A 57219-nucleotide genomic window follows, 5' to 3' on the forward strand; every position below is an offset into this window, starting at 1 on the left:
CGCTGCGGCGCGTCTTCGTTCATCAAGACCAGATAGGGAGCGGCGAAGCTCCATTCCTCGTCCGAAACGTCCGTGGGGTATGGCTTGCGTTCTGGCATTCCGCCAGATTACCAGGTTTGAACGAAAGTGCCTAACACGCTCTAGCATCGCGACGAAGCCCGAATTATGCTCGAAGTAGTAATAGCCGTAAGCTGCGTTGCGAAACAGGATAGAAAAAATCCCTTGATCTTCTTCGATCGACTTGAACCGGATCGCGAACTTGTAGGACTTCAGACGCTTGATCTGATCTTCGTTGCGCTTGTCGAGCACATCGCACAGGAAGTTGATCATCGGCATGCGCAGCGGATACACGTTGCTCCAGACCCGTTTGATCAACTCGATACTATCGGCGTCAAAGCGTTCGCCAGGCCGGCGCAGGGCAAACTTCGCCTGCACGAACAGACGTCGCAGAATGTCGTCAAGGAAGGGGAGGATGCCACGCTGTGGCTCACTGATCATGGCTGTGCGCAGATCCTTGTAGGTCATCTGGCCTGACTCGACGTAATAGGCAAGGTGCTTCAGGAAGCCAATCGTCCAGTCGTATTGCGACGGATTCCCACCGCGATCCGCATTTTCCTTCCAGGTGGGCGATTCGTCGAAGTGGTGAACATTGAACTTGTTCATCACGATCGGGGTGGAGACGAAATAGAACGCTTTTGTCGACATGCCCGCCTCGAGCATCCACCACGCATGCGCGCACTGCTCGGCTCGCTTGAGTGTGTTCTCGAACATCGAGATCACCTTGTCCGAAATGAAGCCCCCCCGCAGGAAGAAGCCGCCGATATTCGAGGTCGCGTGTTCGAAGCCCAAGGCACGGAAGAAGTACGAAGCGTCGCCGTGCCAGATCAACTGATTGGTTCGGAAGGCCGGCGAGGGCAGTAGTTCGCCCTGCACATCGGCCCACAGGTTATTGACGTAGAACAGATCCGGACTGCTGGTCTTCAGAAAATCAACCACCGCATCAAACCCTGCCTCGATGAGCGGGTCGTAATCGGTGACAGGCCAAACGATGGCGTTCTCATCGCCAATGTTTTCCTTGTACCACTTCAGGCACCAAAGCAGATGATGCTCTGACGTGGGCTCATACGATGGCGGCGCAATTTCCCGGATGCTGAAGTTTTGAAACCGGTTATAGGGCTCGGACAGGTAGATCTTTCGCCCAAACGCCGGCTTTGTGTTGAACGATACGATGACGTGAACTTCGGCATCTGGATGTTTCCCGGCGAATTTTTCCAGGGACGCGATAACATCCACAAGGGTTTCCCGAATGCCGAGCGTCGGAATAATCACGTGTATGCGGACTGGATTGGTCGGATTTGTATCTTTCATTTTAGACGGTATTCGTAAGGCAATGACCCAAGCGACGGAGTATATCGCGTCATTGTGCCGGCATCTTTTCCGCGTCCGGCGACAAGACCGGGGCGCCGAAATCGTCGCGCTTCTCGATAAAGTGCCGGTCTGGCTGTGCAAGAACGAGAACGACATCGTCCCGGACATGCCGGCCGACTGGAGTCATGCTGGTTTGCTCCATTCGGCAATGAAGTCCCCGGCTCCCCACGACCGTCCGGATGCTACGATATTCCCCAATTCCCACCGCAGCGAACGGCGGGAAACGCCATTCAATATTTCGTCGCGTATCTGGAGGAGGGGTTATGTCAATCGAGCATCGAGGCTTTCTCGTGGACGTGGACGTGGTGCCGGACGATACCGGTTTTCAGTGGCTGTGCCGCGCCACGATCGAGGGTGTCGGCGAGAAAGCCGGGAAGGAGACGTTGCCCGGTATCGAGCTGACGATTCCGAAGACGAAAATCGACATACTGATGGCGCTCAGCATGGTCGAGCACCGGGCCGTGGAGTCTATCGACGAATGGTACGAGCGGGGCGGCGTACCGACGTGAAGCGGGGTTCTTCGGCGGGTATGAGCTAGAGGGCGTAACGGCACCGGAGCCCGACAGCACGACGGACCGCGCGCTGCGCATTGCCGGCAGCGCGGCGGGTCATGGCGTCCGCCGCGCCCGAGCCGGGGGGCGAGCGCGCGGGCTTGTTCGTTCTTCCGCCGCGCGCGGGCGTCGTAACTACGCCGCCCGCGTGCGGACGGACCGGCGCCCTCAACTACCCGGCGTCGCGTAGGCCTCGGGGAAGAAGTAGTCCTTCCACGACGCCGCCTTGTGCTTGAGCACGCCGAGCCGGTAGAGCTCGCTCGCGTAGACGAAGCTGCGTTGCGGCGAGACCGTGAACGTGATCTCGGGATCGTTGACGATCTTCTCCACGAACGGCAGCGGCAGGCTCGAATGCTCGACGCGGATGTAGGTGGCCGCGGCGGCGTTCTTGTCCGCGTTGATGATGCGGGCCGCCTCGGTGAGCGCCTCATAGAACGCGCGGTAGGTCTTCGGGTTCTCGTCGTGGAACTTCTGCGTCGTGTAGAGCACGTTGAACGTCGCCGGGCCGCCCAGCGTGTCGTAGGAACTCAGAACCTTGTGGACGTCCGGGTGTTCCAGCTCCTGGTACTGGAACGGCGGGCTCGAGTAGTGCGCGTCGATGACCGAGTGGCCGGCGATCAGCGCGACGGCCGCGTCGGGGTGGGGCAGGCTCACCGAGATGTCGTCGAAGCGCGCGTAGTCCTTGTCGCCGAACACGCGGGCGGTCTCGATCTGCAGCGTGCGCGACTGGAAGCCCACGCCGGCGGCGGGCACGGCGATCCGGTCCTTGTTGGTGAAGTCCTTGAGCGTGTGGATGTTCGGGTTGTTGGTCAGCAGATAGTTGGGCATCGAGCCGAGCGAGGCGATGGCCTTGACGTTCTGGTGGCCCCACGTGCGGTCCCAGACGGTCAGCATCGGCGGCACGCCGGCCGACACCACGTCGAGCGAGCCGGCGAGCAGCGCCTCGTTCATGCCGGTCGCGCCCGAGATGGTGCGCCAGTCCACCTTGATGTCGAGGCCTTCCTGCTTGCCGTATTTCTCGATCAGGTGCTGGTCCTTCACGACGTCGAGGATCAGGTAGCCGATCCCGAACTGCTGGGCGATGCTGATGGTGCCTTCGGCCTGCGCCGTGCCGGCGAAGAGGGCGGCGCCGCACAGCGCGAGGGCGCCGGCTGCGCGTCGGAAAAGGGAGGGAGAGAAACGGCTCGTCATCTGTTGGTCTCGAACGCTGGGTTTTTCCGGAAAAAGGCAAGCCCATCCGGCGTCGTGCGGACCAGTCGTGTCTGCGGGAAACGGCCTGACGGGCGGGGATGCGGTAGAGCGATGCGCCGGTAGTCTACCGTTCGGCAGCCCGGGCCGATAAATGGCAATTGGAAATATGCTTATGCGAATTCGCGGTAATGGCGCGGATTCGCACGGCAGGCCGGGACGGCGCGAAGGCCGGCCCGGCCTGCCGTGGGCCGGCGTTTAGTCCCGGTTGGCGTCGATCACGGTCAGCGCGGCCATGTTGATGATGCGGCGCACCGTGGAACTCGACGTGAGGATGTGGACGGGCGCGTTCGCGCCGAGCAGGAACGGCCCGACCGCCACGTTGCTGCCGGCCGCCGTCTTCAGCAGGTTGTAGGCGATGTTGCCGGAGTCCACGTTCGGGCACACGAGCAGGTTCGCTGCGCCCTTGAGCTTCGAGGTCGGCAGCGTGCGCGCGCGCAGCGTCTCGTCGAGCGCGCAGTCGCCGTGCATCTCGCCGTCCACTTCGAGCTCGGGCGCGAGCGCGTTGACGAGCGCGAGCGCGCGGCGCATCTTCGGGCCCGAGGCCGAGCTGGCCGAACCGAAGTTCGAGCGCGAGAGCAGCGCGACCTTCGGCACGAGATCGAGCTTCGTCATGCGCTTCGCGGCGGCGACCGTGAACTCGGCGATCTGCTCGGCGCTCGGGTCGTCGTTGACGTGCGTATCGACGAGCGCGACGGTGCGGTCCTCGAGCAGCAGGATGTTCATCGCCGCGTAGGTCTGCGCGTCCGGCTGGCGGCCGATGACCTCGTCGATGAAGCGCAGGTGGTCGTGGTAGGCGCCCACGGTGCCGCAGACCATGCCGTCGGCGTCGCCGAGCCGCACCATCATCGCGCCGATCAGCGTGAGCCGCCGGCGCATCTCCACGCGCGCCATCTCCTTGGAGATGCCGTCGCGGCACATCAGCTCCCAGTAGGTCGTCCAGTACTGGTGGAAGCGTTCGTCGTATTCGGGGTTCGTCACTTCCACGTCCTGCCCGAGCTTCAGGCGCAGGCCGAACTTTTCGATGCGCGCGAGCAGCACTTCGGGCCGGCCGATCAGGATCGGGTGCGCGAGCTTCTCGTCGACGATCACCTGCACCGCGCGCAGCACGCGCTCTTCCTCGCCCTCGGTGAAGACGATGCGCGACTTGCCGCCGTTGCGCACGAACTGCTTGGCCGCCGCGAAGAGCGGCTTCATGAAGCTGCCCGAGCGGTAGACGAACTGCTGGAGCTGCTCGATGTAGCTGTCGATATCGGCGATCGGCCGCGTGGCCGCGCCGCTTTCCATGGCGGCCTTCGCGACGGCCGGCGCGATGCGCACGATGAGGCGCGGGTCGAACGGCTTCGGAATCAGGTACTCGGGGCCGAACGACGCGCCGTAGCTGCCGTAGGCGGCCGCGACCACGTCGCTTTGCTCCTCCTCGGCAAGCGCGGCGATGGCGTAGACGGCCGCCTTTTCCATGGCGGGCGTGATGGCCTTCGCGCCGACGTCGAGCGCGCCGCGGAAGATGTACGGGAAGCACAGGACGTTGTTGACCTGGTTCGGGTAGTCGGAGCGGCCCGTCGCGATCACGGCGTCGTCGCGTACCGCGCGCACCTCGGCGGGCAGGATTTCGGGCGTCGGGTTCGCGAGCGCGAGGATGAGCGGGCGGGCTGCCATCTTCGCGACCATTGCCGGTTTGAGCACGCCGCCGGCCGAGAGGCCGAGGAACACGTCGGCGCCCTCGATCACTTCATCGAGGCGGCGCGCGTGGGTCGGCTGCGCGAAGCGGGCCTTGTGCGGGTCCATCAGCGTCTGGCGGCCTTCGTAGACCACGCCTTCGATGTCGGTGGCCCAGATGTTCCGGAGCGGCAGGCCCAGTTCCACCATCAGGTCGAGACAGGCGAGCGCCGCCGCGCCCGCGCCCGAGGTGACGACCTTGATTTCCGAAATCTTCTTGCCGACCACCTTCAGCCCGTTGATGAAGGCCGCGCAGACCGTGATCGCGGTGCCGTGCTGGTCGTCGTGGAACACCGGGATGCTCAGGCGCTCGCGCAGCTTGCGCTCGACCGTGAAGCACTCGGGCGCCTTGATGTCCTCGAGGTTGATGCCGCCGAAGGTCGGCTCGAGCCCGGCGATGATATCGACGAGCTTGTCCGGGTCGGTCTCGTTGATCTCGATGTCGAACACGTCGATGCCGGCGAACTTCTTGAACAGCACCGCCTTGCCTTCCATCACGGGCTTCGAGGCGACCGGGCCGATGTTGCCGAGGCCGAGCACGGCCGTGCCGTTCGTGATGACGCCGACGAGGTTGCCGCGGCCCGTGTAGCGGAACGCGTTGAGCTCGTTCGAGGCGATTTCCTCGCAGGCCACGGCGACGCCGGGCGTGTAGGCGAGCGCGAGGTCGCGCTGGGTGACGAGGGGTTTGGTCGCCGTGACCGCGGTTTTGCCCGGGACGGGGAATTCGTGGTAGTCGAGTGCGGCTTGCCGGTCGGACGAGTTCATGAGCTGTCTCCTTGGACGTTTTGAGGAAGCGGAGACCAGTCTAGACGTCCACAATGCCGGTAATATTCGGGATTGATATGGTGGCATCAGGTTTTTCTTATACCTTCTGTCGCCCCCTCATTCCTTACGGTTCTTTCATGGCGACGTTCGATTCCAGCGAGGTAATCCGGCGGCTCGGCACGCGCCTGAAGATGCGCCATCTGCTGTTGCTGCTGCAGATCCGGCAGCACGGCTCGCTCACGCGCGCGGCCGAGCAGATGGCGAGCAGCCAGCCGGCCGTGACCAATGCGCTCGCCGAACTCGAGGCCATGTTCGGCGCGCCGCTCTTCGAGCGCTCGCCGCGCGGGATGACGCCGACCGAACTCGGCCAGGTCGTGCTGACCCGCGCCGAGGCGATGACGCACGATTTGAACCACCTCGTGCGCGACATGGAGGCGGTCGCGGCGGGCTACGCGGCGCATCTGCACGTGGGCGTGATTCCGTTCGTCTCCGGGCAGATGCTTTCGGCGGCCATCCACCGCGTGCGGCCCGAGGGCGGCCGCGCGCTGACGGTGGCGATGCACGAGGACACGAGCGACCAGCTCATGCGCCAGTTGCGCGACCACACGCTCGACCTCGTCGTGGCGCGCGCCTCGGCGGCGACGTCGCTCGAAGGCGTGACGCTCGAGGTGCTCTACCGTCAGCAGCCGCGGCTGATCGCGAGCCGCCGGCTCGCGGCGCGGCTCGCCCGCACGGGGCTCGACTGGCGCAAGCTCACCGATCTGGACTGGATTCTCGGCGCGCCGAACACGCCGATGCGCGAGCAGGTCAGCGACATCTTCCTCGCGGCGGGCGTCGTGCCGCCCACGCCTGTCGTCGAGAGCTATTCGTCGAAGCTGATCGGCGAGCTGATCGTCGCGAGCGAGCGGGCCGTCTCGGTCGTGCCCGCGGACATCGCCGAGGAACTCGTGCGCTTCTCGGGCGTGGCCGTCGTGCCGTATTCGTTCGACTGGACGCTGCCGCCCGTCGCGATGCTGATGCGCACGCAGGGCCGCGAGCGGCCGGCCTGCCGGATGTTCGCCGCGGCGCTGCGCGAGGCGGCGGCAGAGATGTTCGCGGGACGGGGCGCCGTGCCGCAGTGAGCGCGCGGGCGGACGCCGGGGCCGCTCGACTGCCCGCCGGGTTGTCTGCGGGTTGCCTGCCGAATTGCCGACTGCCGGCCGGTTGCTCGCCCGTCGCCTTGCCGGATTATTGGCGCGTTACCGGTTAACGAGTCGTGCCGGCGTCGCGAGCGCGAGCAGGCCGCCCAGCACCATGAAGCCCGCCAGCAGATACATGCCGGCCGCCGTGCTGTGCGTGTGTTCGGTCAGATAGCCAAACAGCGTCGGCGAGAAGAGGCCGGCCAGGTTGCCGATCGAGCTGATCATCGCGATGCCGGCCGCGGCGGCCTCGCCGCTCAGCAGCGCGGTCGGCTGGGCCCAGAGCAGCGGCGCCACGGCGAACACGCACATCGAGGCGGCCGTCATCACGACGATGGTGGCCGTCGTATCGTGGCTCCAGCGCGTGCTGAGCGCGAGCAGCGCCGCGCCCGCGACGGCCGGCACGGCCAGGTGCCAGCGCCGCTCGCGCGTGCGGTCCGAGTTCGTCGCCAGCAGGACCATGGCGAGCGCGGCGAACGCATACGGAATGGCCGAGAGCAGGCCCACGTTCAGCACGCCCTGGCCGCCCGAGCGCTGGATCAGCGTCGGCAGCCAGAAGCTGATGCCCATGTTGCCCGTCGCAAACGCGAACAGCATCAGGCTCATCAGCCAGATCCGGCCGTTCGCGAACACGGCGCGCAATTCGGCGGTCGGCTTTGCCCGATCCTCGCGGCCGATGTGCTCGCGCACGATGCGCTTTTGCGCGGCGTCCAGCCAGCGGACGTCGTCGACGCGGTCGGGCAGCAGGAACCAGATCGCCACGCCGATCGCGATGGCGGGCACGCCTTCGAGAAAGAACAGCCATTGCCAGCCGCGCAGGCCCGCCGCGCCCGAGAGCGCCTGCATGATCCAGCCCGACAGCGGGCCGCCGACGAGCCCCGAGACCGGCAGCGCGGCCATGAAGATCGCGACCATGCGGCCGCGCCGGCGGGCCGGATACCAGTAGGTCAGGTAGAGGATGATGCCGGGAAAGAGCCCGCATTCGGCCGCGCCGAGCAACAGACGCAGCGTGTAGAACGAGACCGGCGTGCGCGCGAACAGCATGCCCATCGACACGACGCCCCACGAGACGGCGATGCGCGCGATCCAGCGGCGCGCGCCCACGCGATGCAGGAGCAGATTGCTCGGCACCTCGAAAATCACGTAGGCCAGATAGAAAATGCCGGCGCTGAAACCGTAGACGGTTTCGCTGAAACCGAGGTCGGCCGACATCTGGAGCCTGGCGAGGCCGACGTTGATGCGGTCGAGGTAGGCGATGCAAAAGGCGGTCAGCAGGAGCGGCATTAGCCGGCGCGTGATTCGCGCGTAAAGCGCGTCCTCGCCGGCGGTCGCTTCGATGCGCGCGGCCGCGTCGTGCCGGGCATCGAGCGGCGTGCCGGCATCGGAATCGTTCATCGTCGTCTCCTGATCTTTTTTATGCGGCCTCGCGGATGGCCCGCGGCGGGGGCGAAGCGGCATCGGTCGGCCGTTCGCCCCCGCGCGCCGTCGCGCGTTACTGCGGCCCGAGCTTCCTGATGAGCGCGTGAAGCTGCTCGAGCTCGTCGCCGGAGAGATCGACGAGCGGCGCGCGCACGGGGCCCGCGTCGCGGCCGACGAGCTTCGCCCCGGCCTTGACGATGCTCACCGCGTAGCCGGCCTTGCGGTTGCGGAGCTCCAGATACGGCAGGAAGAACGCGTCGAGCAGCGCGCCGACGCTCGCGTGATCGTCGGAGGCGATGGCGCGGTAGAAGTCCATGGCGGTCTTCGGGATGAAGTTGAAGACGGCCGACGAGTAGACGGGCACGCCGAGCGCCCGGTAGGCCGCGGCATAGACCTCGGCGGTGGGCAGGCCGCCGAGATAGGCGAAGCGCTCGCCGAGGCGCCGGCGCACGACGACCATGGCCTCGATCTCGCCGACGCCGTCCTTGAAGCCGATGAGGTTCGGGCAGTCGTCGGCGAGGGTTTCGAGCGTGGCGGCGTTGAGCTTCGAGTTGGCGCGGTTGTAGACGATGACGCCGGTGTCGGGAATGGCGCGGCAGACCTGGCGCACGTGTTCTGCGATCCCGTCCTGGGGCGCCTCGGTGAGGTAGTGGGGCATCAGGAGGATGCCGCTCGCGCCGAGGCGCCGGGCTTCCTGGGCGAACTGGATGGCGACGCGCGTGGGGCCGCCCGCGCCGGCGATGATGGGAACCTTGCCGCGGCAGACCTCGGTGGCGGTGCGGATGACGCTGGAGTAGTCCTCGCGGGTGAGCGAGAAGAACTCGCCGGTGCCGCCGGCGGCGAAGAGCGCGGAGGCGCCGTAGGGGGCGAGCCATTCGAGGCGCCCGGCATAGCTGCGCGGGTTGAATTCGCCGTGCGCGTCGAAATCGGTGAGCGGGAAGGAGAGCAGGCCATCGGAGATGATCCGCTTGAGGTCCTGGGGCGTGGTCATGAGTCGTCCTTGAGTGATCGGGTGAAAACGGTCGAATCGGTCGGGTCTGGCCGGGGCGGGCGCGCTTAGCGCACGAGGCACGGCCGCTTGTTGTCGAAGCGCCAGCCGGGAATCAGGGATTGCATGGCGATGGCGTCGTCGCGGGCGCCGAGGCCGTGCTCGCGATAGAGCGCGTGGGCGGCTTCGAGCGCGTCCATGTCGATCTCGATGCCGAGGCCCGGGCGCTCGGGCACGCGGACCTTGCCGTCCGCGATCTTCAGCGGCTCGCGCGTGAGGCGCTGGCCGTCCTGCCAGATCCAGTGCGTGTCGATGGCCGTGATGCGGCCCGGGGCGGCCGCGGCGACGTGCGTGAACATCGCGAGCGAGATGTCGAAGTGGTTGTTCGAATGCGAGCCCCAGGTGAGGCCCCAGTCGTTGCACATCTGCGCGACGCGCACCGAGCCCTGCAGGGTCCAGAAGTGCGGGTCGGCGAGCGGGATGTCGACGGCCTGGAGCTGGATCGCGTGGCCCATCTGCCGCCAGTCCGTGGCGATCATGTTGGTGGCCGTCGGCAGGCCCGTGGCGCGGCGGAACTCGGCCATCACCTCGCGGCCCGAGTAGCCGTTCTCGGCGCCGCACGGGTCCTCGGCGTAGGCCAGCACGTCGTGCCGGTCGCGGCACAGCCGGACCGCTTCGGCGAGCGACCAGGCGCCGTTCGGGTCGAGCGTGATGCGCGCCTCGGGGAAGCGCTCGGCCAGCGCGGCGACGGCCTCGATCTCGGCCTCGCCTGCCAGCACGCCGCCCTTGAGCTTGAAGTCGGCGAAGCCGTAGCGCGCGTGGGCCGCTTCGGCGAGCCGCACGACAGCCTCGGGCGTGAGCGCCGGCTCGTGGCGCAGGCGGGTCCAGTCGTCGGTGGCGTCGGCGCCGTCGGCGTAGGGCAGGTCGGTCTTGCGCCGGTCGCCGACGTAGAAGAGATAGCCGAGCATCTGCACCTCGTCGCGCTGCTGGCCTTCGCCGAGCAGCGCGGCCACGGGCACGCCGAGGTGCTGCCCGAGCAGGTCGAGCAGCGCGGCCTCGAGCGCGGTGACGGCGTGGATGGTCGTGCGCAGGTCGAAGGTCTGCAGGCCGCGGCCGCCGGCGTCGCGGTCGGCGAAGTGCGTGCGCACGGCGTTGAGCACGGCGCGGAAGCGGCCGAGCGGCTGGCCGACCAGGAGCGGGCGGGCGTCCTCGAGCGTCTGCCGGATGGCTTCGCCGCCGGGGACTTCGCCGATGCCCGTGCGGCCGGCGCTGTCGCGCAGCAGGACGACGTTGCGGGTGAAGAACGGGCCGTGCGCGCCGCTCAGGTTGAGCAGCATGCTGTCGCGGCCCGCGACGGGCACGACGCGCAGCTCGGTGAGCGTCGGCGTGTCGGCGGGGCGGGGGAGGTTCGTGGGCATGGCGAATCGGGTTCGGGTTGGGAGGGAAGGGGGTGCGTCGAAAGGGTCCAGGGCGTCGAAAGCGGCGGACGGAGCAGGCTCAGGAAGCGGCGGGCCGGGCCGACAGCGGGACGATCTCGACCCAGTTGGCGCCGTGCCCGCCTTCGCCGTGGCCCAGGCGCTCGAGCGCGCCGGACGGACCGTCGACGGCGTAGAGCGCGACCTGCGTGGAGCGCTCGCCGCAGGCGACGAGAAAGCGCCCGTCGGGCGTGATGCGAAAGCCGCGCGGCTGGGTCTCGGTGGAGGCGAAGCCGGCGTAGCGGAGGCTGCCGTCGTCGTCGACGCGCCAGACGAGCAGGCGGCTCGACGTGCGCTCGGACGTGTAGACGAAGCGGCCGTCGGGGCGCACATGGATGTCGGCGGCCCAGATCAGTGTGGCCAGCGTCTTCGGGTCGGGCTGCACCGGGGCGGAGAAGTGCGGGCGGGCGTAGCCGTCGACGAGTTCGGCGAGCACGCTCGCGCGTTCGCTGATCCGCGCGGGTTCGAGCGCGCCGCTTGCGCTGTCGCGCCGGAACGCGGCGACGACCGAGCGGAACTCGCTCAGCACGTAGAGCCATCCGCCGCACGGGGACAGGCGCAGATGGCGCGGCCCGAAGCCGGCCGGCAGCGCGAGCGTGCCGATGACGCGTAGCGGCGCGTCGTGGTGCGCGGCGTCGATGGCGCAGGCCAGCACCTTGTCGCTGCCCAGCGACGAGACGTAGGCGTAGCGGTCGTCGGGCGAGACGATCACGGCATGCGCATGCGGGATCTCGGGGATTACCTGCAGCGGCGTGCCGTCGCCGGCGCGCAGCCGCTCGACGCTGTACACGCCGAGCAGGTTTTCGCCGTACGAGGCGCCGAACAGCAGCCGGCCCGCGCCGTCCGTCGCCAGGTAGGCGAAGCTCGCGTCGATCGAAACGGCGTGCCGGCGTTCGAGGCGTCCGTTCAGCGCGTCCAGCGAGAATTCGATGAGGCTCGGCTGTGCGCCGCGCGTAGCCGCATAAAGCACACGCGTATCGGCTGCGCCCAGCGCGCCCGGCCGCGCGAGCGGCATCACGGCTTCGCCCGCCGGCTGCCGGCCGAGCGGCGCGAGGCGCGCGTTGGCCGCGTCGAGCCGGAACGTCGAGAGGTCGCCGTCCGCCGCGTTCGATACGATGACGAGGTAGTCCTGCGTCGCTGGAGTCTGCATGGTCGGTATGTCCTGTTCTTGTGTCCGGCGTGCTCAGAGCGCCTTGTGCTGTTCGGGGTGCGGCGTCCACGGGCGATTCGTGCGCTGGTTCTTCGTCAGGAACGCGGCGGCGGCTGCGATCAGCGAGGCGACGGCGAGGCCGTAGAGTCCGCCCGAAATCGAGCCGGTGCGCTGCTGCAGATAGCCGAACGCCGCGGGCGCGAAGAAGCCGCCCAGGTTGCCGAGCGAATTGATGAGCGCGATCACGCCGGCCGCCACGCGCGCGTCGAGATAGCCCTGCGGAATCGGCCAGAACAGCGAGGCCGCGGCCTTGAAGCCCAGCGCCGAGAAGCAGATCGCGACGAACGAGAATACCGGGCTCGCGGACGTGGACGCGAAGAGCCCGATGGCTGCGATCACGAGCGCGGTGGCGAGCCAGCCCTGCTGGAAGCGCCAGCGGGTTGAGAGCAGCGCGAAGCCGTACATCGCGAGCATCGCGATGAGCCACGGAATGGCGTTGTAGAGCCCCACCTCGAAGTCGGTGAGTCCGCCCATGCGGCGGATGATGGTCGGCAGCCAGAACGTGGCCGCGTAGATGGTGAGCTGGATCGCGAAGTAGAGGAAGCAGAACAGCAGGATTTGCGGATCGCGCAGCAGCGTGCCGAGCGGCAGGCGCGTGCCGGCCGCGGCCTCGCGCTCGGCCTGCTCGGTTGCGACCATCGTTTCGAGCGCGTCCTTTTCGGCGTCGGTGAGCCAGGCGGCGTCGCGCGGATGCGACTTGACGAGCACCCAGCTCGCCACGCACAGCGCGATCGAGAAGAGCCCTTCGATCAGAAACATCCACTGCCAGCCGTGCAGGCCGAGCCCGCTTACCGACAGCAGCGCGCCCGTGATCGGGCCGCAGACGACCGAGGCGAGCGCCGAGCCGCCGAGGAAGACGGCGATGGCCTTGCCGCGCTCGCGCTGCGGCAGCCACTGCGTGAAGTAGTAGACGACGCCGGGGAAGAAGCCCGCTTCGGCCACGCCGAGCAGAAAGCGCAGCACGTAGAACGAGGTCTCGCCGCGCGTGAAGGCCATCGCGGCGGCGACGATGCCCCAGGTGAACATGATGCGGGTGAGCCAGGCGCGCGCGCCGACCTTGACCATCAGCAGGTTGGAGGGCACCTCGAAGATCGCGTAGCTCACGAAGAAGAGGCCGCTGCCGAGGCCGAAGGCGGCCGCGCCCATGCCGAGGTCGGTGTGCAGATAGTTGCTGACGAAGCCGAGGTTGACGCGATCGACGTAATTCGCAACGAACATCAGCAGGAAGAGCGGCATGACGTGCCGGTTAACCTTGGCCGCGGCGGTGTCGAGGGCGCTGGCGGCGGGCGTGGCGGGGGCGGTGGTCAACGGGCTTGTCTCCTTGTGACGGCGCGAGCGGGACGGTCGCGCCGTTGGTGTGATATGTCGTCGTACAACATCGTAGCGTCGAAACGTCGGAGGTAGAAGGGGGTTAACCCCTGGGTGTCGAGCTATCCCATGAAAGGCTGGGCAACCGGGGCGAGCCGGATGCCGTGTCCGTTTGGGGCAGGCTTGGCGGGGATGTTGTGCGATGACTGATCTCAGGGTATCGGGGATGAATTACCCGGCCCGGCCGGCCTCGATACCCTGTGCGTTGTTGCAACGAGGACGGGCCGGCCGTCTCGTGGCCGCGCCTCTCTCTCGGCGCCCAGCTCGGGCGCGGATGAAAGGCGGCCCGGCTGGCCGCCATCGTCCGGGCGGCGGCCTTCATCGGCGCCCCCGCCCGCCGGGCGTTCGTTTTCTCCGGCGCGGCGACGCGTTGCGTCGCGCCGATTCAGGCCCTCCCGCCGGCCCCGGCTTCGTCGTCCGGCTCGTGCGCGCGGCGCAGTCGCTCGCGGCTGTTCGACAGATGCATGCGCATCGCGGCGCGCGCGCCCTCGGCGTCGTGTCGCGCGATGGCCGAAAGAATGCTCTCGTGCTCGAGATTCACGAGCGAGACGTAGGCGCGCGGATCGGCATGCGCGATCCGCGCCGAATTGAGGCGATTGCGCGGAATCAGCGCCGCGCCCATCTGCGTGAGGATGTCGACGAAATAGCGGTTGCCCGTGGCGCGCGCCACGGCGATATGGAACTGCAAATCGGGCGAAACGCTGTCGGTGCCCGTCTGGGTGGTCGCGTCGATGGCGTCGAGCGCCGCGCGCATGCGGGCCAGATCGTCGGGATTCGCGCGCTGCGCGGCGAGGCCCGCGCATTCGGTTTCGAGGCTGATGCGCAGCTCGAGGATCGAGAGGACGTCGCGCAGCGTGGTGGCCTCGACCACCTCGAAATCGAGCGACCGGCTCTTCGGTTCGAGCACGAAGCTGCCGATGCCGTGTCGCGTTTCGACGGCTCCCGACGCCTGTAGCTGCGAGATGGCCTCGCGCACGACGGTGCGGCTCACGCCGAGCGCGGCCATGAGCTGGGATTCGGTCGGCAGTTGGTCGCCGGGGCGCAGCGCGTGGGTGTCGATCTGCTCGCGCACGTGCTGGACGACGAAGCCGGCGAGGTTGCGCGCGCGGCGCGGCGGCGCGGGGGAGGTGGGCGGAGTGGCCACGCGTGAGGCTCCTTGGTTTCCTGCCGGGACGGGACGCACCGCGCGCAGCGGGGGCTGCCCGTGAGTCGTGGGTTCGTTGTCATTATCGGTTATCGGATAACTTATGAGAAGGGCGCCGTTTCCGCCGCGCGATCAAGGGCCGGTTCCGCCGCGAGTTTCCTTCCAGCGCCTCATAAGCAACTTCCAAATCAGTGGTAGGCGCGGCCCGCGCGGGCTGGTCCAATAGACGGTTCGATCGATCCGGCCGACACGGCGTGGGAGCTTCACGATGGCGAAAAAGCAGATTCTCCTCAACGCGTTCAACATGAACTGCGTGGGCCACATCAATCACGGTCTGTGGGCGCACCCGCGCGACCGTTCCGTCGACTACCGGCAACTGTCGTACTGGACCGACCTCGCGCGCACGCTCGAGCGCGGCCTGTTCGACGGGCTCTTTCTCGCCGACATCGTCGGCGTCTACGACGTCTACCAGCGCAACGTCGACGTCACGCTGCGCGAGTCGATCCAGCTCCCCGTGAACGACCCCACGCTGCTCGTTTCGGCGATGGCCGCCGTGACCGGACACCTCGGCTTCGGCGTCACGGTCAACCTGACCTACGAGCAGCCCTATCTGCTCGCGCGGCGCTTTTCGACGCTCGATCACCTGACGGGCGGGCGCATCGGCTGGAACATCGTGACGGGCTATCTCGACAGCGCCGCGCGCGCGATGGGGCTCGCGGAACAACTGCCGCACGACGAGCGCTACGACCGCGCGGACGAATATCTCGAGGTGCTCTACAAGCTCTGGGAAGGAAGCTGGGAGGCCGACGCCGTGCTGCGCGACCGGGCGGCGCGCGTCTACGCCGATCCGGCCCGCGTGCACCGCGTCCGCCACGCGGGGCGCTACTACAACGTCGACGGCTACCATCTCGCCGAGCCCTCGCCGCAGCGCACGCCGGTGCTGTTCCAGGCGGGCAGCTCCGGGCGCGGCCAGCGCTTCGCCGCGCGCCATGCCGAATGCGTGTTCATTTCGCCGCTGAACCGCGAGGCCGCGCGCGAGACGGTGCGCACGCTGCGCGAGCAACTGGTTCAGGCGGGCCGTCGGCCCGACGACGTGAAGGTGTTCCTCGGCGCGGCCGTGGTGCCGGGCGCGAGCGAGCGCGAGGCGCGCGAGAAGTACGCGGACTACCTGCATTACGCGAGCCGCGAGGCGGGGCTCGCGCACTTCGCGGCCGGCACCGGCATCGACTACGCGCAATACGATCTCGACGAACCCATCGACTACGCGGGCGGCAACGCGATCGAGTCGGTATCGCGCACGGCGCAGCGGCACGGTCTGACGCGGCGCCGGCTGCTGCAGATGCTCGAGCTCGGCGGCCGCTATCCGGCCATCGTCGGCAGCGCGGCGCAGGTGGCCGACGAGCTGCAGGCGTGGGTCGACGAAACGGGCGTGGACGGCTTCAACCTGAGCCGCACCGTCGTGCCCGAGAGCTACGAGGACTTTATCGAACTCGTCGTGCCCGAGCTGCAGAATCGCGGCATCTACAAGACGGCGTATGCCGAGGGCACGCTGCGCCGCAAGCTGACGGGCGAGGGCGATCTGCTGCCGTCGCGGCACGTGGCATCGACGTTTCGCGCCGCGGCGGGCGTGCCGGCTTGACGACGGTGCGTCGGCGGGGCGAGTAGAGCGGCATGGCGACGTAGCGGGCCGGCCGGACCCGGAGCGGGATGCCGGCCGCGCCGCGGGCGACGGACGGCAGGCGGCACGCAAGCAGATGGCTTGCAAGCGGACGGCATGTGCCGGCACGGCTTTCGGCCTGCCGGCGCGGTTCGTCCGGCGTCAGACGTCGAACGCGAACCGTCCTTCGGCCGAGAAGGCCGAGATCGGCTGGCGCGGGCTTGGCTGCTCGCGGGCCTGCAACGCTTCGGGTAGCGAGGCGCGGTCGCCGAGCCGTCCGATCGCGATGCCGGCCTCGATCGCGTAGGCCTCGGGAATCGCGAGTTCGCGGCGAATCCGCTCGTGCTCGATGCCGGCGAGGCCGTGCGTCTTCCAGCCCGCGAGACTCGCCTGCAGCGCGAAATAGCCCCAGGCCGCGCCCGTGTCGAACGAATGGTGCCGGGCCGGCACTTCGTCCTTGCCGCCCGGCGGGACGAATGTCGTTTTCGACAGCACGATCACGATGGCCGCGGCCGTCCTGGCCCAGCCCTGGTTGAACTCGTTCAGGAAGCCGAGAAATTGCGTCCAGTGCCCGGTGTCGCGGCGGGCGTAGACGAACCGCCAGGGTTGCGAGTTGTAGGACGACGGCGCCCAGCGCGCGGCTTCGAGAAACGTGCGCAGCGCTTCGTCCGTGATCGGGGTGTCGGCGAACGCGCGGGGCGACCAGCGGTCGAGAAACTGGCGATCGATGGGATGATCGGCGGTGCGGCCATTCGAAGTGGTCATGACGGTATCCGTGGCAAAGGGGTTGTCGACGAGTGTGCGCGCGAGCGGCGCAGGCCGGTGCCGTCCGGTTCGATTCGGCCAAATTCCGCCTAATCCGCGGCCCGAAGATGGCCGGCGGGCCCGACGCGACGAGCCGGAATCGAGTCTGGCCCGACGGCGCGCCGCGCGGAACCGATTTTTTTTCGCATGCTTATGACGGCGGCGATCGACGTGGCGGGGGGCGCCGGCCTCGCGCGACGCGGTCTTCATGCTACGCCTTGCCGGCCGACGCGGCGTCGTCCGTGGCCGGAGCCGCCCGCCACGCGCCTACGACGTCGCCTACGACGTGCCGAGCGAGGTCGCGAGCAGTTCGACGAACGCGCGCACGCGCGCCGTCATCTGGTGCTGGGACGAGTAGACCGCGAAGATGTCCGCGTCGGGCGTCCGGTATTCCGGCAGCACGTGCACGAGCTGCCCCGCGCGCAGGTACTGGACGATGTCCCATTCGGCGCGCATCAGGATGCCGTAGCCGTCGAGCGCCCACTTCACGGCGATTTCGCCGTCGTTCGTGGTCAGGTTGCCGCGCACGCGGACCGCCTCCGTCTTTTGCGTCGCGCCGCGTCCGCTCGTGAGCCGCCAGATGCCGTAGGCGTCGTCGCCCTGGCGGATGCCGATGCAGTTGTGGCGCGCGAGGTCGCGCGGCGTTTTCGGCAGGCGATGCTCGCGCAGATACGCGGGCGCCGCGCAGAGCAGCCGCCGGTTCGGCGCGATGCGGCGCGCGATGACCCGCGCGTCGGGCGGCTCGCCGAAGCGCACGCAGACGTCGTAGGAATCGTCGCTGATGGGCGGCGGATCGACCGAGAGTTGCAGTTGCACGTCCACCTCGGGATAGCGCTGCACGAAGCGCGCGATGACGGGCGCGACGTGGCTGCGCCCGAAGCCGAGCGTCGCGTTCACGCGCAGCAGGCCTTTGGGCGCGGCTCGCGCGTCGCCGAGCAACTGCGCGAGCTCCTCCATCTCGCCGAGGATGCGGCGCGCGCGGGCCAGGTAGAGCTCGCCTTCGGGCGTGAGACTCATGCGGCGCGTGGTGCGGTTGACGAGCGGCACGCCGGCGCGCGCCTCCATCTGCGCGAGATGCCGGCTCACGGCCGCCGTCGAGATGCCGAGTTCGCGCGCGGCCGCGGTGAGGCTGCCGCGGTTCGCGAGAACGTTGAAAAAGCCAAGGTCTTCCGGCTGCACCGGCCCGTTCATCGTGCTCATGTTGGTTGCCGATTGTTAACCGTGGGTTAAAGGTGGTTTAAGTCTAGCACCGCCCGCGCGCCGGCCGGGTCTTCTACCATGGCGGCGTACACATGGACAACGACGAACGGAGACACGTCAGCATGAAGACCTATCGCATTGCCACCATTCCCGGCGACGGCATCGGCAAGGAAGTGATTCCCGCGGGCCAGCGCGTGCTCGAAGCGCTCGCGAAAAGCACTGGCGCCTTTGCCTTCGAGTTCGAGAATTTCGGCTGGGGCGGCGACTACTACCGCGAGCACGGCGTGATGATGCCGGCGGACGGCCTGAACGCGCTGCGCGATCGCGACGCCATCCTGTTCGGCTCGGCGGGCGACCCGCACATTCCCGACCACATCACGCTCTGGGGCCTGCGCCTGAAAATTTGCCAGGGCTTCGACCAGTACGCCAACGTGCGCCCGACCCGCATCCTGCCGGGCATCGACGCGCCGCTCAAGCGCTGCGGGCCCGCCGATCTCGACTGGGTGATCGTGCGCGAGAACTCCGAGGGCGAGTATTCGGGCGTCGGCGGCCGCGCGCATCAGGGCCATCCGATCGAAGTCGCGACCGACGTCTCGATGATGACGCGCGCGGGCGTCGAGCGCATCCTGCGTTTCGCGTTCCGGCTCGCGCAATCGCGGCCGCGCAAGCTGCTCACCGTCATCACGAAGAGCAATGCGCAGCGGCACGCCATGGTGATGTGGGACGAGATCGCCGTGCAGGTCGCGCGCGAATTCCCGGACGTCACCTGGGACAAGGAACTCGTCGACGCGGCGACGGCGCGCATGGTCAATCGCCCGGCCTCGCTCGACACGATCGTCGCGACCAACCTGCACGCCGACATCCTGAGCGACCTCGCGGCGGCGCTCGCGGGCAGCCTCGGCATCGCGCCGACGGGGAACCTCGATCCCGAGCGCCGCTATCCGTCGATGTTCGAGCCGATTCACGGTTCGGCGTTCGACATCATGGGCAAGGGGCTCGCCAATCCGGTCGGCACGTTCTGGTCGGTCGTGATGCTGCTGGAGCACCTCGGCGAACCCGCGGCCGCGAAGGTCGTGATGGACGCGATCGAGCACGTCACCGGCAACAGCGCGCTGCATACGCGCGACCTCGGCGGCGACGCGACGACGGAGCAGGTGACGGCCGCCGTCTGCGCGCACATCGCCGCGCACGCGTCGCAGGCGAAGCAGGCCGTGGCCGCCTGAGCGGACCGCTGGAGCTTCGCCGGTTACACGAGCGTGTTCTCCGCGCCGAAAGCGCGGGACGTACGGCACACGCGGCACGCACGGCCAGGGTTCGGCCGTCGCGTGCGTTCCGCGGGACGACCCTGCCGCGCGGGATTCCATAAGAAACAGACGACAGAACGCTTCGGGCGGACAAGGTTCGCCACGGGCGTCGGAACCGGAGACAAAAACATGACGGCAGACCTGGAGGCTCGCGTCGCGAGCAAGCTGACCTGGCGCATCCTGCCCTTCGTGATGCTGCTGTATTTCGTGAGCTTTCTCGACCGCGTCAACGTCGGCTTCGCCGCGTTCTCGATGAACCACGCGCTCGGGCTCACGCCCGCGATGTTCGGCCTCGGCGGCGGCATCTTCTTCATCGGCTATTTCCTCTTCGAGGTGCCGTCCAACCTGATCCTGAACCGCGTCGGCGCGCGCATCTGGATCGCACGCGTGATGGTGACCTGGGGCCTCGTCTCGGCGGCTTCGGCGTTCGTGACGGGGCCGACCTCGTTCTATGCGCTGCGCTTCCTGCTCGGCGTGGCCGAGGCGGGCTTCTTTCCCGGCGTCATCCTCTATCTGAGCCAGTGGTTCCCGACGCGCCAGCGCGCGATGGCGGCGGCCGTGTTCATGGCCGCCGCGCCGCTGTCGAGCGCGCTCGGCTCGCCGGTGTCGGGCGCGGTGATGGAGCTGCCGCGCCTCCTCGGCCTCGCGAACTGGCAGTGGCTTTTCGTCATCGAGGCCGTGCCGGCGCTCCTGCTCGGCTTCGCCGTGCTCAAGGTGCTGATCGACCGGCCGGAGCAGGCGAAGTGGCTCGAACCCGACGAGCGCGAGTGGCTGCTCGCCACGCTGCGCGAGGAGAGCCGCGCGCGCGACGCCCATGCCGGGCACGTGGCGGGTGCGCTGCGCGCACTGGCCGACCCGCGCGTGCTCGCGCTGGCACTGATCTACTTCGGCACCTCGGCGGGCCTCTACACGCTCGGCATCTGGGCGCCGCTGATGATCCGCGAGTTCGGTTTCAGCGCGCTCGGCACGGGCCTCATCAACGCGATTCCGAACGTGCTCGCGATCGTCGGCATGATCGTCTGGGCCCGCCACTCCGACCGCAGCAAGGAGCGCACCTGGCACATCATCGTGCCGTGCCTCGTGGCCGCCGCCGGGCTCGCGTTCGCGGGCATCGCGCAGACGGTGGTCGGCGTGGTCGCGGCGCTCGTGCTCGTGAACGTCGGCATCAGCTCGGCCAAGGCCCCGCTCTGGGCCATGCCGGCGTCGTTCCTCTCCGGCGCGGGCGCCGCGGCCGGCATCGCGATGACCAACTCCATCGGCAACCTGGGCGGCTTCGTCGGCCCGTTCGTGATCGGCTGGCTCAAGTCGCGCACGGGCGGATACGCGGGCGGACTCTACGTGGTGGCCGCCTTCCTCGTCCTGTCCGCGGCGTTGACGCTGCTGATGAGCCTGCGCGACGTGCGGCGCGCGGCGGTGCCTCACACGGGCGCGTGAGCGACGCGTTGCGGTACCTTTCGAACGCGCGGCGTCCCGAGCGGGCATCGCGCGTTTTGGCGTTTTTCTTCGCGTGTCCGGATCGAACCCGGATCGAGTCCGTCCCGGGCCGTTCCGGGCGCGCGCCTTGCTTGTCCCCCGCAATAACAAACCCAACGGAGACTCCATGAAGCGAAGGCAGTTCGTCGCGGGCCTGTCCGCAGCGGGCATCGGTTTGCCCGTCAGCGCGGCTTTTGCCGCAAACAACGCGAACCCGGCGGCCAGCGCCGCCTCCGCGCCCGGCGCGGCGCCGGCGGCCGTTGGCGCTTCGGGTGCCTCCGGTGCTTCCGGCACGGCCGCCGCGCAGGCCGACGTGACCGCGAACGTCGCCGACTTCGTCGTGCGCACGACCTACGACGATCTGCCGGCCGACCTGATCGCGCTCGGCAAGAAGTCGATTCTCGACGCACTGGGCCTCTCGCTCGCGGGCGCCACGCGCGAAGAGAGCGGGGCGATCGTGCATCGCTATCTGCGCTCGCTCGGCCTCGGCCGCGCCGAGGCGGGCGTGAGCACGGCGAGCGTCTTCGGCACGCAACTGCGCGTGCCGCCGCGTTTCGCGGCGTTCGCCAACGGCGTGGCGATCCACGCCGACGACTTCGACGACACCCAGCTCGCCGTCAATCCGACGCGCGTCTACGGGCTGCTCACGCATCCGAGCGTAACGGCGCTGCCGGCGTCGCTTGCGCTGGCGGAGACGCAGCGCCGCTCGGGCCGCGACTTCATGCTGGCCTATCACCTCGGCGTCGAGGTCGAGACGAAAATCGCCGAAGCGATCGCGCCGCGCCATTACGAGGACGGTTTTCACTCGACGGGCACTTGCGGCGTGTTCGGCTCGGCCGTCGGCACTTCGAAGCTGCGCGGTTTCGACGCGCAGCGCGTGCGCGAGGCGCTGGGGCTCGCGGCCGCGCAGTCGAGCGGCCTGCGCGAGAACTTCGGGACCATGACCAAGCCGTTCCAGGCGGGCCACGCGTCCGAGGGCGGGGTCGTGGCGAGCGACCTCGTCGCGCTGGGCTGGACGGCCGCCGACAACATTCTCGAGGCGAAGCGCGGCTTCTTCCATGCGGAGGGCGGCGGCTTCGATCCGGCCGTGATGGAGCGGCTCGGCGCGCCATGGACGTTCATCTCGCCGGGCGTGTCGATCAAGCCGTTTCCGTCCGGCTCGCTGACGCATCCGGGCATGACGTTGCTGCAGCAAATGATCCGCGCCAATCACGTGCGCGCGGAGGACGTCGAGCAGTTGCGCGTCGGCGCGAGCCAGCAGACGCTCAACACGCTGATCCACCATCACCCGACGACGGGGCTCGAAGGCAAGTTCAGCATGGAGTTCTGCACGGCGATTCTGCTCGTCACGGGCGGCGAGGCGTCGCTCGGCGACTTCCAGGACGACGTCGTGCGCCGTCCCGACGTGCAGGCGATGATCCGCCGCGTGGACTTCTACAACAGCCCGGCGGCCGACGCGGCGGGGCTCGACAAGATGCGGACCATCATCGACCTGCGCTTGAAGGACGGGCGCACGCTTTCGGGGCAGATCGACTACGGCAAGGGCAGCCCGCAGGACCCGGCGAGCTTCGACGACGTGGTCGACAAGTTCGAGGGGTGCGCGCGCTACGCGGGGTTCCCGGCGGCGAAGGCCGCGCGCATCATCGCGACGGTGCGCGACCTGGAGAAGCTCGACGACGTGGGCGTGCTGACGGGGTTGTTGCGCGGCGCGGCGTAGAGCCGATCCGCCCGGGGCGGGCGCGCGGGCCGGCGTCGTCAAGCCGTCTCGGCTTCGCCCTCGGTCTGCGCGAGACGGCCCTCGGCGCTCAGCAGTTCGAGAAAGGCGCGCGGCGCGGCGTCGAGCAGGCCGTCCTGCGCGTCCTGCGGCGTGTGGGCGACCACGAGTTCCCAGCAGATCTCGGCGTCGCCGATCGGCACGAGGGCCAGCTCCCGGCGCCGCGCCTGCGCGATGGTCTGCGGCGCGAACGCGATGCCGAGGCCGCGCACGACGAGCTCGAGCAGCGTCAGCAGGTCGCTGACCTCGAACGCGACGCGGCGTTCGAGCCCGATCGCGCTGAAGGCCTGGTCCACGAGCTTGCGCGTGCCGAAGGCCGGCTCGAAATCCACGAACCGTTCGCCGGCGATGTCGGCGAGCCGGACCTGCTTGCGCCCCGCCAACCGGTGGCCGGGCGGGCAGATCAGCACGAGATTCTCGCAGGTGATCGTCGTGGTCGAGAGCTCGGCCGGCGGATCGGTGATGGGCAGGATGGCCAGGTCCAGCTCGCGCGAGCGGACCTTCTCGACGAGATGCGGCGCGCTGCCCTGCAGCAGGCGGACCTCGATGTCGGGGTAGCGCGCGTGAAAGGCGGCGAGCAGGGCGGGCAGGTCGAGGAAGGCCGGCAGGCTCTGCACCGTGCCGATGCCGAGTTTGCCGCGCTTGAGGCCCGTCGTCTCGGTGACGGCCTCGCGCCCCTGGCGGATGACGTCGAGCGCGACGCGGGCCTTTTCCAGAAAGGCCTCGCCGGCGGCCGTCAGCGTGACCTGGCGCGTCGTTCTCACGAACAGCCGCGCATCGAGTTCCGCCTCGAGCTGCCGGATTGAGGTCGAGAGCGCTGACTGCACGATGTTCACGCGCGCGGCCGCGCGCGTGAAGCTGCCTTCTTCAGCGACGGCGACAAAGTGTCTCAGTTGCCTGACTTCCATGGGACGGGTCCAGTGCTGCGGCTCAGTGCTGTAGATCGATTGATCTATTTTAGACATAAAAGGCATCTGTACATTCAACTTTACCGATGCCTGTGCGGGTTGCACAGTAACGGTATTCAATAATCTTTGGGTGGCTGCGTCCCCGGACCGCGGCCCGTCGTGGCATGCGTGGCCGTTTTGCGACTGCGCATGCCGCTTGCGGGAAGCGCGTGGGCGTCAGTCGTTTTTTCCTCCTTTTTGAAGAAGACGCACATGGAACAGATCGGAATTGGCTCTTCGGGCATCAAGACCTCGCGTATCGGGCTCGGCACCTGGGCGATCGGCGGCTGGATGTGGGGCGGCGCGGACGAGAAGCAGGCGATCGACACGATTCGCTCGGCTGTCGAGCGCGGCGTCACGCTGATCGACACGGCGCCCGTCTACGGCTTCGGCCGCTCGGAAGAGATCGTCGGCAAGGCCCTCAAGGAAGGCGGCCTGCGCGACAAGGCGCAGATCGCGACCAAGGCGGGGCTCTACTGGACGGACGGCAAGGTGTTCCGCGACTCGCGGCCCGCGCGCCTGCGCACCGAGGTCGAGGATTCGCTGCGGCGCCTCCAGACCGACGTCATCGACGTCTATCAGATCCACTGGCCCGACCTCGAAACGTCGTTCGAGGAAACGGCGCGCGTGCTCGAGGATCTGCGCAACGCCGGCAAGATCCGCTCGATCGGCGTGAGCAACTTCTCGCCGGCGCAGATGGACGCGTTCCGCTCGGCGGCGCGTCTCGACGCGGTGCAGCCGCCGTACAACCTGTTCGAACGCGAGATCGAGGCCGACGTGCTGCCGTACTCGGACCGCACGGGCCTGACGGTGCTCAGCTACGGCGCGATCTGCCGCGGTCTGCTTTCGGGCAAGATCGACGAGAAGACGACCTGGCAGGGCGACGATCTGCGCAAGATCGATCCGAAGTTCTCGGGCTCGCGCTTCGCCGAGTATCTGGCGGCCGTCCGGGCGCTGGACGCGCTGGCGAAGGAGCGCTTCGGCAAGTCCGTGCTCGCGCTCGCCGTGCGCTGGGTGCTCGACAAGGGGCCGACCGTCGCGCTGTGGGGCGCGCGCCGTCCGGACCAGCTCGACGGCGTGGAAGACGTCTTCGGCTGGAAGCTCGACGAGCAGACGATGAAGGACATCGACGACATCCTCAACAAGCACATCAGTTCGCCGATCGCGCCGACCTACATGGCGCCGCCCGACAGGCGTCCTGCCTGATGGCGTGACGGTTGCGCGGGCGGCCGCGAGGTTGCCCGCGCATCCTGTGTGCGCATCGGGAAAGAAAACGGCGGGCTGCACCTTCGTGCAGCCCGCCGTTTTTCATGCGTGGATACGACTTTTCCTGAGCCGCAGAAAGAGAAAGGGCCGTCCGCGCCGGCCCTTCCGTCCTGTCTGCGTCGTCAGGCAGGCATCAGGCCGTGGCCACGCGGCGCACCGGCGCCACGACCGACACGACGACCGTGACGACGATGTTGACGACGAGCGCGATGAGGCCGATGTAGAGCGGCCAGGTCTGCGTGCCGACGTGCAGCGCGTACACGGGCTTGAGGCCCTGCGAGATCGCGAGCCCCGTACCGATGACGATGCCGGCCAGCCAGCCGAGGAACAGCCCCGGCGTGCTCAGGCGGCGCGTGTAGAGCGAGAACACGACGGCCGGGAAGATCTGCAGGATCCACACGCCGCCGAGCAACTGCAGGTCGATCGCGTACTGCGTCGGCAGGAACACGATGAAGAGCAGCGCGCCGAACTTCACGAGCAGCGAGACGAGCTTGGCGGTCGAGCCTTCGGCCTGGGGCGTCATGTTCGGCGAAACCAGCGGACGCCACAGATTGCGCGTGAACAGGTTGGCCGAGCCGATCGACATGATCGCCGCCGGCACCAGCGCGCTGATCGCGATGGCCGCGGCCGCGAAGCCGACGAACCAGGGCGAGAACAGCGTGTTGAACAGCGCCGGCACGACGTCGGTGGGCGACTTCACGTGGATGCCGGCCGCGATCGCCATGTAGCCGAGCAGCGCGATGAGCCCGAGCAGCAGCGTGTAGGCGGGCAGGAAGATGGCGTTCTTGCGCACCGTGCCGGCCGAGGACGACGCCAGCACGCCCGTCATCGTGTGCGGATACATGAACGCGGCGAGCGCCGAGCCGAGCGCGAGCGACGCGTAGGCCGTGAACTGCGACGGCTTCAGCAGGATGCCGGTCGGGCCGCCCTTCGCCTTGAAGTACTGATCGGCCGCGTCGAACACGTGGCCGTAACCGCCGAGCTTGACCGGAATCAGCCACACCGCAGCGATCACGACGATGTAGATCATGATGTCCTTCACGAACGCGATCATCGCCGGCGCGCGCAGGCCGCTCGTGTAGGTGTACACGGCGAGAATCACGAACGCGATGACGAGCGGCATTTCGCCCGAGATGCCGAGCCCCTTGATGACGACCTGCATGCCCACGAGCTGCAGCGCGATGTAGGGCATCGTGGCGATGATGCCGGTCAGTGCGATGGCGGCCGGGAACCACTTGCCGCCGTATTCGCCCTGGACGTAATCGGCGGCCGTGATGTGCTGCTTGTCGTGCGCGACTTTCCAGAGCTTCGGCATGACCGCGAACACGAACGGATAGACGATGATCGTGTAGGGCAGCGCGAAGAAGCCGTAGGCGCCGACGGCGTAGACGAGGGCCGGCACGGCGATCACCGTGTAGGCCGTGTAGAAGTCGCCGCCGACGAGGAACCAGGCGATGAACACGCCGAACTGCCGGCCGCCGAGACCCCACTCGTGCAACTGGCTCAGGTCGCCGCGCTTCCAGCGCGCGGCGAGAAAGCCGAGCACGGTCACGAGGGCGAAGAATACGATGAAGACGGTCATGGAGACCGGATTGACGGCCTGCTGGATATCGTTCATTTGATGCCCCGGTACACGACGTAGATCAGCAGCGACGTGAGCGGAACCCACAGAAACTGATACCAGTAGAAGAACGGAAAGCCCGCCAGCGACGGACGCGCATCGTTATAGAACGGTAGCCACAACAGTGCGACATACGGGATCAAAAGGACCAGCCACAGCCAGGAGCGGCCGGCCTGTTCGGTGGACTCCATGAATACTCCGTTAGTTGTTGGACAAAGCACGACGTCTCTCGGGCCACTGGTCGCGGGCAGTCGCCTAGGAAACGCCAGCACGGATTATCGGGGAAATTGGACCGAACTGCTTGGTATTTACGGGGAGATCGATGCTGAAAATGCTGGGCTGGCTGATGTAGAGCGCATTTTCGGCGAAATTACCGCAAGATGAATGCCATCCTTGCAATTTCGTTTGGTTGGGTAGGGGAAATCCCTTAGGGATGTCGGATGGGCCGAAACGTAGCGAGGGAGGAGGGACGGCTGCGCGCGCCAACAGGCTCGCGAGAAAAGTGCGACGGGCGCCTCTGGTCGGTGCCCGCAGGAAGAAGGCAAGGGCGCGGGCGAAACGCCCGCGCCCTTGCTTGCGTCAGAACGACGTACCGATCTGGAACTGGAACTTCTGGTACTGGTCGCCCGCGTGCTTGACGATAGGCAGGCCGAAGTCGAGCTTGAGCGGGCCGATCGGCGAGATCCATTCGAGACCCGCGCCGTAGCTGTAGCGCAAGCCGTTCGCGCCGATGCTGTCGCCTTCGTCGCCCCAGACGTTACCGCCGTCGATGAACGTGAAGACGCGCAGCGTGCGGTCGTAGCCCGTGCCCGGCAGCGGGAACGTGAGTTCGATATTGCCGACGAGCAGCTTCGAACCGCCGATCGGGTCGTTCGTCGAGGTGTCGCGCGGGCCGAGCGAGCCGGGCTCGTAGCCGCGCACCGTGCCGATACCGCCCGCGAAGTAGTTCTTGAAGATCGGGAACGGCTTGCCGCCGAGGCCGTTGCCGTAGCCGCCCTGGAAGTTCAGGCCGAGCACGAAGCCGCGCGAGAACGAGTAGTAGTACTGGCTCTGGACGTCGGCCTTGTAGTACTGGGCCGCGCCGATCGGCGTGCCGTATTCGGCGTTGGCCGACGCGAGATAGCCGCGGCTCGGCACGAGCGCGCTGTCGCGATTGTCGCGCGACCAGCCGACCGTGATCGGCACGGTGTTCGACACGCGGCCGAAGTCGTTCACGTAGTCGATGTAGGTCTGCGGCGTCGTGGCGTCGATGTCGAGGCGGTCCTGCTCGATCCCGGCGCCGAAGTAGACCATGTCCGTTTCCGAGAACGGGATGCCGAACTTCGTGTCGGCGCCGAGCGAGATGATGCGGAAGCTCGTGTCGGACGTGCTCGAGTAGTACAGCGGCTCGGTGGTCCGGTAGTACGCGTCGGTGATGCGCTTGATGCCGTCGATCGTGAAGTACGGGTCGACCTGCGTGACGGTCAGTGTCCGGAACGTCGTCGCGGTGTTCACGTTGACCGACAGGCTCGTGCCCGAGCCGAACACGTTGTCCTGCGACACGCCGGCCGAGATGATCGGCCCTTCGCCCGAACCGTAGCCGAGGCCCAGCGATACGGAGCCGGTCGGCTTTTCCGTGACCTTCACGTCGACGTCGACCTCGTCGGTCGTGCCTTCCACCGGCACCGTCGTCACGTTCACGTCGGTGAAGTAGCCGAGGCGGTTGATCCGGTCCTTCGAGAGCGCGAGACGGTTCGAATCGAACCAGGCGCTTTCGAGCTGGCGCATTTCGCGGCGGATCACCTCGTCGCGGGTGCGCGAGTTGCCTTCGATGTTGACCCGGCGCACGTAGACGCGGCGGCCCGGATCGACCTGCAGCGTGAGGTCCACGGTGTGGTGCGTCTGGTCGATCTGCGGTTGCGCGTTGACGTTCGCGAACGCGTAGCCGTACTCGCCGAGCTTGTTGACGAGCGCCTTCGTCACGTCCTGCAGCTTTTCGGCCGAGAAGCGCTGGCCGGCCTTGATCGTCACGAGCTTCTGCAGCTCGGCCTGGCGGTCGAGCAGGTTGCCGGCGAGATGGACGCCCGAAATCGTGTACGGCTCGCCCTCGTGCAGCGTCACCGTCAGGTACATGTCCTGCTTGTCGGGCGACAGCGATACCTGGGTCGAGTCGATGTTGAACTCGAGATAGCCGCGGTTCAGGTAGTACGAGCGGATGTTCTGGAGGTCGCCGGTCAGCTTGTCGCGCGAATACAGGTCGTTCTTCGTGTACCACGAGAACCAGTTCGGCGTGGACAACTGCATCTCGTCGCGCAGCGTGGCGTCGCTGAAGACCTTGTTGCCGATGAAGTTGATCTGGCGGATCTTGGCGCTCGGCCCTTCGACGACCGAGAACAGCAGGCCGACGCGGTTGCGGTCGATCGGCGTGACGGTCGTCGTCACCTCGGCGGCGTAGTAGCCGCGCGTCAGGTACTGGCGCTTGAGTTCCTGCTCGGCCTTGTCGACGAGCGACTTGTCGTAATAGCGGCCCTGCGAGAGTCCGACCGAACTCAGTGCCTTCGTCAGCGCGTCATTCTCGAACTCGTGGATGCCCGCGAAGTCGATCGAGCCGATCGCCGGGCGCTCCGCCACCTGGACGATGACGACGTTGCCCTCGGAGGAAATCTTGACGTCGTTGAAGAAGCCCGTCGCATAGAGCGCGCGCAGGGCCTGCGATGCCTTGTCGTCGGTGAACGTGTCTCCCTGCTTGATCGGCAGGTATGCGAATACGGTACCGGGCTCGATACGCTGCAATCCTTCGATGCGGATGTCTTGAACCACGAAAGGCTCGGCTGCGTTGGCCGAAAGCGCCGGTAAGCCCAGACTGAGGAGAGCCAGCGAGCGGGCGTAGCGGGCCGTTAAGGTTTGAGCCGTCATGCAGGAAGAAAGGAAAGGTAGAGCACACGAAAACCGCAGCCGCATCCCGCGCCAACCACTCGCATGGCGCCGCGCAGGACGGGTTACTGCAGGCTGGGACCGGAGCCGCCGCGACCTGCCGGTCGCGCCGGGGCTACGGCCAGCGGCGCCGGCAGAAGGCCAATCGTCCGGATACCTCCGGCGGTCGCGGGCAGGATGGCTGCCTCAGGCTTCCGGCTGGCGAGCGTACCGCCGGACAGGAGGATACAACATTCGATTCCCCGAAAATTTTCCCCGCCTTGTCCGGCCATCCGGCCCGGCATCGGAAACCGACCGTCCCCGGTCGGCCTGAAGCCATGCAGCACGTTGATCGCAGATGCCGCGGGCAGTGACATGAATGCGCTCCAAGGTAAGGCCATCGGCGGAGTCTAATAATGGTTGCCCGGAATCGGGTTACGTAAATTTAACCAAAAGTATCTTTCATTTTAACGGCATTTCGGGCCAGTCGGTAGCTTTTTGTTTGGAACCGGGGCGCTTACGCCCGCCTGTATTGACGTAGCGCTGTCGCCCCAATTTCGGCGCGATCCGGGCCGCGAGCGGTCGGGATGGCCGGGCCCGGTGGATCGTAATTTCTCGTAACAGCCGTGCGGTAGCAACGGTATGGAAGCTGCTCGAATCGAAGGAATCGCCGAAATGCGAAATCGGTGTGTTGCGCGCCAATTTGGTACATGAGAATGGACCCAAACCCATGCCGTGCCCGCGCGTTCATCCAGCGTCGGCACCGGACCTGCCGGGGCGGTCGGACGCCCGGGGTTCCGCGGCATGGAACAACGGACTGCCGGGCGGCCATGGCGGAGACGCGCTGTCGAAAGAGCATCAAAGAGCGAGCCGGATGCAGACCTTGGGGCGGGCGACGGGAAGGGGCGGGGGCCGTCGGCGGGGCTGCGCGAGGCGAGGGATAACGCCGATCAGACCGAGGTGGGTTCATGGGTGACGTAGTGGGAATCGTCGAACTGACGAAACAGATTAACCGGGTGGCGAAGGGCAAGATTGCCGACATCGACACGATCAACCGGGAGGCGACCTATCTGGCGATCAACGCGCTCATCGAGGCGGCGCGCGCCGGCGAAGCGGGCCGCGGTTTCGCCGTCGTCGCCAACCAGGTGAAGGTCGTTTCGCAGAAGATCGAGCATCTGACGCGCGAGCTGCACCACGAGCTCGACGCCCTAGGCGAGCGGATGGTCGCCCAGTTGCAGAACCAGGAGGCGCAGCGTCTGACGGACCTCGCGCTGAACATGATCGACATCATCGACCGGAACCTCTACGAGCGCTCCTGCGACGTGCGCTGGTGGGCGACGGATTCGGCGGTCGTGCAGTGCGTCGAGGACGCCTCGGAGCGGGCGCGCGCCCACGCCTGCGAGCGGCTCGGCGTGATTCTCGACAGCTACACGGTCTATCTCGACCTCTGGGTGATGGACCTGCAGGGCAACGTCGTGGCCAACGGGCGGCCGGACCAGTATCCGGTGATCGGCCAGAACGTCGCCGACCTGTCCTGGTTCGGCCAGGCGGCCTCGACCCGGTCCGGCGCCGACTACGTGGCGGCGGAGCCCGAGGCGATCGCGCTGCTCGGCGGCGCGCCCGCCGCCGTCTATTCGACGGCCATCCGCGAGGGCGCGAAGGAGAACGGCCGCCCGCTCGGCGTGCTGGCGGTCTGCTTCGACTGGGCGCCGCAGGCGCACGCGGTGACGCGCGGCGTGCGTCTTTCGAGCGAGGAGTGGGCCAACACGCGCTGCATGCTGATCGATTCGCAGCATCGGGTCATCGCGAGCTCGGACAACGAGGGCGTGTTCCGGCAGGTCGTGCCGCTGAAGCTCCAGGATGGCGGCGCGGGCCGGGCCACCGGCTATTACCGCGACGACGACGCGCTCGTCGCCTATGCGCTGACGCCCGGCTACGAGACGTACCGGGGCATGGGCTGGTACGGCGTCATCGAGCACCGGCTCGCCGGACGGTAGGCGCGCCGGCGCTCACGGCGCGCGGTGGGTAGAATGGGCGTCCGCGCGTCCATCACGCATCGCTCACGCCGCGACCGACGAACGATTCCCGACCATGCCCGCCTCCGATTCCGCACCCGCGCTCGACACGATTCCCGCCGACCGATGGGTCGACGCATTGCCGGCGAGCGTCGTCGCGCACTTGCCGCGCGACGGCGTCACCGTCTTCACGGTCGACGACGACGCTTCCGACACGGCCCAGTTCAGCGCCCGCTACGGGTTCGGTCTGGAGGACTGCGCGAACACGATCGTGCTGCGCTACCGGAAGGCGGGCGCCGACCATTACGCGGCGCTCGTCTCGCTCGGTTCGCGGCGGCTCGACGTCAACGGCGCCGTGAAGGCGCACCTCGGCGCGCAGCGGCTTTCGTTCGCGAAGCGCGAGGAGGCGACCGGATTGACGGGCATGGAATTCGGCGGCATCACGGCGTTCGGCGTGCCGGCCGACTGGCGCATTCTCGTGGATGCCGCCGTGACGGCGCGCGAGCGCGTCGTGATGGGCGCGGGCGTGCGCGTCGCCAAGCTGCTGCTCGCGCCGGCGCTTCTTGCCGCGCAGCCGCGCGTCGAGGTGGCGGCGCTGACGCTGGCGTCCTGACGGGCAATCGACCGGGTAACTGAAGACCGGCCACCGGGCGCTCACGTGCCCGGTGGCCCGTTGTCCTGCCCCGCTTCTTCAGCCTTGCGCGATCTCGTGCCCGGCGAGCAGCTCGATCGCGCGGCATAGCGCCGAGTGGTCGAGCTTGCCGAAGCCGTGCGCCGCGCACGCGTTCATCAGCTCCTGGGCCGACGCGGTGTTCGGCAGCGACACGCCGAGCGCGCGGGCGCCCTGCAGCGCGAGGTTCAGGTCCTTCTGATGCAGCTCGATGCGAAAGCCCGGATCGAACGTGCGCTTGAGCATGCGCTCGCCGTGCACCTCGAGAATGCGCGACGCGGCGAAGCCGCCCATCAGCGCCTGGCGGACCCTGGCCGGATCGGCGCCCGCGCGCGAGGCGAACAGCAGCGCCTCCGAGACGGCCTGGATATTCAGCGCGACGATGATCTGGTTGGCGACCTTGGTGGTCTGTCCGTCGCCGTTGCCGCCGACGAGCGTGATGTTCTTGCCCATCAGGTCGAAGAGCGGCCTGACCTTGTCGAACGCCTCCTGCGGGCCGCCGACCATGATCGTGAGCGAGCCGGCCTTCGCGCCCACCTCGCCGCCCGAGACCGGCGCGTCGAGGTACGGGCAGCCGAGCGCGTTGATCTTGCGCGCGAAGTCCTTGGTCGCGATCGGCGAGATCGAGCTCATGTCCACGACGATCTTGCCGTCCGCAAGGCCGCTCGCCACGCCGTTCTCGCCGAACAGCACGGCCTCGACGTCGGGCGTGTCGGGCACCATCAGGATCACGATCCCGGCCTCTTCGGCCACCGCGCGTGCCGTCGGGCACTGCTTCGCGCCGCCGTCGATCAGTTGGGCGGGCGACGTCCTGCGGTTATGGATGAATAGCTCGTGGCCGCCGCGCAGCAGATTCGCCGCCATCGGCGCGCCCATGATGCCTGTTCCGATGAATCCTACTTTTGCCATGACGCCTCTCTCCGATCGTTTTTAGCGGGTTTCGTCACGCGCGCGCCGTCTTGCGCAGCACGTCGGGATTGATGCAGTTTTGCGGCGGCTCGCCCTTGAGCACGCTGATGACGTTGCCCGCCGCGATGCGGCCCATCGCGAGCCGCGTCTCTATCGTCGCCGATGCGATGTGGGGCACGACGACCGCGTTCTCGAGTTCGGCGAGCCCGGCTTCGAGCTCGGGCTCGCGCTCGAACACGTCGAGCCCCGCGCCGAAGATGACGCGATCGCGCAGCGCGCCGACGAGCGCGCGCTCGTCGACGAGTGGGCCGCGCGCGGCGTTGACGAGCACCGCGTTGCGCTTCATCTGCGCGAGCTCGGCCGCGCCGATGTAGTGCTGCGTTTCGGGCGTGAGCGGCAGGTGCAGCGAGAGATAGTCCGATTCGCGCAGCAGCGTGGCCTTGTCGACGAACCTCGCGCCGGTCTCGCGCTCGAGCTCGGGGTTGGGCTGCGCGTCGGTGTAGATCACCTTCATGTCGAACGCCACGGCCTTGCGCGCGAAGCGCGAGCCGATGCGCCCGAGGCCGGCCACGCCGAGCGTGCGGTGATCGACGTCCTGGCCGATGAAGGCCATCGGCGCCCAGCCTTTCCACTGGCCCGCCCGCACGTAGCGCTCGGCCTCGCTGATGCGCCGCGCCGTGGCGAGCAGCAGCGCCCAGGCGTGGGTCGCGGTGGCGTCGTCGAGCACGCCCGGCGTGTTTGTCAGGACGACGCCGCGCCCGGTCGCCGCCGCGAGGTCGAAGTTGTTGAAGCCGACCGCGTAATTCGCGACGATGCGGCACTGCGGGCCGGCCGCGTCGAGCACCTCGCCGTCGATGGCGTCGGTGAGCAACGTGACGACGGCGTCGCGGCCCTTCACGGCCGCGAGCAGTTCGGCGCGCGTGAGCGCGCGGTCGTGCGGATTGACCTCGACGTCGTGAAACTGACGGAGCTGGTCGATCGTTTCCTGCGGAATCATCCGCGTGACGTAGACGTTGGAGCGGGGCATGGCGCGCCTCGTGAAGGTCGGTCGCCGGCTGGGCCAGGCCGGCGAGGGGTTGAACAGGCAGGTTGAAAAATCGGATAGAAAAATCAGATCGAAAAAGCGGGCCGAAAAAAGCGCCAAAAAGCCGGGAGACTCAAAACGACAGGCCCGGATGGTCTCCCTACCGGTCTCCCCGCTGCGCCGCGAAGAGCGTCGAGGCGGCGAGGCCGGCCAGGGCGTCGGCGAGCTGCTGGTCCTCTGCGGGCGCGAGTCCGCTGATGCCGATCCCGCCGATCGCGCGGCCCTCGTCGTCGGTCAGGACGGCGCCGCCGGGCAGGGCGGTCAGTTGCGGATCGCAGAAATAGGCGATGGGCAGGTCTTCGCGGCGCAGCCGTTCGAGGAACGCCGTCGTCGATACGCCCATCCGCGTGGCCGTGTAGGCCTTCTGCTGCGAGATCGGAATGCTACGCACCGGCGCGCCGTCCATCCGGAAGAAACCGGCGAGAAAACCGTGGGCATCGCACACCGAAACGCACACCGGCCGGTTGAATTGCCGATGTGCGTCTTCGGTTGCGCGTTCGAGCAGGGCGCGTACCCGTTGCAGAGTCAATGAGGTCATAGGCAGGGTTCGGGAGGGTCTGGTCTAGAGATCGTGCCCGGTCGAATGAGCGGGTCGCGACGGATGATAGTCCAGAGAGTCCTCGAACGCAGCGCCGCCCTCGAACCTCGGCTGGGGGGCCGCCGCCGGCGCGCCGGCGCGCATGAGCTGCTTTTGACGGCGGCGGAACACCCAGGCCGTCAGGATCGGCGTGAGGATGCTCGTCACGATGACCGAGGCCGCCACCTGGATCGTCGCGATCGGGGCGATGACCGCATACGAGTGGTCGGCCATCGCCACGGCCTGGGGCGTGGCGGCCGCGTTGCCGGCCGTGCTCGACGCCGCCGCGCCGGCGACGCCCGAGCCGCCGAGCAGGCGGTCGGCGAAGATGCAGACGATGCCCGTGACGATGAACACCACGACGCCGAGCAGGATGCCGGGACCGCCCGCGGTGAACACGGCCTTCAGGTTGATGCCCTGGCCGAGCGTGAAGGCCATGAACGGCACGATGAGCGGCTCGTGCTTGCTGAAGAACCCGCGCAGTTCGCTATCGAGGTTGCCGAGCAGCGCGCCCGCGAAGATCGGCGCGATGACCGAGACCATCGTGAGCCACGGGATGTTGGCGAGGCCCGCGCCGACGAGCACGATCATCGTCACGAACGGGCCGGTCTCGACGCTCTGCACGACGTAGGTGCCGGAGTCGTCCTTGCTGCCGAACGCGCTCGTGAGCGCGAGGAACATGCCGCCGTTGGTGTCGTTCATCGCGGCCAGCACGGCGAGCGTGCTGAGCCCGAGAAGGCTGCCGTGGAAGAAGTGCGCGATGCCGAGCGCGATGGCCACGGCGACGCCGACCTTGGCGGCGAGAATGCCGAAGCCGCGCTTGAGCATGGTCGGCGCGGCGCTCAGCGTCATCTTGGTGCCGACCGTGAACAGGTACATCGCGAGCACGGTGGGGTAGCCCTGGTTGGTCAGCGCCTGGGTGAAGCCGCCGATCTTGAGGGCGTTGGGAAGGAACGTGTTGACCATCATGCCGATGAAGAGGGGCACGACCATCAACCCGCCGGGAACCTTGTTGATGAACTGGTAAATGCGCATGACTGAGGTCTCCTATGTACCGTGTCTCTCTCAGCCGGCGAACCGACACCGGGTATTTGTGTACAGCCTGTAGTGTTAGCAGCTTATATGATGAGTGAACGGAGGAAATCGCCGTAAACCCTGCGGACGAGTAAACCCTGGCGCACCGCTCGCTGCACCGCAGCGAGCGGGTACGATGACATCGACGGGATCAAGGTTCAGATCGAGGACGCGATCATGGCGACGAGAGTGACCACGCTGACCGATCAGGTTGCCGAACAATTGCAGGACGCGATTCAGACCGGTGTTTACGGGCTCGGCGCGAAACTGCCTTCGGGGCGCGAGCTGAGCCGGATGTACGGCGTGAGCCAGGCGGTGATTCGCGAGGTGACGGAACGCCTGCGCTCGCGCGGCCTGATCGACAGCCGCCAGGGCGTCGGCTGCATCGTCAAGTCGCGGGCCCTCGCGAGCGGCTTTCGCATTCAGGGCGAGGTGGGCAATCGCGCGGAGCTTTCCAGCGTGTTCGAACTGCGCCTCGATATCGAAAGCTCGGCCGCGGCGCTCGCGGCGATGCGGCGCGACGCAGGCGACCTCGACGCGCTCGCGCGCATTCTGGGCCGGCTCGAAGACAATCTCTACGACCTCGACGCGGGCGTCGAACTCGACATCGCGTTCCATACGGCGCTCGCCGGCGCGACCCACAACGCCCACTACGGCCGCCTGCTCGGCTATCTGAACCAGCAGCTCTATCAGGCCGTGCGGGCGGCGCGCTACAACGCGCTGATCCAGTTGCCGCTGCCCGAGGTCGTGCAGCTCGAGCACCAGGCCATCTACGAGGCGATCCGCGCGGGCGATCCCGAGGCCGCGCGCGCGGCCGTGCTCGAGCATCTGCAGGAGGCGGCCGTGCATCTGCAACTCGACCTGCTGCAGCGCGACCGCGCGACGGGCACCTTCGTCCACCCGGCCCGCCACGTACTTTCCGATACCGAAGTCCAATAAAGAGCGAACGCCGGCCTGCGCGATTTATTTCGTGACGACACGAAACGCGGGCCGGGGCGCGACGGCGAACGGGTCGCGGGGTTGGCGAAGCCGGGCGGCAGACCGGTGCCGAGGCGTGGGCGCCGCCGATGCCGGCGTCGTCTACAGGATGGCGACCGCGGGATTGAGTTCGATGTGCAGCATCACGAGCCATCGTTTCGGGCAGTCGGCCGCGACCTGCAGGCCGGCTTTGCCCGCGTCGCCCGCCTTCCGGACATAGCCGTTCGCGCGCGCGGCGCCGAACGCGCGGCGCGCGTCGGACTGCAGCCAGAACGTGACGAGCCCGCAGGTGACGCAACTGAACACCGTCACGAACGGGTCCTGCGGATCGAGCCCGAGCCGCTGGGCGACGTGCACGAAGGCCGTCGTCAGGATCTCGTTGGCCACGAAGGCGATGAAGACCACCTTGCCGAGGCCCCGGAATTTCATGGCGAGTGGGGACATGATGCGTTCATGGCGCGCGGGATGCGGCGAGACGGAAGGAACGTTCAGGCCGCGCGACCCAGCGTGCGCCGCGGCATGCCGGGGCGCACGGCCGGCTCGTGCGCGAACGGGCGGAATGCGACGGGCGTTTTGGCGAGGATCGCGCTCTCGTAGTTCTTCCCGGCGAAGTGCACGACGTCGACGATGCGGAACCCCCGGGTGCGATAGAACGCGACCAGGTGCCCGGCGGGGTAAGGCGTGTCGAGCGCGAGCTGCGCATAGCCGCGCGTCGCGGCCCAATGCTCCGCGAACGCGAGCATCAGCTTGCCGATGCCGCGGCCCTGCCACGACGGATGGACGCCGAGCTGGCGCAGCGTCGCGACGTCGTGGCGGCGGTAGTGCTCGCACGACGAATCGGCGTCCCGGCCGTGCAGCGTCATGGTGCCGACGAGCCGACCGTTGCAGACGGCCACGAAACAGTCGCCGGCCAGCACGCGCTGGCGCGTGAGCGCCGCGGTCTGGTCGACGCAGGTGCAGTGCAATCCCATCGCCGCGAGCCGCTCGAACGCGCGGTGCAGCATCAGCGTGAGCTGCTCGTAAGAATCTCGCGCGGGATCGAAACGCCGCAGGACCACGCGGTTCGCGCCGCGTTGAACGCGTATCGTCTGCGCATGATCGTGTTCGGCTGAACGTTGCTTCTGCATGACACCTCCGGACTTCACGAGTTGTCCGAAGTCTAGGATCGCGGCTTTATCGCCCGCAAGAAAAAATGTCGTAAAAAGCGCGGGCCTTCTCTTTCTCCCGTCGAGCGGCACGCCCGTAAATGCTCCGAATGCGCGGCTGCGTTTACGGGATTTTTATGCGCCGGCCCCGGGTCTTGTCGCGACTTTTATCCCGATTTCTTTACGCTTCATTCCGGCCGTGTCCGTTACGGGAGAACACAACTATGGACCTGATTTACCTCGCCGGAATCGTCGTCTGCTTCGGCCTTTGCGCGGCGCTTGCCGCGGGCTGCGAGAAGCTCGACCGCCGTTCGTCGGGAGAACGCCCATGAACGCCTGGATGATCTGGCTGGCCGGCGCCTCGACCCTGCTGCTGCTCGTCTACCTCGTGTACGCGCTCCTGCGTGCGGAGGATCTGGAATGAATGCCAATAACCTGTTTCATACCGCGCTCTTCATCGTCGTGCTGATTGCCGTGGCGATTCCGCTCGGCCGCTACATGACCGCCATCCTCGACGGCTCGTCCGTCGTGGTGCGCCGCATCGGCCGTCCCGTCGAGCACCTGTTCTACCGCCTCGCAGGCGTCGATCCGCAGGCCGAGATGTCGTGGAAGCACTACGCGCTCGCCGTGCTGCTCTTCAATCTGCTCGGCACGTTCGCGGTCTACGCGATCTTGCGCGCGCAGCAATGGCTGCCCGCCAATCCGCAGGCCCTCGGGCCGATGACGCCCGACGCGGCATTCGACACGGCGGTGAGCTTCGTGACCAACACGAACTGGCAGGACTACACGCCGGAATCCACGGTCAGCTACCTGACGCAGATGCTGGCCTTCACCGTGCAGAATTTCCTCTCGGCGGCCACCGGCATCGCCGTCGTCGTCGCGCTGATCCGCGGCTTCGCGCGCCATACGGTGAAGACGATCGGCAACTTCTGGGTGGACCTCACGCGCACGACGCTCTACATCCTGCTGCCGATCTCGTTCGTGCTCGCGCTCGTGTTCGTGAGCCAGGGCGCGATCCAGAACTTCAAGGCCTACGAGAACGTCTCGACCGTCCAGGTGACGAGCTACCAGGCGCCGAAGACCGACGCCCAGGGCAATCCCGTCAAGGACGCGAAGGGCAACCCGGTGATGCAGGACGTGAAGGTCGACACCCAGGCCATCGCGATGGGCCCGGTCGCCTCGCAGGAAGCGATCAAGATGCTGGGCACGAACGGCGGCGGCTTCTTCAACGCCAACTCCGCGCATCCGTACGAAAACCCGACGCCGTTCTCCAACTTCGTGCAGATGATCGCGATGCTCGGCATTGGCGCCGCACTGTGCGTCGTGTTCGGGCGCATGGTCGGCGACGGGCGCCAGGGCTACGCCGTGCTCGCGGCGATGACGGTGGCCTTCGCCGTCGCGTGCTGGGGCGAGATTTCGGCCGAGCAGTCCGGCAATCCGCTCTTCGCGTCGCTGCACGTCGACCAGAGCGCGTCCGCGCTGCAGGCGGGCGGCAACGAGGAGGGCAAGGAGGTGCGCTTCGGCATCGCCGATTCGGGCATCTTCACGGTCGCGACCACCTCGGCCTCGTGCGGCGCGGTCGACAACATGCACGACTCGCTCACGCCGATGGGCGGCTTCGTGCCGCTCCTGATGATGCAGCTCGGCGAGGTCGTGTTCGGCGGGGTCGGCTCGGGCCTGTACGGCATGCTCGTGTTCGCGCTGCTCGGCGTGTTCATCGCCGGCCTCATGATCGGCCGCACGCCCGAGTACGTCGGCAAGAAGATCGAGTCCTACGAGATGAAGATGGTGGCGATCGCGGTGCTCGTCATGCCGTTCCTCGCGCTCGTCGGCACCTCGATCGGCGTGCTCTCGCCATCCGGCACGGCGGGCATCGCGAACCCCGGCGCGCACGGCTTCTCGGAGATCCTCTACGCGTTCACGTCGGCCGCCAACAACAACGGCAGCGCGTTCGCGGGGCTCTCGGTCAACACGCCGTTCTACAACGTGCTGCTTGCCGTCGCGATGTGGTTCGGCCGTTTCGTGCCCGTCGTCACGGTGCTCGCCATCGCCGGCTCGCTCGCCGCGAAAAAACGCCTTGCCCCGACGGAGGGCACGCTGCCCACGCACGGACCGCTCTTCGTCGTCCTGCTGCTCGGCTCGGTCATCCTGATCGGTGCGCTCACGTTCGTGCCGGCGCTCGCGCTTGGCCCCGTCGCCGAGCACCTGTCGATGATCGCGGGCCACTGAATTCGAGGAAAGCATGAATACTTCCAGTCAACCGCCCGTGCATCGTCCCGAGAATCTCGGCCAGGCACGTACCGCGGCGCGCTCGATGTTCGATCCGGCGCTCGTGCGCCCGGCCGTCGTCGACGCGTTCCGCAAGCTCACGCCGCGCACCCAGTTGCGCAACCCGGTGATGTTCTGCGTCTACGTGGGCAGCCTCCTCACCACGATCCTCTGGATCGCCGCGCTCGCGGGCGAGGCCGAGGCGCCGGCCGGCTTCATTCTCGCCATTGCGCTGTGGCTCTGGTTTACCGTGCTGTTCGCGAACTTTGCCGAGGCGCTCGCGGAAGGGCGCTCGAAGGCCCAGGCCGCGTCGCTGCGCAGCGCCAAGCAGAACGTCGTGGCCAAGAAGCTCAACGAGCCGCATCCGAAGGCGCCGATCCGCATCATGGCCTCGACCGACCTGCGTAAAGACGACGTCGTGCTCGTCGAGGCCGGCGACACGATTCCCGCCGACGGCGAGGTGATCGACGGCGTCGCCTCGGTCGACGAATCGGCCATCACGGGCGAATCGGCACCCGTGATCCGCGAGTCGGGCGGCGACTTCTCGTCGGTCACGGGCGGCACGCGCGTGCTCTCGGACTGGATCGTCGTGCGCGTCACGGTGAACCCCGGCGAGGCGTTTCTCGACCGCATGATCGCGATGGTGGAAGGCGCGAGGCGTCAAAAGACGCCCAACGAAATCGCGCTGACTATCCTGCTCGTGGCGCTCACGCTCGTGCTACTGTTCGCTACGGCGACGCTGCTGCCGTTCTCGATCTTCTCGGTCGGCGCGACGAAGGCGGGCCACGTCGTGACGATCACGGCGCTCGTCGCGCTGCTCGTCTGCCTGATTCCGACCACGATCGGCGGCCTGCTCTCGGCCATCGGCGTGGCGGGGATGAGCCGCATGATGCAGGCCAACGTGATCGCCACCTCGGGCCGCGCGGTCGAGGCGGCCGGCGACGTCGACGTGCTGCTGCTCGACAAGACCGGCACGATCACGCTCGGCAACCGCCAGGCCTCGGCCTTCGTGCCGGCGCCGGGCGTCAGCGAACAGGAGCTGGCCGACGCGGCGCAGCTCGCCTCGCTCGCCGACGAGACGCCCGAGGGGCGCAGCATCGTCGTGCTCTCGAAGCAGCGCTTCAACATCCGCGAGCGCGACATGGCTTCGCTGCAGGCCGTGTTTCTCGCCTTCAGCGCGCAGACGCGCATGAGCGGCGTGGACCTGTCGCCCACGGGGACTGCCCCCGGGGGCGAGGGGCGCGAAATCCGCAAGGGCGCGGCCGACGCCGTGAAGCAGTACGTCGAGGCGGGGCGCGGACGCTTCGCGCAGGAGGTGCAGAACGCCGTCGACGACATCGCCCGGCGCGGCAGCACGCCGCTCGTCGTGGCGGAGAAGCCGGCCGGCGGTCCCGCGCGCGTGCTCGGCGTGATCGAGCTGAAGGACATCGTCAAGGGCGGCATCAAGGAACGCTTCGCCGAGCTGCGCAAGATGGGCATCAAGACCGTGATGGTGACGGGCGACAACCGGCTCACGGCCGCCGCGATCGCGGCCGAGGCCGGCGTCGACGACTTCCTCGCCGAGGCCACGCCGGAGGCGAAGCTCGCGACGATCCGCGCGCACCAGACCGAGGGCCGGCTCGTCGCGATGACGGGCGACGGCACCAACGACGCGCCGGCGCTCGCCCAGGCCGACGTCGCCGTGGCGATGAACACGGGCACCCAGGCGGCGAAGGAAGCCGGCAACATGGTCGACCTCGACTCGAACCCGACCAAGCTCATCGAGATCGTCGAGATCGGCAAGCAGATGCTGATGACGCGCGGCTCGCTCACGACGTTCTCGATCGCCAACGACGTCGCCAAGTACTTCGCGATCATCCCGGCCGCGTTCGCCTCGACCTACCCGCAGTTGCGCGTGCTCGACGTGATGCACCTGAGCTCGCCGTCGTCGGCGATCCTCTCGGCCGTGATCTTCAATGCGCTCATCATCGTGTTCCTGATCCCGCTCGCGCTCAAGGGCGTGAAGTACCGGGCGCTGGGCGCGGCCTCGCTGCTGCGGCGCAATCTGCTCGTCTACGGGCTCGGGGGGATCGTCCTGCCGTTCCCGTTCATCAAGCTGATCGACATGGCGATTACCGCGTTCGGCTGGTCCTGAGCAGCCGGCGACTTTGCCGGATGGGCGCGGCCGGGGCCCGTCCATCCGGATTTTTTCCGAACCCAGAGACTCTTGAGGAGTCGAGATCATGAAGAATCAACTGCGTCCCGTCGTCGTGCTGTTCGTCATCCTGACGGTGCTCACGGGGCTCGTTTATCCGGCCGTCGTCACGGCGGTCAGCCAGGCGGTGTTTCCGCATCAGGCGAACGGCAGCCTCGTCGAGGCGAACGGCAAGGCCGTCGGCTCGGCACTGCTCGGCCAGCAGTTCGACGCGCCGTATTATTTCTGGGGCCGGCTGTCGGCCACCTCGCCGAACCCGTACAACGCCTCGAATTCGGGCGGCTCGAATCTCGGGCCGACCAACCCGGCGCTCGCCGACGAGGTGAAGGGGCGGATCTCCGCGCTGCAGGCGGCCGATCCGGCCAACACGGCGCCGATTCCGGTCGATCTCGTCACGTCGTCGGCGAGCGGGCTCGACCCGGACATCAGCCCGGCCGCGGCGGCCTGGCAGGCCACGCGCGTGGCGAAGGCCCGCGGGCTGCCGCTCGACCAGGTGAACGGGCTGATCGCGGATAACACGGCGGGCCGCCAGTTCGGGGTGTTCGGCGAGCCGCGCGTGAACGTGCTGAAGCTGAACCTGGCGCTCGACAATCTCAAGCCGATGCATTGACGGGCGCGGCGACGGCGTTGCGGCCGCCGCCCGATATTCGCGGAAACAGAGGCAACGCGAGGCCATGGACCGACCCGATCCCGACGAACTGCTCGAACGCATTCAGCGCGAGGAAGACCGCCGTCAGCGCGGCCGGCTCAAGGTGTTTTTCGGCGCCTCGGCGGGCGTGGGCAAGACCTTCGCCATGCTGCAGGCGGCGCGGCGCCGGCGCGACGAGGGCGTCGACGTGGCGGTGGGCATCGTCGAGACGCACGGCCGCAAGGAGACGCTCGCGCTGCTCGACGGCCTCGAGGGCCTCGCGCCGACCGTCCACGAATACCGCGGGCGCCGGATCGGGGAGTTCGATCTCGACGCCGCGCTCGCGCGCCGGCCGCAGCTTCTCCTCGTCGACGAGCTCGCTCATTCCAACGTGCCGGGCTCGCGTCATGTCAAGCGCTGGCAGGACGTCCAGGAACTGCTCGATGCGGGCATCGACGTCTACACTACGGTCAACGTCCAGCACCTCGAAAGCCTGAACGACATCGTCGGGCAGATCACGGGCATCCGCGTCTGGGAGACCGTGCCCGACCGCGTGTTCGATCTCGCCGACGAGGTGACGCTCGTCGATCTGCCGCCCGAGGAATTGCTCGGGCGGCTGCGCGAAGGCAAGGTCTACCTGCCGCAGCAGGCCGAGCGCGCCGTGCGCAACTTCTTTCGCAAAGGCAACCTGATCGCGCTGCGCGAGCTGGCGCTGCGGCGCACGGCCGACCGCGTCGACGCGCAGATGCGCGAGTACCGCGCCGACCGCTCGATCGAGCGGCTCTGGCAGGCGCGCGAGCGGCTCATCGTCTGCGTCGGTCCGGGGCCGCGCAACGCCACGCTCGTGCGCGCGGCCGCGCGGCTCGCCGCAAGCCTGAAGGCCGACTGGCTCGCCGTCTACGTCGAGACGCCGCGGCTGCAGCGCCTGCCCGACGCGGTGCGCAAGCGCACGCTCGACGCGCTGCGGCTCGCCTCGGAGCTCGGCGCGGAAACCGTCACGCTGCAGGGCGAGGATGCCGCGCGCACGCTCGTCGCCTATGCGCGCATGCGCAACGTCTCGAAGCTCGTCGTCGGCGCGCCGGCGAAGCGCGCGTGGCGGGCCGGCTGGTGGCCGTCGGTCGGCCAGCATCTGATCCGCGCCGCGCGCGACGTCGACGTCACGCTGATTTCCGGCGAAGCGCGCGAGGCCGCCGGCGCGCGCGAGCAGGGCCGGGGCTTCGCCGTGGGGCCCGGCGCGGCGTCGCGCCGCTCGCCGGCCGTCGCCTATCTCTGGGCGACCGGCCTGTGCGCGGTCGTGACCGCCGTGGCGGGCCTGCTGCTCGACCGGATCGCGCTCGCCAACATGGCGATGCTCTATCTGCTCGGCGTGATCGTCGCGGCCTCGAAACTCGGGCGCGGCCCCGGCGTGTTCTATTCGTTTCTCGGCGTCGCGTCGTTCGATTTCTTCTTCGTGCCGCCGCGCCTGTCGTTCTCGGTCTCCGACACGCAGTACCTGCTGACCTTCACGGTCATGCTGCTCACCTCGCTCACGATCAGCCACCTGACCTCGAGCCTGCGGCGCCAGGCGCGCATTGCCACGCTGCGCGAGCGGCGCGCGCTCGCGATGTTCGCGATGACGCGCGAGCTCGGCGCGGCGCTCGCGACCGAGCAGATCATCGAGATCGGCACCCGGCACGTCGCCGAGGTGTTCCAGTCGCGCGTGGCGGTCCTCCTGCCCGACAGCGCCGGGAAGGTCCGGCAGAAGGTCGAGCATCCCGATCCCGCCATGACGCTCGAGGCCGGCACGCTCGACGTCGACATCGCGCAGTGGGTCTACGACCAGCAGAAGCCGGCCGGCCACGGCACCGACACGCTGCCCGCGGCGGCGGCGCTCTATTTGCCGCTGAAGGCGCCGATGCGCACGCGCGGCGTGCTGGCGCTCGTCTCGCCGCGCATGGAGGAGTGGGCCGTGCCCGAGCAGCGCCGCATGATCGACACCTTCGCGGCGCAGATCGCGCTCGCGCTCGAGCGCGTCCACTACGTCGAGATCGCCCAGGACGCGCTCGTCAACATGGAGTCCGAGCGCCTGCGCAACTCGCTGCTCGCGGCCATCTCGCACGATCTGCGCACGCCGCTCACGGCCATCGTCGGCTTCGCCTCGCTGCTCGCGGAGCAGCCCGCCGCGCACCTCGCGGCCGGCGGTCAGGGCGCGCGCGAGCTGGCCGTCGCCATCCACGACGAGGCGCTGCGCATGACGGGGCTCGTGACGAACCTGCTCGACATGGCCCGCCTGCAGGACGGCAGCATGCGGCTGAACCGCCAGTGGTCGTCGATCGAGGAGGTGATCGGCGCCGCGCTCGGAGCGCTGCGCCGGCCGCTGGCGGGCCGCGCGATCCGCACGCGCGTGCCGCCCGATCTGCCGCTCGTGCGGCTCGACGCGGTGCTCGTCGAGCGGCTCTTCGCGAACCTGCTCGAGAACGCCGTCAAATACACGCCGGCCGGCTCGCCGCTCGCGATCGGCGCCGCGGTCGTGGAGGAGGGCGGCCGGCGCTTCGTGCGCGTCGACGTCGAGGACAGCGGCCCCGGCCTGCCGGCCGGCATGGAGCGGCACGTGTTCGACAAGTTCACGCGCGGCGAAAAGGAGTCGGCCAAGCCGGGCATCGGGCTCGGCCTCGCGATTTGCCGCGCGATCGTGGAAGCGCACGGCGGGCGCATCGGCGCGGCCAATCGCGTCGAGGCGAACGCTCGCGCGAGCGGCGCCTGCTTCTGGTTCATGCTGCCCGCCGACGAGACGCCGCCCGTCGACGCGGACATGGTCGACGAGGGCGATGCGGCCGCCCCGGGCGACGATGGCGAGGCCGTCCGTCCCGGCGAGCGCGGCGCACGGCATACGTAGACGTCATGGAGCCCGCCGTTCGCGTCGTCGTCATCGAGGACGACACATCCATCCGCCGGTTCGTGCGCACGTCGCTCGAAAACGGGGCGACGCGCGTCATCGAGGTCGAGACCGGCCAGCGCGGCCTCGCGATGGCGGCCAGTATCCGGCCCGATCTCGTGATCGTCGATCTCGGGCTACCCGACCTCGACGGCCTCGAAGTGATCCGGCAATTGCGGGGCTGGTCGTCCATCCCGATCATCGTGCTCTCGGCGCGCACGCGCGAGGAGGAGAAGGTCGCGGCGCTCGACGCGGGCGCGGACGACTATCTGACCAAGCCGTTCGCCGTGGGCGAGCTGACCGCGCGCATTCGCGCGCAACTGCGCCGCAGCAGCCGGCCGCTGACGGCCGAGTCGCCGAGAGTCGCTTTCGGCGCCGTGACGGTGGACCTCGAGGCGCGGATCGTCGAGCGCGACGGCGAGACGGTCCACCTCACGCCGATCGAATACCGGCTGCTCGTCGCGCTCGTGCGGCACGCCGGCCGCGTGCTGACCCATCGCCAACTGCTGCAGGAAGTCTGGGGCCCGACGCGCGTGGACAGCGCGCACTATCTGCGCATCTACATGGGCCACCTGCGGCAGAAGCTCGAACGCGATCCGGCCCAACCCGAGTACATCCTGACAGAGACGGCCGTCGGTTATCGGCTCGCGGGCGTCAAATAGCGGACGTGTCCGGCGCAGCGCGGCATTGACGGCGTTTTTACGCGCGGCTTCGCGGCCTTCCCGCCCGCGCATTTCCTTGCGCGTTTCCCCGCCCCGGCTTTTCCTCGATTGACGCCTCCGGCATCGGCACGTTAGGATTTGTTCCACTCAATGATTTCAAGTTCTATCAGATAGAACAAACGGAGATGGCACGATCCCGGGAGACCACACAGCCGCCGCTGGGCGTGACGCCGAGCGGCATCGACGTACTCGATCGCGCGGCCGCGATCCTGTTCGCGTTCCGGAGCGACGACCTGCCGCTCACGCTGACCGAGCTCTCGGAGCGCACCGGTCTTTACAAGAGCACGCTCTCGCGGATCGCGCTCGCGCTGTGTCACCACCGGCTCATGATCCGGCTCGACGACGGGCGCTTCCGGATCGGCCCCGTCTCGCTGCTGCTCAGCTCCATCTACGAAGCGAACTTCAATCTCGGCGACGTGCTGCTGCCGCCGATGCGCGATCTCAACGCCGAATCGGGCGAGGCGGTGTCGTTCCACGTGCGCGAGGGCGACCATCGCGTCTGCCTGTACCGGATCCATTCGCGCTATTCGATTCGCGCCGAGGTTCAGCAGGGCGACGTGCAGCCGCTCGAGCGCGGCGCCGGCGGACGCGTGCTGCTCGCGTTCTCGGGCGCGCCCGGCGAGCCCTACGAAAGCATTCGACGCCATTACGTCTACCTGTCGGTGGGCGAGCGCGACCCCGAGACGGCGGGCATTTCCGCGCCCGTGTTCGGCCCGCGCCAGCAGATCGTCGGCGCGCTCGGCCTCGTCGCGCCGGTGAGCCGCATGGGCATGGCCGAGATGGAGCGGTATCGGCCGCGCCTGCTGCATTTCGCGGCGCGCGCCACGACGCTGCTCGGCGGCGACCCGGCGCCGCTCGCGGCCGCGGCCGCCGATGCACCGGCATTGCAGGAATAGGGGCGTGCCGGCGAGACGCACGAACCGCGGCGCGCGCCCACCGCACGCGCCGACCTTGAGGATGTGAGCAAGAGGAGATCGATTCAATGTTGAAGTGGTTCACCGAACTGTCCGGAACGGAAAAGCGCACGTTCTGGGCCTGTTTCAGCGGCTGGGGCCTCGACGCGATGGACACGCAGATGTATGCGCTCGCGATCCCCACGCTCATCGCGCTCTGGGGCATCACGCGCGGCCAGGCCGGCGTGCTCGGCACCACGGTGCTCATCATGGCCTCGCTCGGCGGCTGGATCGCCGGCATTCTCGCGGACCGCTACGGGCGCGTGCGCGTGCTGCAGATCACCATTCTCTGGTTCTCGTTGTTCACGCTGCTCTCGGCGCTCACCCACTCGTTCTGGCAACTGATGCTCACGCGCGGCCTGCAGGGCCTCGGTTTCGGCGGGGAATGGGCCGTCGGCGCGGTGCTGATCAGCGAGACGATCAACCCGCAGGTGCGCGGCCGCGTCGTCGGCGCATTGCAGGCGGGCTGGGCGATCGGCTATGGCATCGCGGTGCTGCTCTCGACGCTGCTGTTCGACTACGTCTCGCAGCCGCTCGCCTGGCGCGTGCTGTTCGGGCTCGGCATCGTGCCGGCGCTGCTCGTGCTCTGGATTCGCCGCAACATCGAGGAAGCGCCCGTGTTCGCGATGGCGAAGACGAAGGCGAATCGCGGCGGCGTGAGCATCTGGGAGGTGTTCGCGGCGCCCTCGCGCGCGACGACGTTCAAGGCGATCCTGCTCACGTTCGGCATCTACGGCGGCAACTACGTGATGATCACCTGGCTGCCGGCCTACCTGAAGCTCGCGCTGCACCTGTCGCTGAACAACGTCGGCGGCTATCTCGCGATCAACATTCTCGGCTCGTTCAGCGGCGCGTTCCTGAACGGCTGGATGGCCGACGCGTTCGGACGTCGCCGCACCTTCATCGTCATCGCGTGCTGCCAGGCGGTCGCGGTGGCGATCTACACGCTCGCGCCGATCAACCTCGCCGTCACGATGGTGCTCGGCTTCGTGCTCGGCACGCTGCAGTCGGGCACGGCGGCCGGCACCGGCGCGTACATCGCGGAGCTGTTCCCGACGCGCATCCGCGGCTCCGCGCAGGGCCTGTGCGGCAACGCCGGCCGCGCGGTCGGCGCGATCATGCCGACCATGGTCGGCGTCCTCAGCGCGAAGCTGCACCTCGGCGCCGCCATGGGCCTGTGCGCGAGCGCCTCGTATCTCATCGTGGTCGTCGCCGCGCTGCTGCTGCCCGAAACGCGCGGCCGCGACCTGAGCGCAGTCACCGAAGCAACCTCCGACGTCGAATCGAAAGACGTCAAATACGGCAACGAAATCCGCCAATGATCATCGACATTCACGGCCATTACACGACGGCGCCCAAGGCGCTCGAAACGTGGCGTCAACGCCAGATCGCCGCGCTCGGCGCGGCCGGCGCGGCGCCGCGTCCGGACGAACTGCGCATCTCCGACGACGAGATTCGCGAAAGCATCGAGACGAACCAGCTACGCAAGATGCGCGAGCGCGGCATCGACCTGACCGTGTTCTCGCCGCGCGCGAGCTTCATGGCGCACCACGTCGGCGACTTCGGGACGAGCGCGACGTGGGCGGGCCTGTGCAACGCACTTTGCCATCGCGTGGCGCAGCTCTTTCCGGAGAGTTTCATCGGCGCGGCGATGCTGCCGCAGTCGCCCGGCGTCGACACGCGGACCTGCGTGGCCGAAATCGACCGCTGCGTGAACGAGTACGGCTTCGTCGCGATCAACCTGAACCCCGACCCCTCGGGCGGCCACTGGACCTCGCCGCCGCTCTCGGACCGCTACTGGTATCCGGTCTACGAGCGCATGGTCGAGCACGACATCCCGGCGATGATCCACGTGAGCACGAGCTGCAACGCGTGCTTCCACACGACGGGCGCGCATTACCTGAACGCCGACACGACGGCGTTCATGCAGTGCCTGACGTCCGATCTGTTCAAGGACTTCCCGACGCTGCGCTTCGTGATCCCGCACGGCGGCGGCGCGGTGCCGTACCACTGGGGGCGCTTCCGCGGCCTCGCCCAGGAGATGAACAAGCCGCCGCTCGCCGAGCATCTGCTGCGCAACGTGTTCTTCGACACCTGCGTCTATCACCAGCCCGGCATCGACCTGCTCACGAAGGTGATTCCGGTCGAGAACGTACTGTTCGCTTCCGAGATGATCGGCGCCGTGCGCGGCATCGATCCGGAAACCGGCTTTCCCTACGACGACACGCGGCGCTACATCGACGCCGCGCGGCTCGACGAGGCGGATCGCTACAAGATTTACGAAGGCAACGCCCGGCGCGTCTATCCGCGCCTTGCCGCCGCGCTCGCGGCTCAATCCCGCTGAACCGCTGAAGGACATCGATCATGACCGCACCGCTGAACAATCTCGGCATCGTCAAGCGCAACATCGAACGCACGGAAGCCTCCGTCGTCGAGCGGCTCGGCCGCTTCGGCGTCGCGACGATCCATGAAGCCATGGGCCGCTCGGGGCTCCTCAAGCCTTACATCCGGCCGATTTACGCGGGCGCCCACGTCTGCGGCACGGCGCTCACCGTGCTGGCCCAGCCCGGCGACAACCTGATGCTGCACGTCGCGGCCGAGCAGGTGCGCGAGGGCGACGTGGTGGTGGTGGCCTGCACGGCCGAGAACGCCGACGGCATGTTCGGCGAGCTGCTTGCGACCTCGTATCGCGCCCGGGGCGCGCGCGGGCTCGTGTCCGACGCGGGCGTGCGCGACGTGAAGCCGCTCACGCAGATGCCGTTCCCGGTGTTCTCGCGCGCGATCAGCGCGAAGGGCACGGCGCGCGCGACGCTCGGCTCCGTCAACGTGCCCGTGGTCTGCGCGGGCGAGCTCGTGCATCCGGGCGACGTGATCGTCGGCGACGACGACGGCGTGGTCGTGGTGCCGCGCGAGGTGGCGGCCCAGGTGGCCGAGGCGGCGGAGAAGCGCGAGGCCAACGAGGCCGCCAAGCGCGTGCGCTTCGAGGCCGGCGAACTCGGGCTCGACATGTACAACATGCGCGAGATGCTGGCGAAGGCCGGCTTGCGCTATGTCGACTGACGTTCCCGACTGAGGTTCGCGCGCAGGCCGGCCCGTCGGGGCGGCGCGGCCGGGAACGACGACGGTAGTAAGGCCCGCGGCAGCGGGCTTTTTTACGTCCGGGAAGCGGTGGGCGGTAGCGGGCGGTGCCCGTTCCAGGTGTTTTGCCTGGTGCGCGGGCGTGGTTCGGCGCTTCGCTATTTGGCTCATGCGTTCGGGTGGGCCCGGACTTCGGGGTCGAAACTGGCCGACGATGTCACAACGTTTTCATCATTGGATCGTTTGCAGGCCATGTCTTCCCCCGGGCCCATTTCTTCATCCGAGTTCACTTCGCGCGGAAACGCCGAAAACTCCATTGTTGGGCCCGCCGGGCCGGAGGAGCACTCGAGCGCGCCGGCGGCCGGCACGGCTCCCGCCGCCCCCGGGCCCGGGCTCGCGGCAAGGCAGTCCGGCTCGTCCACGCCCCCAATTTTTTCGGGGCTGAAGCCGAAGGCGCTGCTGCGCAAGATGAAGGAGGGGTTCCGGGACGGCACGACCGAGTGGACCTCTCCGTTTCACCGAAGCGGCGCGTCCAGGCCGTCGCTTTCGCCGGGCAACCTCAAGCCGCGCCACTATCGCGGGGCGGCCGGGGCGGAGACGGCCGAGGCGCCGGGCGCGGACGACGCGGAGAAGGCCAGAACCCGCTTCGGGGACAAGCTGAAGAACGTGCTCGGCGTCGCGTCGCCGGTCGCGACGAACCGCGGCCCGCGCGCGGCGGCGAACCCTCCGGTTCGCGAGGCGCCCGCCGGGCATGGCGTCGAGGATTTCCGGACCTGGCTCGCGGGCCGCTTCGAGCCGGCGTCCGGCGCCGCCGGCGAGACGGCCGCCCGCGCGCTGGCGCAGCGGCTCGTCGCGATTCCCGCGCCCGACGACGTCTGGCCGACCCAGTACGGCGTGACGATCGCGTCGGCGCTCGGCAAGGCGGGCGTGACGAGCGTCGAGCAGGCGACGAGGGTGCTCGACGCCATCCGCGACCTCGATCTGCCCGGCGACGCTTGCAGGACGGCTGGCGACCACCGCGATGCGACGCGCGATCAGGCGTGGCATTGCGTGAGGCAATTGGCGGGCGGCACCCAGACCGACGGCCGGCAGGCGCTCTGGGCGTTCAGGATGCGCGAGCGCGACCCGCATGCCGGCGCGGACGACCGTTTGCCGAACGAAGCGCTGGGCATCGACGGCGCGCGGGACGAGCAGGCCATCCAGAAGGAACGCGTTTTCGCGGTGCTGATGTCCTCGCTCGACGCGCTTTCGCCGCTGCCGCACGCAGACGGGATCGGCGCGCACAGCCAGGTGCCGGGCGACGTCTATGCGCGTATCCGGGGGCCGGGCAGCCGGATTGCCGAGCGCGAATCCGATGCGGACGCTGCGTTCCAGGCGGCGGAGCAATACCTGCGGGACGGCGCGAACGCGCTGACCGACGCGGAGAGAGCCACGCTGGGCTATTGGCAGTCCGGCGTGCTCAGCCAGAAGGCGGGCGGCGCGAAGGAGCGCGTGCAGGGGCGGCTCGGCAAGGCCCAGGTCTGGGCCGATCGCATCGGCCAGTCCGCGTGGAAGTCGATGGGGCGCGTGGCCGGCGTCAACAAGTCGCCGTTCAGATCGCTCAAGCTCGACACGAGCAATGCGACGCGCCACGAACTCGTCGTGGAGCAGACGGCGTTGTCCGATACGATTCGCTCGATCGGCGATCAGGGCTTTTTCAGCGAGCTGATCGGGCCGGGCGGGAACGAGCGCGGCGATGGCGAGGTGCGGGCGCTCTGGCACAAGGACCCGGTCCGCTCGATGGCGTTGCTGGCGGCGCTCGACGTCTGGCTCTCGTCCGGCGGATTCCAGGGCGGCCGGGTGAGCCGGCAGGAGGCCGCGGAGATCGACCGCAGGACGATGGCCTACGTCGACCGCAATCAGGCGGTTCTCGAGCGCCGGCTCGGCATGCAGCCCGGCGATCGCTATTCGTCGAGCCGGAAAAAACTGAATCGGCAGGTCGAGAAGGCGCTGCGCGAAATCGAAAAAACGAAGTTCACGGCGGACTTTCTCGGGACCGTCGGCGCGCAGTTCGGGATGGCGAACGGCGATCTGCTCGTCGGCCGCGCGCGAGCGCAAAACGAGTCCGGCGAAGCGCGGAACGACGGCGGCCAGGACGACGTTGGGCAGAACGGCAGCGAGCGCGCGGCGGACGTCAGGAAGTCGCTCGGCCAGCTCGTCGAGGACGTGCGCGCGAAGGAATTTCCCGCCGGGCACAAGCTCGACGCAAAGGCGTCGAGCCCCGAGGAAGTGCGGGAATTCCTGATCGGGCAGATCCGGAATTTCCGGCCCGGCGCGCTGGCGGTGGGCGACGGATCGAGGACCGGGGCGGCCATCGACGGGCTGTCCATCATGGTCAACAACGCCGCTCACCTGGCGGCCGTTCCGCTTTCGGTCCAGCCGCGCGCCCGCTATGCCTACGGCCGCGAGGCCGCGTTCGAGGTGGCGCGCACGCTGCACGGCATGGAGATCTTCGTCGGCACGCGCAAGCGGCACGCGGGGGGCGTCGGCGTCGGCGTGCTCGGCGGCTACAAGCTCGAGCTTCACAACGGCATGTACGTGCGCGCCGCCGGCGAGGCGAGAGGCGAATACGAAGGGGAGAGCGAGGAACGTGTGGGCGCCCTCATTCACGTCTCGCGCAATTACGGGGAAGCGGACAGCGATGCGCGCATGATCGAGCGGGCCGAGGCGGTCATCCGGAAGCTGATTCCCGATGAACGCAGTGCCGACGCTCAGGACGACCGCGCGAGCGTCGCCGACGGGATCGCGCGGATGGGCTTCGACACGCCCGAAATCCGCCTGGAATGGCTCGACAGCAAGCGCAAGACTCACGGCTGGCGCGTCACGGGGACGGCCGTCGCCGGCGCCAACGTGCTGCCCGATCACGACGATTCGTTCCTCGAGCGGCACGATCCGCAACTCGCGCTGACGACGGGCGTTTCGGTAGGCACGTCGCTGGGCGGCCGCGTCCGCAAGGAGGCGCCGGCTTCGCCCGGGGACGCGAAGCAGCAGAGCGTGCAGAACTACCGCAAGGGCAAGGGGGCGTTCTGGACCGGCCAGGCCGGTCTTGCCGCGGTGCCGAGCGGGATTCCCGGCATGCAGATGAGCGACGGCGTTCAGATCGGCGTGTTTTCGACGGGCCCGCTCGCGGTTTCGCGCACGTTCTACGACGGCTATTCCGCGGTCCGGCTGCGGATGAGCAAGGACGTGAACGGCCGGTACGATCCGCGCTTGAGCCACGTCGATCTCGAGTTCGCGAGCCACGACGCGTTCAAGGCGCACCTGAAGCAGAACTGGGCGCAGTGGAAAGACCTGCAGGACGAGCGCGAGGCGTCGAATGCCGGCGGCGCAGCGCAGGGCGGCCAGGTCCGCGCGCATTTGCGGCCCGAGGACTTTCTGTCGGGCGAAGGCCTGGCGAAGCGGAGCAATCAGACCTACATCGTCCGCTATCAACTGCATCGCGACGCGGCCCGGCACTTCAGCTTCAACGAGGCGCTGCGCGCGAACGGCGACGACGGCGCGCTGAGCGAGGCCAATCTGAAGCTGCTCGACGATCCCGGAATGTGGTTGCCCTCGAAACTGCTGATCACCGAGCAGAAGGACAAGACGCAGGATCGCGGCCTGAACCTCGTCTTCAACGTGGCGGCGCGCAGCACGATGTCGAGCAGCCGCGATCTGCTCGCGCTGCGGGGCACGCGGCGGGCGTCGCTGCGAGTCAAGCGGGAGGCGACGGTCGGGGCGAATGCGGCGGCGCCGGTCCAGAATGCGGTTCCGGCCCAGAGCGCGGTTTCGGCTCAGGGCGCAGTTTCGGTCCAGAGTACGGCCCCGGCCCCGAACACGGCATCGATCCGGAATGAGCCGCCGGTTGCGGCTCCGTTCGCAAGGCCGGCTGCGATAACGACCGGGGAGGTCCGGCTGGCTGAACCCGCGACGACCCGGGCGGTGGCGCCGGGGGGTCGCGTGCCCAACTTCAGTCTGCCTTCTTCCGCCTGGACACGTAACGAGGTGCCGTCGTCCCCCGACACGACGCAGGGTACGAGTCGGCCGCTGGAGCGGGAGCGGGCCGTGGTGGCCCAGACCGCGACTCAGGCCCAGGATGAGCCGCCGGTTGCGGCTCCGTTCGCAAGGCCGGTCGCGATGACGACCGGGGAGGCTCGGCCAGCCGAACCCGCGACGACCCGGGCGGCGGCGCCGGGGGCTCGCGTACCCAATTTCAGTCGGCGGTTTCCCAGGACCCGGGTAAGCGACGAGGCGCCTTCGTCTTCCGGGACGGCGCAGGACACGAGCCCGGTCGCCGGAGCGGAAGCAGGGCGTGGCGGTGCCGCCTGACGACGATTTCGGGATTTCCTTGAACTTCCGGGCGGCGCTTGACGTCGTCCACGCTTGCAAGACATTTCCGGCTCGCGGAAGCATTCGTCCGACCGGCCCGCCCATCGTCACGCATCGCGTCCGACGCGCCGCCGCGCGGCAAGCGCGCCCAGGCCGACCGCCGCGACGATGAACGCGATCAGCAGCAGCGAGGCGTCGAGGCGGCTGAATGCCAGTCCGCCCTGCGCGCGGGGCTTGTCGAAGAAGTCGCCAAGCGTGGCGCCGAGCGGCCGCGTCAGCACGAACGCGAGCCAGAACAGTAGCGTGCGCGAAAGCCGCGTCCATCGGTAGAGCGCGCAGAGGGTCAGCAGCAGCGCGCCGAAAATTAGCGTGCTGGTTTCGTAGCCGAGGCCGAGTCCGCCGCGGTCGTCGTCGGCGAACCAGTCGCCGAGCGCCGTGCCGAGCGTCTGCGAGAACAGGATGGTGGCCCAGTAGAACCACTCGACGCGCGGCGTATCGACGGTGCCGACCGACACGCTGCCGCGACTCAGGTACCAGGCGGCGAGGCTCGCGACGAGCAGCGCCGAGACGATCGTCACGCCGCCGGGATAACCGAGGCCGACCGAGCGGTCCGCGAAATCGGCGAGCGTCGTGCCGAGCGTGGTCGTTGCCACGATCGTCGCCCAGTAGAGCGCGACGTGGAAGCGCCGCGCGTTCACCTGCGCGGCAACGAAGCCGGCGAACAGCAGCGCGAAGATCGCCGAGCCGGCCAGATAGCCGAAATCCAGCGACATCGTCACCCAGTCGCCGCCGGTCTCGCCGAGCGTGGTGGCCGCGATCTTGACGATCCAGAAGCCGAACGTGACCGCCGGCACTTTCAGCGCGTGCGCGGCAAGGGAAACGGGCGGGGTGCGCATCGTCGCAGGCTCCTCTCGAATGGAATGACTGTGCCACGGCATGCCGTGAGCTCTCGGCCATGGTAAGCGGCGAAACCTGATGGAATGCTTAAGAAGGCGCCGCGGTTGCGGCGCGTCGGCTACGAGGCGCGCGGTGAGTGCGCGGGGCGCAGTCCGGCCAGCGTGACCGAGAGGCCGGGTTGATCCGCGTGGTTGCGCAGGCAGAGCGTGGCGTGATGTCGTTCCGCGATCTTGCGCGCGATCGCGAGGCCGAGCCCGCTGCCCTGTTCGTGGGTGCCCGCGCCGCGGCGGAAACGGTCGAATACGCGCTCCTCGTCGCCGGGCGCGATGCCCGGTCCGTTGTCCGACACCGAGACGCTGACCGTCTCGCCGCTACGGGCCAGGACGACGTCCACCCTGCCGCGCGCGGGCGTGTAGCGGATCGCGTTGTCGAGCAGGTTGCCGAGCAGCACTTCGAGGCCGTGTGGCTCGGCCTGCACCACGAACGCGTCCGGGCCGGCGGCCGGCCCTTCGCTTTCGCTTTTGCTTTCGCCGGACTTCCAGCATTCGAGCCCGAGGTCGATCTGCTTCGCTTCCGCAAGCAGCGAGAAGTCGCCGACCGCGCGCTCGCAGAGGCGGCGCAGGCTCACGGCCTGCGGCTGCGCCGCCGGCTGGGCGTCCTCGCGCGCGAGCGAGAGCAACTGGTGGACGAGATGGATGAGCCGGTTCAGGCGCTCCTCGATGCGCCCGAACGTCGTCTTGCTGCCGCTCAGCGAGCCGTCGCGTTCGGCCGCCTGCAATTGCAGCTTCAGCGCGGCGAGCGGCGAGCGCAGCTCGTGCGCCGCGTCGGCGACGAACGTGCGTTGGGCCTGCGACGAGGCGTTCAGGCGCGCGAGCAGATCGTTGAGGGCGACGACGAGCGGCCGGATTTCGACGGGAATCGGGCCGTCCGTGCCGATCGGCTCGAGCGCGTCGAGCGAGCGCGTGGACAGCGCGCCCGAGAGTTCGCGCACCGGCCCGAGCCCGCGCGCGACGACGAACGGCACGAGCGCGAGAACGGCCAGAATCAGCAGTCCGAACGGCCAGAGCGTGCGCAGCGCGAGCCGCAACGCGAGATCCTCGCGCACCGAGACGGGCTGGGCGAGCTCGAAGAAGCGCCCGTCGCGCGGCGTGCCGAACACGCGCCATTGATAGCCGTTGTACTCGATCGTGTGAAAGCCCGCGGTCAGGGGCGCGAGATCGACGCCGCCGAGCGAGCGGTAGACCGTGCGGCCGGCGGCGTCGCGAATCTGGATGAAGAGCCGGTCGTCGGATATGCCCTCGAAGTCGGGCATCGCGAGGCCGGCGTCGCCGAGGT

The 57219-nt window shown here is 68.3% G+C and carries 48 protein-coding genes (1 of these 48 only partly in view); 24 read left to right on the forward strand and 24 right to left on the reverse strand.

All coding sequences use genetic code 11. From position 1 onward, the window contains the following. On the reverse strand, nt 1-98 hold a 98-nt coding region (locus tag CY652_RS03685; protein ID WP_374703624.1), incomplete at its 3' end, for a transposase. Nucleotides 99-165: 67 nt separating this feature from the next. Between CY652_RS03685 and CY652_RS23795 the strand changes: the two genes are divergently transcribed. Both CY652_RS23795 and CY652_RS23800 read left to right on the forward strand, forming a co-directional pair. After that, complete coding sequence (locus CY652_RS23795) at nt 166-534, forward strand: hypothetical protein (RefSeq protein WP_146010021.1); 369 nt, start codon at nt 166-168, stop codon at nt 532-534. 18 nt (nt 535-552) lie between these two features. After that, nucleotides 553-921, forward strand: a complete 369-nt coding sequence (locus tag CY652_RS23800) for a hypothetical protein (RefSeq protein ID WP_146010022.1) — start codon at nt 553-555, stop codon at nt 919-921. Nucleotides 922-1417: 496 nt separating this feature from the next. On the opposite strand, the gene CY652_RS24360 is transcribed toward CY652_RS23800, so the two are convergent. Further along, nucleotides 1418-1555, reverse strand: coding sequence for a hypothetical protein (locus CY652_RS24360; RefSeq protein WP_180970399.1), 138 nt, complete (start codon nt 1553-1555; stop codon nt 1418-1420). A 136-nt stretch (nt 1556-1691) separates the two neighbouring features. Here CY652_RS24360 and CY652_RS03690 point away from each other — a divergent pair, with 136 nt between their 5' ends. Continuing rightward, a complete protein-coding gene (locus CY652_RS03690) occupies nt 1692-1937 on the forward strand; it encodes a hypothetical protein (protein ID WP_102129361.1) in 246 nt (81 codons plus the stop codon). Nucleotides 1938-2147: 210 nt separating this feature from the next. On the opposite strand, the gene CY652_RS03695 is transcribed toward CY652_RS03690, so the two are convergent. Together CY652_RS03695 and CY652_RS03700 are read right to left on the reverse strand one after the other, a co-directional pair. After that, nucleotides 2148-3170, reverse strand: a complete 1023-nt coding sequence (locus tag CY652_RS03695; protein WP_102129362.1) for an ABC transporter substrate-binding protein — start codon at nt 3168-3170, stop codon at nt 2148-2150. 255 nt (nt 3171-3425) lie between these two features. Then, entirely contained in the window at nt 3426-5711 is a 2286-nt protein-coding gene (locus tag CY652_RS03700) for an NADP-dependent malic enzyme (RefSeq protein ID WP_102129363.1), read from the reverse strand. A 137-nt stretch (nt 5712-5848) separates the two neighbouring features. Here CY652_RS03700 and CY652_RS03705 point away from each other — a divergent pair, with 137 nt between their 5' ends. Beyond that, a complete protein-coding gene (locus CY652_RS03705) occupies nt 5849-6832 on the forward strand; it encodes a LysR substrate-binding domain-containing protein (RefSeq protein WP_102129364.1) in 984 nt (327 codons plus the stop codon). 117 nt (nt 6833-6949) lie between these two features. On the opposite strand, the gene CY652_RS03710 is transcribed toward CY652_RS03705, so the two are convergent. The 6 genes from CY652_RS03710 to CY652_RS03735 all read right to left on the reverse strand — a co-directional run bounded on the left by CY652_RS03710 (nt 6950) and on the right by CY652_RS03735 (nt 14493). After that, a complete protein-coding gene (locus tag CY652_RS03710; RefSeq protein ID WP_102129365.1) occupies nt 6950-8284 on the reverse strand; it encodes an MFS transporter in 1335 nt (444 codons plus the stop codon). A 97-nt stretch (nt 8285-8381) separates the two neighbouring features. After that, on the reverse strand, nt 8382-9299 hold the full coding sequence (gene kdgD / locus CY652_RS03715) for a 5-dehydro-4-deoxyglucarate dehydratase (RefSeq protein ID WP_102129366.1): 918 nt from the start codon (nt 9297-9299) through the stop codon (nt 8382-8384). A 65-nt stretch (nt 9300-9364) separates the two neighbouring features. Further along, on the reverse strand, nt 9365-10714 hold the full coding sequence (gene gudD / locus CY652_RS03720; RefSeq protein WP_102129367.1) for a glucarate dehydratase: 1350 nt from the start codon (nt 10712-10714) through the stop codon (nt 9365-9367). 79 nt (nt 10715-10793) lie between these two features. Next, nucleotides 10794-11921 (reverse strand): lactonase family protein, encoded by a 1128-nt coding sequence (locus CY652_RS03725; RefSeq protein ID WP_102129368.1) that lies wholly within the window; start codon nt 11919-11921, stop codon nt 10794-10796. Between the two features lie 33 nt (nt 11922-11954). Next, nucleotides 11955-13217 carry an MFS transporter gene (locus tag CY652_RS03730; protein WP_102129369.1) on the reverse strand — a complete coding sequence of 421 codons (1263 nt, stop codon included), beginning with the start codon at nt 13215-13217 and terminating at the stop codon, nt 11955-11957. A 517-nt stretch (nt 13218-13734) separates the two neighbouring features. Next, nucleotides 13735-14493: a FadR/GntR family transcriptional regulator gene (locus tag CY652_RS03735; RefSeq protein ID WP_102129370.1), complete on the reverse strand. Its 759-nt coding sequence runs from the start codon at nt 14491-14493 to the stop codon at nt 13735-13737. Between the two features lie 268 nt (nt 14494-14761). On the opposite strand from CY652_RS03735, the gene CY652_RS03740 reads away from it, so the two are divergent. Then, nucleotides 14762-16132, forward strand: coding sequence for an LLM class flavin-dependent oxidoreductase (locus CY652_RS03740; protein ID WP_102129371.1), 1371 nt, complete (start codon nt 14762-14764; stop codon nt 16130-16132). A gap of 180 nt (nt 16133-16312) precedes the next feature. Here the strand turns inward: CY652_RS03740 and CY652_RS03745 are convergent, their stop codons facing one another. Continuing rightward, on the reverse strand, nt 16313-16915 hold the full coding sequence (locus CY652_RS03745) for a nitroreductase family protein (protein ID WP_102129372.1): 603 nt from the start codon (nt 16913-16915) through the stop codon (nt 16313-16315). Between the two features lie 318 nt (nt 16916-17233). Then, entirely contained in the window at nt 17234-18145 is a 912-nt protein-coding gene (locus CY652_RS03750; RefSeq protein WP_102129617.1) for a LysR substrate-binding domain-containing protein, read from the reverse strand. Between the two features lie 131 nt (nt 18146-18276). Here CY652_RS03750 and CY652_RS03755 point away from each other — a divergent pair, with 131 nt between their 5' ends. From CY652_RS03755 to CY652_RS03765, 3 genes are all read left to right on the forward strand, one after another. Then, nucleotides 18277-19377: a tartrate dehydrogenase gene (locus CY652_RS03755; protein WP_102129618.1), complete on the forward strand. Its 1101-nt coding sequence runs from the start codon at nt 18277-18279 to the stop codon at nt 19375-19377. A gap of 210 nt (nt 19378-19587) precedes the next feature. Continuing rightward, a complete protein-coding gene (locus CY652_RS03760; RefSeq protein ID WP_102129373.1) occupies nt 19588-20892 on the forward strand; it encodes an MFS transporter in 1305 nt (434 codons plus the stop codon). A 166-nt stretch (nt 20893-21058) separates the two neighbouring features. After that, on the forward strand, nt 21059-22648 hold the full coding sequence (locus CY652_RS03765; protein WP_102129374.1) for an MmgE/PrpD family protein: 1590 nt from the start codon (nt 21059-21061) through the stop codon (nt 22646-22648). 38 nt (nt 22649-22686) lie between these two features. Here the strand turns inward: CY652_RS03765 and CY652_RS03770 are convergent, their stop codons facing one another. After that, nucleotides 22687-23670, reverse strand: coding sequence for a LysR family transcriptional regulator (locus CY652_RS03770; protein ID WP_308410371.1), 984 nt, complete (start codon nt 23668-23670; stop codon nt 22687-22689). Between the two features lie 195 nt (nt 23671-23865). Here CY652_RS03770 and CY652_RS03775 point away from each other — a divergent pair, with 195 nt between their 5' ends. Next, nucleotides 23866-24858, forward strand: a complete 993-nt coding sequence (locus tag CY652_RS03775; RefSeq protein ID WP_102129376.1) for an aldo/keto reductase — start codon at nt 23866-23868, stop codon at nt 24856-24858. A 193-nt stretch (nt 24859-25051) separates the two neighbouring features. Here CY652_RS03775 and mctP read toward each other — a convergent pair whose 3' ends face one another. Continuing rightward, the gene (mctP, locus tag CY652_RS03780) at nt 25052-26536 is read right to left on the reverse strand and encodes a monocarboxylate uptake permease MctP (protein WP_102129377.1); all 1485 of its coding nucleotides are present in this window, start codon (nt 26534-26536) and stop codon (nt 25052-25054) included. Continuing rightward, nucleotides 26533-26730 carry a DUF3311 domain-containing protein gene (locus tag CY652_RS03785; RefSeq protein WP_102129378.1) on the reverse strand — a complete coding sequence of 66 codons (198 nt, stop codon included), beginning with the start codon at nt 26728-26730 and terminating at the stop codon, nt 26533-26535. The genes mctP and CY652_RS03785 overlap by 4 nt, the downstream gene beginning before the upstream one ends. On the opposite strand from CY652_RS03785, the gene CY652_RS23805 reads away from it, so the two are divergent. Then, nucleotides 26729-26923: a hypothetical protein gene (locus tag CY652_RS23805; protein WP_146010023.1), complete on the forward strand. Its 195-nt coding sequence runs from the start codon at nt 26729-26731 to the stop codon at nt 26921-26923. The genes CY652_RS03785 and CY652_RS23805 overlap by 2 nt on opposite strands. Before the next feature lie 195 nt (nt 26924-27118). Here CY652_RS23805 and bamA read toward each other — a convergent pair whose 3' ends face one another. Next, the gene (gene bamA / locus CY652_RS03790) at nt 27119-29395 is read right to left on the reverse strand and encodes an outer membrane protein assembly factor BamA (protein ID WP_374703625.1); all 2277 of its coding nucleotides are present in this window, start codon (nt 29393-29395) and stop codon (nt 27119-27121) included. 1004 nt (nt 29396-30399) lie between these two features. Here bamA and CY652_RS03795 point away from each other — a divergent pair. Together CY652_RS03795 and CY652_RS03800 are read left to right on the forward strand one after the other, a co-directional pair. Then, nucleotides 30400-31428: a methyl-accepting chemotaxis protein gene (locus CY652_RS03795; protein WP_102129380.1), complete on the forward strand. Its 1029-nt coding sequence runs from the start codon at nt 30400-30402 to the stop codon at nt 31426-31428. Between the two features lie 94 nt (nt 31429-31522). Beyond that, entirely contained in the window at nt 31523-32059 is a 537-nt protein-coding gene (locus tag CY652_RS03800) for a YbaK/EbsC family protein (protein ID WP_102129381.1), read from the forward strand. 78 nt (nt 32060-32137) lie between these two features. Here the strand turns inward: CY652_RS03800 and glxR are convergent, their stop codons facing one another. The 4 genes from glxR to CY652_RS03820 form a co-directional block, all read right to left on the reverse strand. Then, complete coding sequence (gene glxR, locus CY652_RS03805) at nt 32138-33025, reverse strand: 2-hydroxy-3-oxopropionate reductase (RefSeq protein ID WP_102129382.1); 888 nt, start codon at nt 33023-33025, stop codon at nt 32138-32140. Between the two features lie 34 nt (nt 33026-33059). Continuing rightward, nucleotides 33060-34052, reverse strand: a complete 993-nt coding sequence (locus CY652_RS03810) for a 2-hydroxyacid dehydrogenase (RefSeq protein ID WP_102129619.1) — start codon at nt 34050-34052, stop codon at nt 33060-33062. 157 nt (nt 34053-34209) lie between these two features. After that, nucleotides 34210-34647 (reverse strand): GlcG/HbpS family heme-binding protein, encoded by a 438-nt coding sequence (locus tag CY652_RS03815; RefSeq protein WP_102129383.1) that lies wholly within the window; start codon nt 34645-34647, stop codon nt 34210-34212. Between the two features lie 24 nt (nt 34648-34671). After that, a complete protein-coding gene (locus CY652_RS03820; protein WP_102129384.1) occupies nt 34672-35721 on the reverse strand; it encodes a 2-keto-3-deoxygluconate permease in 1050 nt (349 codons plus the stop codon). 216 nt (nt 35722-35937) lie between these two features. Between CY652_RS03820 and CY652_RS03825 the strand changes: the two genes are divergently transcribed. Then, complete coding sequence (locus tag CY652_RS03825; RefSeq protein WP_102129385.1) at nt 35938-36699, forward strand: FadR/GntR family transcriptional regulator; 762 nt, start codon at nt 35938-35940, stop codon at nt 36697-36699. A 141-nt stretch (nt 36700-36840) separates the two neighbouring features. Here the strand turns inward: CY652_RS03825 and CY652_RS03830 are convergent, their stop codons facing one another. Further along, nucleotides 36841-37182 (reverse strand): hypothetical protein, encoded by a 342-nt coding sequence (locus tag CY652_RS03830; RefSeq protein WP_258002183.1) that lies wholly within the window; start codon nt 37180-37182, stop codon nt 36841-36843. A gap of 44 nt (nt 37183-37226) precedes the next feature. Next, the gene (locus CY652_RS03835) at nt 37227-37865 is read right to left on the reverse strand and encodes a GNAT family N-acetyltransferase (RefSeq protein WP_102129387.1); all 639 of its coding nucleotides are present in this window, start codon (nt 37863-37865) and stop codon (nt 37227-37229) included. A gap of 346 nt (nt 37866-38211) precedes the next feature. Here CY652_RS03835 and kdpF point away from each other — a divergent pair, with 346 nt between their 5' ends. The 11 genes from kdpF to CY652_RS03895 all read left to right on the forward strand — a co-directional run bounded on the left by kdpF (nt 38212) and on the right by CY652_RS03895 (nt 54987). Beyond that, nucleotides 38212-38307, forward strand: a complete 96-nt coding sequence (gene kdpF, locus CY652_RS03840; RefSeq protein WP_102129388.1) for a K(+)-transporting ATPase subunit F — start codon at nt 38212-38214, stop codon at nt 38305-38307. Then, nucleotides 38304-40112 carry a potassium-transporting ATPase subunit KdpA gene (gene kdpA, locus CY652_RS03845; protein WP_102129389.1) on the forward strand — a complete coding sequence of 603 codons (1809 nt, stop codon included), beginning with the start codon at nt 38304-38306 and terminating at the stop codon, nt 40110-40112. Before kdpF ends, kdpA begins: the two co-directional genes overlap by 4 nt. A 13-nt stretch (nt 40113-40125) precedes the next feature. Continuing rightward, nucleotides 40126-42285 (forward strand): potassium-transporting ATPase subunit KdpB, encoded by a 2160-nt coding sequence (gene kdpB, locus CY652_RS03850; RefSeq protein WP_102129390.1) that lies wholly within the window; start codon nt 40126-40128, stop codon nt 42283-42285. Between the two features lie 88 nt (nt 42286-42373). Next, entirely contained in the window at nt 42374-42955 is a 582-nt protein-coding gene (gene kdpC, locus CY652_RS03855; protein WP_102129391.1) for a potassium-transporting ATPase subunit KdpC, read from the forward strand. A 64-nt stretch (nt 42956-43019) separates the two neighbouring features. After that, nucleotides 43020-45848, forward strand: coding sequence for a DUF4118 domain-containing protein (locus CY652_RS03860; protein ID WP_102129392.1), 2829 nt, complete (start codon nt 43020-43022; stop codon nt 45846-45848). Nucleotides 45849-45853: 5 nt separating this feature from the next. Continuing rightward, a complete protein-coding gene (locus CY652_RS03865; RefSeq protein WP_102129393.1) occupies nt 45854-46549 on the forward strand; it encodes a response regulator in 696 nt (231 codons plus the stop codon). A gap of 185 nt (nt 46550-46734) precedes the next feature. Further along, nucleotides 46735-47505, forward strand: coding sequence for an IclR family transcriptional regulator (locus tag CY652_RS03870; RefSeq protein WP_102129394.1), 771 nt, complete (start codon nt 46735-46737; stop codon nt 47503-47505). An 86-nt stretch (nt 47506-47591) separates the two neighbouring features. Beyond that, on the forward strand, nt 47592-48884 hold the full coding sequence (locus CY652_RS03875; RefSeq protein ID WP_102129395.1) for an MFS transporter: 1293 nt from the start codon (nt 47592-47594) through the stop codon (nt 48882-48884). Continuing rightward, a complete protein-coding gene (locus CY652_RS03880; protein ID WP_102129396.1) occupies nt 48881-49906 on the forward strand; it encodes an amidohydrolase family protein in 1026 nt (341 codons plus the stop codon). Before CY652_RS03875 ends, CY652_RS03880 begins: the two co-directional genes overlap by 4 nt. Before the next feature lie 20 nt (nt 49907-49926). Further along, on the forward strand, nt 49927-50622 hold the full coding sequence (locus CY652_RS03885; RefSeq protein WP_102129397.1) for a 4-carboxy-4-hydroxy-2-oxoadipate aldolase/oxaloacetate decarboxylase: 696 nt from the start codon (nt 49927-49929) through the stop codon (nt 50620-50622). 486 nt (nt 50623-51108) lie between these two features. Beyond that, the gene (locus CY652_RS03895) at nt 51109-54987 is read left to right on the forward strand and encodes a hypothetical protein (RefSeq protein ID WP_102129399.1); all 3879 of its coding nucleotides are present in this window, start codon (nt 51109-51111) and stop codon (nt 54985-54987) included. A gap of 107 nt (nt 54988-55094) precedes the next feature. Here the strand turns inward: CY652_RS03895 and CY652_RS03900 are convergent, their stop codons facing one another. Continuing rightward, nucleotides 55095-55883, reverse strand: coding sequence for a COG4705 family protein (locus CY652_RS03900; RefSeq protein ID WP_102129400.1), 789 nt, complete (start codon nt 55881-55883; stop codon nt 55095-55097). A gap of 119 nt (nt 55884-56002) precedes the next feature. Then, a protein-coding gene (locus CY652_RS03905; protein WP_102129401.1) for a sensor histidine kinase crosses the window boundary here: on the reverse strand, nt 56003-57219 show its 3' portion. Its footprint extends 157 nt past the window's final position; the window shows 1217 of its 1374 coding nt (coding positions 158-1374); its start codon lies off the right edge, out of view; the stop codon is at nt 56003-56005.

It is taken from the genome of Burkholderia sp. WAC0059, from assembly GCF_002870125.1.
Lineage (GTDB): Bacteria > Pseudomonadota > Gammaproteobacteria > Burkholderiales > Burkholderiaceae > Paraburkholderia.

Excerpts from the sequence above, each read along its gene's own strand:
- CY652_RS03690 (WP_102129361.1), top strand. The coding sequence starts at position 1,692 with ATGTCAATCGAGCATCGAGGCTTTCTCGTGGACGTGGACGTGGTGCCG.
- CY652_RS03700 (WP_102129363.1), bottom strand. The coding sequence starts at position 5,711 with ATGAACTCGTCCGACCGGCAAGCCGCACTCGACTACCACGAATTCCCC.
- CY652_RS03895 (WP_102129399.1), top strand. The coding sequence starts at position 51,109 with ATGAAGGAGGGGTTCCGGGACGGCACGACCGAGTGGACCTCTCCGTTT.
- CY652_RS03750 (WP_102129617.1), bottom strand. The coding sequence starts at position 18,145 with ATGAACGGGCCGGTGCAGCCGGAAGACCTTGGCTTTTTCAACGTTCTC.
- CY652_RS03880 (WP_102129396.1), top strand. The coding sequence starts at position 48,881 with ATGATCATCGACATTCACGGCCATTACACGACGGCGCCCAAGGCGCTC.
- kdpC (WP_102129391.1), top strand. The coding sequence starts at position 42,374 with ATGAAGAATCAACTGCGTCCCGTCGTCGTGCTGTTCGTCATCCTGACG.
- CY652_RS23805 (WP_146010023.1), top strand. The coding sequence starts at position 26,729 with ATGAATACTCCGTTAGTTGTTGGACAAAGCACGACGTCTCTCGGGCCA.
- CY652_RS03885 (WP_102129397.1), top strand. The coding sequence starts at position 49,927 with ATGACCGCACCGCTGAACAATCTCGGCATCGTCAAGCGCAACATCGAA.
- CY652_RS03835 (WP_102129387.1), bottom strand. The coding sequence starts at position 37,865 with ATGCAGAAGCAACGTTCAGCCGAACACGATCATGCGCAGACGATACGC.
- CY652_RS03745 (WP_102129372.1), bottom strand. The coding sequence starts at position 16,915 with ATGACCACTTCGAATGGCCGCACCGCCGATCATCCCATCGATCGCCAG.
- CY652_RS03765 (WP_102129374.1), top strand. The coding sequence starts at position 21,059 with ATGAAGCGAAGGCAGTTCGTCGCGGGCCTGTCCGCAGCGGGCATCGGT.
- CY652_RS03740 (WP_102129371.1), top strand. The coding sequence starts at position 14,762 with ATGGCGAAAAAGCAGATTCTCCTCAACGCGTTCAACATGAACTGCGTG.
- CY652_RS03815 (WP_102129383.1), bottom strand. The coding sequence starts at position 34,647 with ATGACCTCATTGACTCTGCAACGGGTACGCGCCCTGCTCGAACGCGCA.
- CY652_RS03860 (WP_102129392.1), top strand. The coding sequence starts at position 43,020 with ATGGACCGACCCGATCCCGACGAACTGCTCGAACGCATTCAGCGCGAG.
- CY652_RS03870 (WP_102129394.1), top strand. The coding sequence starts at position 46,735 with ATGGCACGATCCCGGGAGACCACACAGCCGCCGCTGGGCGTGACGCCG.
- CY652_RS03795 (WP_102129380.1), top strand. The coding sequence starts at position 30,400 with ATGGGTGACGTAGTGGGAATCGTCGAACTGACGAAACAGATTAACCGG.
- kdgD (WP_102129366.1), bottom strand. The coding sequence starts at position 9,299 with ATGACCACGCCCCAGGACCTCAAGCGGATCATCTCCGATGGCCTGCTC.
- CY652_RS03825 (WP_102129385.1), top strand. The coding sequence starts at position 35,938 with ATGGCGACGAGAGTGACCACGCTGACCGATCAGGTTGCCGAACAATTG.
- CY652_RS03760 (WP_102129373.1), top strand. The coding sequence starts at position 19,588 with ATGACGGCAGACCTGGAGGCTCGCGTCGCGAGCAAGCTGACCTGGCGC.
- CY652_RS03710 (WP_102129365.1), bottom strand. The coding sequence starts at position 8,284 with ATGAACGATTCCGATGCCGGCACGCCGCTCGATGCCCGGCACGACGCG.
- gudD (WP_102129367.1), bottom strand. The coding sequence starts at position 10,714 with ATGCCCACGAACCTCCCCCGCCCCGCCGACACGCCGACGCTCACCGAG.
- CY652_RS03730 (WP_102129369.1), bottom strand. The coding sequence starts at position 13,217 with ATGCCGCTCTTCCTGCTGATGTTCGTTGCGAATTACGTCGATCGCGTC.
- CY652_RS03830 (WP_258002183.1), bottom strand. The coding sequence starts at position 37,182 with ATGTCCCCACTCGCCATGAAATTCCGGGGCCTCGGCAAGGTGGTCTTC.
- CY652_RS03800 (WP_102129381.1), top strand. The coding sequence starts at position 31,523 with ATGCCCGCCTCCGATTCCGCACCCGCGCTCGACACGATTCCCGCCGAC.
- CY652_RS03695 (WP_102129362.1), bottom strand. The coding sequence starts at position 3,170 with ATGACGAGCCGTTTCTCTCCCTCCCTTTTCCGACGCGCAGCCGGCGCC.
- CY652_RS03820 (WP_102129384.1), bottom strand. The coding sequence starts at position 35,721 with ATGCGCATTTACCAGTTCATCAACAAGGTTCCCGGCGGGTTGATGGTC.
- glxR (WP_102129382.1), bottom strand. The coding sequence starts at position 33,025 with ATGGCAAAAGTAGGATTCATCGGAACAGGCATCATGGGCGCGCCGATG.
- kdpA (WP_102129389.1), top strand. The coding sequence starts at position 38,304 with ATGAATGCCAATAACCTGTTTCATACCGCGCTCTTCATCGTCGTGCTG.
- CY652_RS03755 (WP_102129618.1), top strand. The coding sequence starts at position 18,277 with ATGAAGACCTATCGCATTGCCACCATTCCCGGCGACGGCATCGGCAAG.
- CY652_RS03865 (WP_102129393.1), top strand. The coding sequence starts at position 45,854 with ATGGAGCCCGCCGTTCGCGTCGTCGTCATCGAGGACGACACATCCATC.
- mctP (WP_102129377.1), bottom strand. The coding sequence starts at position 26,536 with ATGAACGATATCCAGCAGGCCGTCAATCCGGTCTCCATGACCGTCTTC.
- CY652_RS03775 (WP_102129376.1), top strand. The coding sequence starts at position 23,866 with ATGGAACAGATCGGAATTGGCTCTTCGGGCATCAAGACCTCGCGTATC.
- CY652_RS03875 (WP_102129395.1), top strand. The coding sequence starts at position 47,592 with ATGTTGAAGTGGTTCACCGAACTGTCCGGAACGGAAAAGCGCACGTTC.
- kdpF (WP_102129388.1), top strand. The coding sequence starts at position 38,212 with ATGAACGCCTGGATGATCTGGCTGGCCGGCGCCTCGACCCTGCTGCTG.
- CY652_RS03705 (WP_102129364.1), top strand. The coding sequence starts at position 5,849 with ATGGCGACGTTCGATTCCAGCGAGGTAATCCGGCGGCTCGGCACGCGC.
- CY652_RS03725 (WP_102129368.1), bottom strand. The coding sequence starts at position 11,921 with ATGCAGACTCCAGCGACGCAGGACTACCTCGTCATCGTATCGAACGCG.
- CY652_RS23795 (WP_146010021.1), top strand. The coding sequence starts at position 166 with ATGCTCGAAGTAGTAATAGCCGTAAGCTGCGTTGCGAAACAGGATAGA.
- CY652_RS03900 (WP_102129400.1), bottom strand. The coding sequence starts at position 55,883 with ATGCGCACCCCGCCCGTTTCCCTTGCCGCGCACGCGCTGAAAGTGCCG.
- CY652_RS03770 (WP_308410371.1), bottom strand. The coding sequence starts at position 23,670 with ATGTCTAAAATAGATCAATCGATCTACAGCACTGAGCCGCAGCACTGG.
- CY652_RS24360 (WP_180970399.1), bottom strand. The coding sequence starts at position 1,555 with ATGACTCCAGTCGGCCGGCATGTCCGGGACGATGTCGTTCTCGTTCTT.
- CY652_RS03810 (WP_102129619.1), bottom strand. The coding sequence starts at position 34,052 with ATGCCCCGCTCCAACGTCTACGTCACGCGGATGATTCCGCAGGAAACG.
- CY652_RS03785 (WP_102129378.1), bottom strand. The coding sequence starts at position 26,730 with ATGGAGTCCACCGAACAGGCCGGCCGCTCCTGGCTGTGGCTGGTCCTT.
- kdpB (WP_102129390.1), top strand. The coding sequence starts at position 40,126 with ATGAATACTTCCAGTCAACCGCCCGTGCATCGTCCCGAGAATCTCGGC.